This window comes from Thermorudis peleae (assembly GCF_000744775.1).
GTDB classification, from domain to species: Bacteria; Chloroflexota; Chloroflexia; order Thermomicrobiales; family Thermomicrobiaceae; genus Thermorudis; species Thermorudis peleae.
This window is the reverse complement of sequence record NZ_JQMP01000004.1, coordinates 172,172-228,124: the sequence shown is the minus strand read 5'-3', so window position 1 is coordinate 228,124 and position 55,953 is coordinate 172,172. Positions and strand designations below refer to the sequence as shown.

The 55,953-nt window shown below is 64.1% G+C and carries 55 protein-coding genes and 1 pseudogene (2 of these 56 only partly in view); 23 read left to right on the top strand and 33 right to left on the bottom strand.

The window, feature by feature from the left end; all coding sequences use genetic code 11:
* Positions 1-2,108 carry the 5' portion of a hypothetical protein gene (locus N675_RS13785; RefSeq protein ID WP_156100877.1) on the bottom strand. It extends 1,177 nt beyond the left edge of the window, so only the first 2,108 of its 3,285 coding nucleotides appear in the window; the start codon lies at positions 2,106-2,108; its stop codon lies off the left edge, out of view.
* A gap of 946 nt (positions 2,109-3,054) precedes the next feature.
* Entirely contained in the window at positions 3,055-3,474 is a 420-nt protein-coding gene (locus N675_RS10930) for a DUF2203 domain-containing protein (RefSeq protein WP_038039938.1), read from the bottom strand.
* Between the two features lie 326 nt (positions 3,475-3,800).
* On the opposite strand from N675_RS10930, the gene gmd reads away from it, so the two are divergent.
* The 6 genes from gmd (at position 3,801) to N675_RS10905 (ending at position 9,687) form a co-directional block, all read left to right on the top strand.
* Entirely contained in the window at positions 3,801-4,802 is a 1,002-nt protein-coding gene (gene gmd / locus N675_RS10925; protein ID WP_038039936.1) for a GDP-mannose 4,6-dehydratase, read from the top strand.
* A gap of 119 nt (positions 4,803-4,921) precedes the next feature.
* Positions 4,922-6,013: a BMP family protein gene (locus N675_RS10920; RefSeq protein WP_038039935.1), complete on the top strand. Its 1,092-nt coding sequence runs from the start codon at positions 4,922-4,924 to the stop codon at positions 6,011-6,013.
* Positions 6,014-6,043: 30 nt separating this feature from the next.
* Entirely contained in the window at positions 6,044-6,964 is a 921-nt protein-coding gene (locus N675_RS13770) for an ATP-binding cassette domain-containing protein (RefSeq protein ID WP_051914658.1), read from the top strand.
* A complete protein-coding gene (locus N675_RS13765) occupies positions 6,919-7,611 on the top strand; it encodes an ATP-binding cassette domain-containing protein (RefSeq protein WP_081887069.1) in 693 nt (230 codons plus the stop codon). The genes N675_RS13770 and N675_RS13765 overlap by 46 nt, the downstream gene beginning before the upstream one ends.
* A 1-nt stretch (position 7,612) precedes the next feature.
* The gene (locus N675_RS10910) at positions 7,613-8,749 is read left to right on the top strand and encodes an ABC transporter permease (RefSeq protein ID WP_051914656.1); all 1,137 of its coding nucleotides are present in this window, start codon (positions 7,613-7,615) and stop codon (positions 8,747-8,749) included.
* A gap of 11 nt (positions 8,750-8,760) precedes the next feature.
* Positions 8,761-9,687, top strand: a complete 927-nt coding sequence (locus N675_RS10905; protein WP_038039934.1) for an ABC transporter permease — start codon at positions 8,761-8,763, stop codon at positions 9,685-9,687.
* 25 nt (positions 9,688-9,712) lie between these two features.
* Here the strand turns inward: N675_RS10905 and N675_RS10900 are convergent, their stop codons facing one another.
* The 11 genes and pseudogenes from N675_RS10900 to N675_RS10855 all read right to left on the bottom strand — a co-directional run bounded on the left by N675_RS10900 (position 9,713) and on the right by N675_RS10855 (position 20,879).
* Positions 9,713-10,945 (bottom strand): Zn-dependent hydrolase, encoded by a 1,233-nt coding sequence (locus N675_RS10900; protein WP_038039933.1) that lies wholly within the window; start codon positions 10,943-10,945, stop codon positions 9,713-9,715.
* 75 nt (positions 10,946-11,020) lie between these two features.
* Positions 11,021-11,953: a U32 family peptidase gene (locus tag N675_RS10895; protein ID WP_038039931.1), complete on the bottom strand. Its 933-nt coding sequence runs from the start codon at positions 11,951-11,953 to the stop codon at positions 11,021-11,023.
* An 84-nt stretch (positions 11,954-12,037) separates the two neighbouring features.
* Positions 12,038-13,069, bottom strand: coding sequence for an ABC transporter permease (locus N675_RS10890; RefSeq protein WP_081887067.1), 1,032 nt, complete (start codon positions 13,067-13,069; stop codon positions 12,038-12,040).
* Positions 13,066-13,911 carry an MBL fold metallo-hydrolase gene (locus N675_RS10885; RefSeq protein WP_051914655.1) on the bottom strand — a complete coding sequence of 282 codons (846 nt, stop codon included), beginning with the start codon at positions 13,909-13,911 and terminating at the stop codon, positions 13,066-13,068. Before N675_RS10885 ends, N675_RS10890 begins: the two co-directional genes overlap by 4 nt.
* 15 nt (positions 13,912-13,926) lie before the next feature.
* Entirely contained in the window at positions 13,927-15,081 is a 1,155-nt protein-coding gene (locus tag N675_RS10880; RefSeq protein WP_038039929.1) for a mandelate racemase/muconate lactonizing enzyme family protein, read from the bottom strand.
* Between the two features lie 24 nt (positions 15,082-15,105).
* Positions 15,106-16,155: a zinc-dependent alcohol dehydrogenase gene (locus N675_RS10875; protein WP_038039927.1), complete on the bottom strand. Its 1,050-nt coding sequence runs from the start codon at positions 16,153-16,155 to the stop codon at positions 15,106-15,108.
* A gap of 15 nt (positions 16,156-16,170) precedes the next feature.
* Entirely contained in the window at positions 16,171-17,187 is a 1,017-nt protein-coding gene (locus N675_RS10870; protein ID WP_422396430.1) for a sugar ABC transporter ATP-binding protein, read from the bottom strand.
* Positions 17,188-17,220: 33 nt separating this feature from the next.
* Positions 17,221-17,607 (bottom strand): annotated as a pseudogene (locus tag N675_RS14850) (ATP-binding cassette domain-containing protein); the annotation flags it as partial.
* A 169-nt stretch (positions 17,608-17,776) separates the two neighbouring features.
* The gene (locus tag N675_RS10865) at positions 17,777-18,880 is read right to left on the bottom strand and encodes a sugar-binding protein (RefSeq protein ID WP_231578022.1); all 1,104 of its coding nucleotides are present in this window, start codon (positions 18,878-18,880) and stop codon (positions 17,777-17,779) included.
* A 61-nt stretch (positions 18,881-18,941) separates the two neighbouring features.
* Complete coding sequence (locus N675_RS10860) at positions 18,942-19,808, bottom strand: IclR family transcriptional regulator (protein WP_051914652.1); 867 nt, start codon at positions 19,806-19,808, stop codon at positions 18,942-18,944.
* A 639-nt stretch (positions 19,809-20,447) separates the two neighbouring features.
* On the bottom strand, positions 20,448-20,879 hold the full coding sequence (locus N675_RS10855) for an arsenate reductase ArsC (protein WP_038040684.1): 432 nt from the start codon (positions 20,877-20,879) through the stop codon (positions 20,448-20,450).
* A gap of 118 nt (positions 20,880-20,997) precedes the next feature.
* Here N675_RS10855 and N675_RS10850 point away from each other — a divergent pair, with 118 nt between their 5' ends.
* Positions 20,998-21,780 carry a TIGR01458 family HAD-type hydrolase gene (locus N675_RS10850; protein WP_038039926.1) on the top strand — a complete coding sequence of 261 codons (783 nt, stop codon included), beginning with the start codon at positions 20,998-21,000 and terminating at the stop codon, positions 21,778-21,780.
* Here the strand turns inward: N675_RS10850 and N675_RS10845 are convergent.
* Complete coding sequence (locus tag N675_RS10845; protein WP_038039925.1) at positions 21,777-23,087, bottom strand: flavin monoamine oxidase family protein; 1,311 nt, start codon at positions 23,085-23,087, stop codon at positions 21,777-21,779. The two genes, N675_RS10850 and N675_RS10845, sit on opposite strands and share 4 nt — an antisense overlap.
* 23 nt (positions 23,088-23,110) lie before the next feature.
* Positions 23,111-24,313, bottom strand: a complete 1,203-nt coding sequence (locus N675_RS10840) for a pyridoxal phosphate-dependent aminotransferase (RefSeq protein ID WP_081887066.1) — start codon at positions 24,311-24,313, stop codon at positions 23,111-23,113.
* A gap of 183 nt (positions 24,314-24,496) precedes the next feature.
* On the opposite strand from N675_RS10840, the gene N675_RS10835 reads away from it, so the two are divergent.
* On the top strand, positions 24,497-24,712 hold the full coding sequence (locus N675_RS10835; protein ID WP_038039924.1) for a hypothetical protein: 216 nt from the start codon (positions 24,497-24,499) through the stop codon (positions 24,710-24,712).
* Between the two features lie 19 nt (positions 24,713-24,731).
* Here N675_RS10835 and N675_RS10830 read toward each other — a convergent pair whose 3' ends face one another.
* Entirely contained in the window at positions 24,732-25,235 is a 504-nt protein-coding gene (locus tag N675_RS10830) for a Fur family transcriptional regulator (protein ID WP_051914651.1), read from the bottom strand.
* A 169-nt stretch (positions 25,236-25,404) separates the two neighbouring features.
* Between N675_RS10830 and N675_RS10825 the strand changes: the two genes are divergently transcribed.
* On the top strand, positions 25,405-26,469 hold the full coding sequence (locus N675_RS10825; protein WP_038039923.1) for a HoxN/HupN/NixA family nickel/cobalt transporter: 1,065 nt from the start codon (positions 25,405-25,407) through the stop codon (positions 26,467-26,469).
* A gap of 74 nt (positions 26,470-26,543) precedes the next feature.
* Here N675_RS10825 and N675_RS10820 read toward each other — a convergent pair whose 3' ends face one another.
* Positions 26,544-27,539, bottom strand: a complete 996-nt coding sequence (locus N675_RS10820; RefSeq protein WP_051914650.1) for a sigma-70 family RNA polymerase sigma factor — start codon at positions 27,537-27,539, stop codon at positions 26,544-26,546.
* A gap of 260 nt (positions 27,540-27,799) precedes the next feature.
* Here N675_RS10820 and N675_RS10815 point away from each other — a divergent pair, with 260 nt between their 5' ends.
* Positions 27,800-28,465: a sigma-70 family RNA polymerase sigma factor gene (locus tag N675_RS10815; RefSeq protein WP_081887065.1), complete on the top strand. Its 666-nt coding sequence runs from the start codon at positions 27,800-27,802 to the stop codon at positions 28,463-28,465.
* A gap of 2 nt (positions 28,466-28,467) precedes the next feature.
* Positions 28,468-29,220: an anti-sigma factor gene (locus tag N675_RS10810; RefSeq protein ID WP_038039922.1), complete on the top strand. Its 753-nt coding sequence runs from the start codon at positions 28,468-28,470 to the stop codon at positions 29,218-29,220.
* Between the two features lie 194 nt (positions 29,221-29,414).
* Here the strand turns inward: N675_RS10810 and N675_RS10805 are convergent, their stop codons facing one another.
* On the bottom strand, positions 29,415-30,518 hold the full coding sequence (locus tag N675_RS10805) for an aminopeptidase (protein WP_038039920.1): 1,104 nt from the start codon (positions 30,516-30,518) through the stop codon (positions 29,415-29,417).
* Between the two features lie 198 nt (positions 30,519-30,716).
* Between N675_RS10805 and N675_RS10800 the strand changes: the two genes are divergently transcribed.
* The 3 genes from N675_RS10800 to N675_RS10790 are packed head-to-tail and all read left to right on the top strand — an operon-like array spanning position 30,717 to position 33,282.
* The gene (locus tag N675_RS10800) at positions 30,717-31,169 is read left to right on the top strand and encodes a TadE/TadG family type IV pilus assembly protein (RefSeq protein WP_197066296.1); all 453 of its coding nucleotides are present in this window, start codon (positions 30,717-30,719) and stop codon (positions 31,167-31,169) included.
* Positions 31,166-31,660 (top strand): TadE family protein, encoded by a 495-nt coding sequence (locus tag N675_RS10795; protein WP_038039917.1) that lies wholly within the window; start codon positions 31,166-31,168, stop codon positions 31,658-31,660. Before N675_RS10800 ends, N675_RS10795 begins: the two co-directional genes overlap by 4 nt.
* Positions 31,661-31,677: 17 nt before the next feature.
* The gene (locus N675_RS10790; protein ID WP_038039915.1) at positions 31,678-33,282 is read left to right on the top strand and encodes a pilus assembly protein TadG-related protein; all 1,605 of its coding nucleotides are present in this window, start codon (positions 31,678-31,680) and stop codon (positions 33,280-33,282) included.
* Between the two features lie 83 nt (positions 33,283-33,365).
* Here N675_RS10790 and N675_RS10785 read toward each other — a convergent pair whose 3' ends face one another.
* Both N675_RS10785 and N675_RS10780 read right to left on the bottom strand, forming a co-directional pair.
* On the bottom strand, positions 33,366-33,656 hold the full coding sequence (locus N675_RS10785) for a GYD domain-containing protein (protein WP_038039913.1): 291 nt from the start codon (positions 33,654-33,656) through the stop codon (positions 33,366-33,368).
* Between the two features lie 21 nt (positions 33,657-33,677).
* Positions 33,678-34,259 carry an O-methyltransferase gene (locus N675_RS10780; protein ID WP_051914649.1) on the bottom strand — a complete coding sequence of 194 codons (582 nt, stop codon included), beginning with the start codon at positions 34,257-34,259 and terminating at the stop codon, positions 33,678-33,680.
* Positions 34,260-34,376: 117 nt separating this feature from the next.
* Here N675_RS10780 and N675_RS10775 point away from each other — a divergent pair, with 117 nt between their 5' ends.
* Positions 34,377-35,186 carry a fumarylacetoacetate hydrolase family protein gene (locus N675_RS10775; protein ID WP_051914648.1) on the top strand — a complete coding sequence of 270 codons (810 nt, stop codon included), beginning with the start codon at positions 34,377-34,379 and terminating at the stop codon, positions 35,184-35,186.
* Between the two features lie 162 nt (positions 35,187-35,348).
* Positions 35,349-36,716 (top strand): MFS transporter, encoded by a 1,368-nt coding sequence (locus tag N675_RS10770; protein WP_038040672.1) that lies wholly within the window; start codon positions 35,349-35,351, stop codon positions 36,714-36,716.
* Here the strand turns inward: N675_RS10770 and N675_RS10765 are convergent.
* Together N675_RS10765 and N675_RS10760 are read right to left on the bottom strand one after the other, a co-directional pair.
* Positions 36,700-37,806, bottom strand: coding sequence for a quinone-dependent dihydroorotate dehydrogenase (locus N675_RS10765; protein ID WP_051914647.1), 1,107 nt, complete (start codon positions 37,804-37,806; stop codon positions 36,700-36,702). The two genes, N675_RS10770 and N675_RS10765, sit on opposite strands and share 17 nt — an antisense overlap.
* Positions 37,799-38,161 (bottom strand): hypothetical protein, encoded by a 363-nt coding sequence (locus N675_RS10760; RefSeq protein ID WP_038039912.1) that lies wholly within the window; start codon positions 38,159-38,161, stop codon positions 37,799-37,801. Before N675_RS10760 ends, N675_RS10765 begins: the two co-directional genes overlap by 8 nt.
* A gap of 108 nt (positions 38,162-38,269) precedes the next feature.
* Here N675_RS10760 and N675_RS10755 point away from each other — a divergent pair, with 108 nt between their 5' ends.
* On the top strand, positions 38,270-38,644 hold the full coding sequence (locus N675_RS10755) for a DUF2283 domain-containing protein (protein ID WP_038039911.1): 375 nt from the start codon (positions 38,270-38,272) through the stop codon (positions 38,642-38,644).
* 41 nt (positions 38,645-38,685) lie between these two features.
* Here N675_RS10755 and N675_RS10750 read toward each other — a convergent pair whose 3' ends face one another.
* From N675_RS10750 to N675_RS10725, 5 genes are all read right to left on the bottom strand, one after another.
* Entirely contained in the window at positions 38,686-39,390 is a 705-nt protein-coding gene (locus tag N675_RS10750) for an HAD family hydrolase (RefSeq protein ID WP_038039910.1), read from the bottom strand.
* Positions 39,391-39,398: 8 nt separating this feature from the next.
* Positions 39,399-40,865 (bottom strand): RtcB family protein, encoded by a 1,467-nt coding sequence (locus tag N675_RS10745; RefSeq protein ID WP_038039909.1) that lies wholly within the window; start codon positions 40,863-40,865, stop codon positions 39,399-39,401.
* Positions 40,866-40,891: 26 nt separating this feature from the next.
* The gene (locus N675_RS10740) at positions 40,892-41,317 is read right to left on the bottom strand and encodes an archease (protein WP_038039908.1); all 426 of its coding nucleotides are present in this window, start codon (positions 41,315-41,317) and stop codon (positions 40,892-40,894) included.
* 1,682 nt (positions 41,318-42,999) lie between these two features.
* Positions 43,000-44,244 carry an NAD(P)/FAD-dependent oxidoreductase gene (locus N675_RS14155; protein WP_081887062.1) on the bottom strand — a complete coding sequence of 415 codons (1,245 nt, stop codon included), beginning with the start codon at positions 44,242-44,244 and terminating at the stop codon, positions 43,000-43,002.
* Between the two features lie 27 nt (positions 44,245-44,271).
* The gene (locus N675_RS10725; RefSeq protein WP_038039905.1) at positions 44,272-44,610 is read right to left on the bottom strand and encodes a non-heme iron oxygenase ferredoxin subunit; all 339 of its coding nucleotides are present in this window, start codon (positions 44,608-44,610) and stop codon (positions 44,272-44,274) included.
* A 163-nt stretch (positions 44,611-44,773) separates the two neighbouring features.
* Here N675_RS10725 and N675_RS10720 point away from each other — a divergent pair, with 163 nt between their 5' ends.
* The 3 genes from N675_RS10720 to dcd are packed head-to-tail and all read left to right on the top strand — an operon-like array spanning position 44,774 to position 46,836.
* Positions 44,774-44,965, top strand: coding sequence for a hypothetical protein (locus N675_RS10720; RefSeq protein ID WP_038039904.1), 192 nt, complete (start codon positions 44,774-44,776; stop codon positions 44,963-44,965).
* On the top strand, positions 44,962-46,287 hold the full coding sequence (locus N675_RS10715) for an amidase (RefSeq protein WP_038039903.1): 1,326 nt from the start codon (positions 44,962-44,964) through the stop codon (positions 46,285-46,287). Before N675_RS10720 ends, N675_RS10715 begins: the two co-directional genes overlap by 4 nt.
* 33 nt (positions 46,288-46,320) lie before the next feature.
* Positions 46,321-46,836, top strand: a complete 516-nt coding sequence (dcd, locus tag N675_RS10710) for a dCTP deaminase (protein WP_038039901.1) — start codon at positions 46,321-46,323, stop codon at positions 46,834-46,836.
* A gap of 6 nt (positions 46,837-46,842) precedes the next feature.
* On the opposite strand, the gene N675_RS10705 is transcribed toward dcd, so the two are convergent.
* Together N675_RS10705 and N675_RS10700 are read right to left on the bottom strand one after the other, a co-directional pair.
* Positions 46,843-47,814 carry a sugar kinase gene (locus N675_RS10705; protein ID WP_231578021.1) on the bottom strand — a complete coding sequence of 324 codons (972 nt, stop codon included), beginning with the start codon at positions 47,812-47,814 and terminating at the stop codon, positions 46,843-46,845.
* A gap of 15 nt (positions 47,815-47,829) precedes the next feature.
* Entirely contained in the window at positions 47,830-48,498 is a 669-nt protein-coding gene (locus tag N675_RS10700; protein WP_038039900.1) for a haloacid dehalogenase type II, read from the bottom strand.
* Between the two features lie 135 nt (positions 48,499-48,633).
* Between N675_RS10700 and N675_RS10695 the strand changes: the two genes are divergently transcribed.
* On the top strand, positions 48,634-50,451 hold the full coding sequence (locus N675_RS10695) for a PQQ-dependent sugar dehydrogenase family protein (RefSeq protein ID WP_038039899.1): 1,818 nt from the start codon (positions 48,634-48,636) through the stop codon (positions 50,449-50,451).
* On the opposite strand, the gene proC is transcribed toward N675_RS10695, so the two are convergent.
* Positions 50,372-51,229 (bottom strand): pyrroline-5-carboxylate reductase, encoded by an 858-nt coding sequence (proC, locus tag N675_RS10690; protein ID WP_081887061.1) that lies wholly within the window; start codon positions 51,227-51,229, stop codon positions 50,372-50,374. The two genes, N675_RS10695 and proC, sit on opposite strands and share 80 nt — an antisense overlap.
* Before the next feature lie 387 nt (positions 51,230-51,616).
* A complete protein-coding gene (locus N675_RS10685) occupies positions 51,617-52,447 on the bottom strand; it encodes a creatininase family protein (protein WP_051914646.1) in 831 nt (276 codons plus the stop codon).
* An 80-nt stretch (positions 52,448-52,527) separates the two neighbouring features.
* Here N675_RS10685 and N675_RS10680 point away from each other — a divergent pair, with 80 nt between their 5' ends.
* Positions 52,528-54,363, top strand: a complete 1,836-nt coding sequence (locus N675_RS10680; RefSeq protein WP_231578020.1) for a glycoside hydrolase family 15 protein — start codon at positions 52,528-52,530, stop codon at positions 54,361-54,363.
* On the opposite strand, the gene N675_RS10675 is transcribed toward N675_RS10680, so the two are convergent.
* Positions 54,360-54,851 (bottom strand): hypothetical protein, encoded by a 492-nt coding sequence (locus tag N675_RS10675; RefSeq protein ID WP_038039898.1) that lies wholly within the window; start codon positions 54,849-54,851, stop codon positions 54,360-54,362. The two genes, N675_RS10680 and N675_RS10675, sit on opposite strands and share 4 nt — an antisense overlap.
* Before the next feature lie 74 nt (positions 54,852-54,925).
* Here N675_RS10675 and N675_RS10670 point away from each other — a divergent pair, with 74 nt between their 5' ends.
* Positions 54,926-55,255 (top strand): hypothetical protein, encoded by a 330-nt coding sequence (locus tag N675_RS10670; protein ID WP_038039897.1) that lies wholly within the window; start codon positions 54,926-54,928, stop codon positions 55,253-55,255.
* A 90-nt stretch (positions 55,256-55,345) separates the two neighbouring features.
* Here the strand turns inward: N675_RS10670 and N675_RS10665 are convergent, their stop codons facing one another.
* Positions 55,346-55,953, bottom strand: the 3' portion of a protein-coding gene (locus N675_RS10665) for a glycosyltransferase family 2 protein (RefSeq protein ID WP_081887059.1). Its footprint extends 412 nt past the window's final position; the window shows 608 of its 1,020 coding nt (coding positions 413-1,020); the start codon falls outside the window, past its right edge — the gene reads right to left on this strand; the stop codon is at positions 55,346-55,348.

The window sequence follows — 55,953 nt, the reverse complement described above, 5'->3', positions numbered from 1 at the left end:
GGCGAATGGCTGTGCGATTGGGCGGGCTGGCGGGCGCTGGCGGTGCCGGGTGTGCCGGTCGTGTCTGGCGAAGTGGCGCGCACCCATTCGAGGGTGATGGTGCGTGTGCCTCGTTTGTCGCGAGCGCGTGTCCAGGTGACGGCGAGGCCGCTGGCGCGCAGGGCTGGGGACTGCCGGCGCAGCTCGCTCGAGAGGCCGGCCGCGGTCTTGGGCCAGGCGCGCAGTCGGGCACGGGTGCGTTGTGTCTCCTCGTCGGCGTCGGCGTTGAGCGCGTCGAGCAGGCACTGCGCCGTGCCCGACCAGGACACGCGGCGCTCCATGAACGCAAGCACGGCTTGCGACACCGGCGAGAACTCGAGTGCGGTACCGGCGGCGCCCGCACGGTTGTCCTGGTACCGTTCGAGGAAGCCGCTCTCTGGGCCGAGTGCGGCGGTGGCCCAGATGGCGAAGTCGGCCATGCGCGGCAGCCAGCTGAGCGTGACCTGCTCGCGGGTGCGCACGGCCCGGCTGACGGCGTCGCAGAGTGCGCCGAGGATCAGCGGCCGCGCCGCCTCAAACGCTGACCAGAACGCGGCCTCGGGCTCACGCTCCGCATCGCTGATGACCGGGCACGTTACCTGAACTGAACGGTCGAGCAGATCGGGCGCAGTGACGACGTCGACGACGGCGGTGATGAGAATTGGCCGTTGGGCGACCAGGATGGTCTCTTCGTTGTCGGAGTAGAGCTCGCGGGCGGCGAAGCCAGCGCCGGTTGCGAGGCGGCAGAGGGCGTCAGAGAGCCATTGCGCGAAGCGGCTGGCGTTATCCAGACAGATGATCCAGCTATTGTGTGCCGTGATGGCCAGGTCGCGGGTGTCGCGTGGCTCGGCGCGCACATCGGCCTGGTTGGGGTCGACCAGCCGGCGCAGGACGCGGGCGGTCGTGGTCTTGCCGGAGCCCTGCTCGCCGCCCAGGGCCAGGACGGGGTAGGGCCCGCGTGGGGCGAAGGCCATGACCAGCCAGCCGAGGACGAGCGGCCAGTCTGTCGCGGCGACGTTGAGGAAGGGGCGCAGGAGTTCGAGCGAGCCGCCGGGCACGGGTTCGGGCAACGGCTCCATGCCGCGCGCCCGGCGAAACTTCACCGGCGGCGCCGGCACCACGCGCCAGCCATCCGCGGTGATCTCGACGGCTCGCCAGTGGGCATCGGCCAGGTCGAGGTAGACGGCGCCGTCGTGTTCGGCGATGCGCACAAAGACAGGGTGTTCGGCACCGGTGAACTTGGCGTCGGCTTCGAGGATCGTGGTGGCGTCCTGGAGGGACTGCGCGCTCGCGGCCCGGCCGGTCTGGAGGTAGAACTGGCGGGCGAGCCACTCGCGGAAGTGGCGGGAGCGGATCGGCCAGTGCTCGTGGTGGTCGTTGACGGGGATGGTGGCCCAGGCGGTGCCGTCTGGCGCATGCCAGAGTTCGGCTGTGCGGCCGATGCGCACGAGGTGTGTCGCGTGGGACGCACGGGCGTGCTCGTCGGCAGGTCCGGCGTCGGCGGCGTCGGCGGTGATGGTTGGTGGGATTGGCGGAACAGGCGGCTCGTTCGGCTCAACTGTAGGATCCGGCAGCGGCCAGGGCGCGGCGGTGGCGAGCAGCTGTTCCACGTCGGCGCGGGTGTGTCCTGCGGCCAGGTAGTCGGCGGCATCCCCGCCGGGTGGGGCGTCGGGCCAGCGGATCTGCCGGATGGCGGAGCAGCCGAGGGCGTGGAGCCGGGCGGCGATGCGGGCCATGTGGTCGTGGCCGACGGGGTCGTGGTCGGGCCAGAGGTAGACGGTGCGGTCGCGGAGGGGGGCGAGGGCGGCGTCGCTGGGGGTGGCGCTGGCGCCGGTGACGGTGCCGACGGCGGGCAGGCCGTGCTGGCGGAGGGCGTCGGTGGCCTTTTCGCCCTCGCAGAGGATGGCGAAGGGGCTGGGGCCGAGCTGGTCGATGCCGTAGAGGGGGAGGGCGGTGGTGGGGCGACCGGCGAGGCCGGGGGCGCCGTCGGGGGTTTCCCACCAGAGGCGCTTGCCGGTGGGGGTGTCGCGGCGGCAGTGGACGGCGACGAGCTGGCCGGTGGCATCACGCACCAGGTAGCGGGTGACCACGCCGGCCTCCTGCTCGGCTGGGGCACTGCCCCCCACCGGCGGCGCCACCGGCGCGGTCGGCGCAGCACCGCTGGCAGCACCGCTGCCCCCCGCCGGGGCCGCCGGCGCAGCACCGCTGGCAGCACCGCTGCTTGCCAGGGCAGCCACACCGCTGGCAGCTGACGCAGCCGGGGCATTGCCCCCTGGGTTGCGGCCCGATCTGGAGGGCGTGGCGGGGGTGGCGGGCCAGAGGCCGCGGGCGCGCAGGGCGGCGAGGACGGCGGCCTGGGGGCAGCCGGCGTGGCAGTGGACCAGCAGGTGGTCGCCTTGGAGGGTGAGGCTGAGGCTGGGGTGCTGGTCGTCGTGGGCGGGGCAGTGGGTGCGGCCGGAGCCGCGCTGGGCGGTGCGGTGGCAGGGGCAGCGGGGGTTGGGGCAGGTCAGGGCGGCGAGGAGGGCGGAGGCTGCCAGGGGAGCGGTGGTGGAGTATACTGAAGGGTATCCGGGGGGCATTCCCGGGATCCTTTCGTGGTGGGGGCCGAGCTGGGGCGCGCTCGGCCCCTTCTGCTGCACGGCGACTCCGGCTGGGGCGCGGGGTGGGGTGGGGCCGGAGGGGACGGGAAGCGGGCTGCGGGGTGGTCGTGGGAAGGGAGAGGTTGTTCCCCGGGTGTCCCCACCGTCTTCCCGTTCCTGTTCGGAGTGTAGCAGGTGTTCGAGGGGAATGCAAGCTAATGTTTTGACATAACATGCTGAATGGAACGAGAGGGGGTGGTGCGGTGGAGCCGAGGAGTGGGGGCGGGCGTGGGGCGTGGGGGCGCGTGCTGGGCGCGACAGCCGGGCGTGGGCGCGTGCGCCCGGGGCTGGGGCGGTCGCTGCGAACCGGCGGGGCTGGCCGCGGCGGCGGGCGGTTATGACGGTACTACACGCATGGTGACGGGGCGGGGTGCGGGCGTGGGTTGCGCCGTTCGGCTCACGGCTCGTCGAGGGGCTGGCGGCCCTGGAAGCCCGCGTCCAGCTCGTGCCAATACTGCACCGTCGGCTCGTCGACTTTCCAGCACAGGTAGACGGTGCGCCCCTCGCGCAGACTCGGGAAGTCGACGAGTCCGAGGTCGAGGTCTTTGATCTCGACGCCGAGTTCGTGGATCGCCCGGATTTTTTGCCGGATTGATTGGATCAGCTGGTACAGTTCGATATCCCGATGCACCAGCTCCGGGAGATGGCCGTTGCCGTGCGCTTTCCATTGCAGCTGCAACGCCTCCTGCGCTGCCGCATCCAGTTGCCGCTTCTCCGTCTGCAGCGCAATCAGCAGTCCACGGAGCCGGGGCACTAAGGCTCGTGCCTCCTCCACGGTGAAGTAGCGGCGTGGCTCGCGCGTCTCGTCTGCCGTCATCACGCACTCCTCACCAGCGCATCTTGCCTGGAGTGTGGCACGCCCCGCCGCTGTTCGTCAACGCCGTTCGGCATCCTCGCCGGGGGCTGCGCCCGGCCACGCGGCTCCCGGCTTGCCTGAGTCCGTACGCGGGGTTCGGCGCCGCGCCGGTGCCGTGCTGCGGTGTGGCCTGCCCCGTGTTCTGCCACGGCGTGGTCCGGGTGTGCGCTGGCGGCCGCTCTACCCGCCACGCCCCGGCTCAAGTACACTGAGCCCAGCCCTCCGGCGGGCCGTTTGGCGGCTGGAGGGCGCTGCATGCCGTGGGGCGAGGAGACGCGGGAGCGGGTATGGCACAGAAAACGGCGTTGATTACCGGCATCACCGGGCAGGACGGTTCGTACCTCGCAGAGTTCTTGCTGGCACAGGGCTACCGCGTCGTCGGGATGCAGCGGCGCACCAGCACGGAGACGGTCGGGCGCATCGCTCACCTCCTCGACAAGATTGAGCTGGTACAGGGCGACCTGCTCGATCAGTTGTCGCTTATCGACATTCTGCAGCGCTATCAGCCGGATGAGGTCTACAACCTTGCGGCACAGTCGTTCGTGCCGACGTCGTGGCAGCAGCCAGTGCTGACCGGCGAGTTCACGGCCCTCGGCGTCACGCGCATGCTCGAAGCCATCCGGCTGGTCAAGCCTGATGCCAAGTTCTACCAGGCGAGTTCGTCAGAAATGTTTGGCAAAGTGCGCGAGGTGCCGCAGCGGGAGACCACGCCCTTCTACCCCCGTTCCCCCTATGGCGTCAGCAAAGTCTACGGCCACTACATCACGGTGAACTACCGGGAGAGCTACGGCCTGTTCGCGGTCTCGGGCATCCTCTTCAACCACGAATCGCCCCGGCGCGGGCTCGAGTTCGTCACCCGCAAGGTGACGCACGGCGTCGCCAAAATCAAGCTGGGCCTGGCCAACGAGCTGCGCCTGGGCAACCTCGATGCCCAGCGCGACTGGGGCTACGCGCCCGACTACGTCCGCGCCATGTGGCTGATGCTCCAGCAAGACCAGCCTGACGACTTCGTCATCGCCACCGGGCGCACCCACTCAGTGCGGCGGCTGTGCGAAATTGCTTTTGGCTGCGTTGGCCTGGACTGGCGCGACTACGTCGTCGTCGACCCAGCGCTGTTCCGTCCGGCCGAAGTCGACCTTCTCGTCGGCGATGCCAGCAAGGCGCGGGCGATGCTCGGCTGGGAGCCGACTGTCAGTTTCGAGGAGATGATCGAGCTGATGGTGGATGCCGATATCCGCCTCCTGCGCGGCGATAGCCCCCCACCCGGCATGATTGGCGCCCGGCTCTAGCATCCTCGGCCGCCAGTGCGCGTCGTCCCTGCCGATTCGTTGCAGGGCTTGACACCGTCACCACGGCAGTGCTAGCCTCACCCAGCACGATGGGTTGCTCTCGGAGATGGAGGAGGGGAATGAAGGCGCGCACCTGGGTGATACTCCTCACGCTCTTCGCCGTTCTGGTTTCTGCGTGTGGCGGTGGCGCGGCCACCCCAACGCCAACCAGTGGCCAGCGGCCTGCCGCGACTGCCACGTCAGCGGCGAGTGGGGCAGCGGCTGCCTCGCCGACGGCCGCCAGTGCGGGCACCACGCCGACGGCCAAGGGCGGCACCGCCCGGCTCGCGATGATCATGCCCGGGACGATTGAAGACGCCGACTACAACTTCGTCGGCTATCAAGCGCTGCAAGACCTCCACCGCACGCTCGGCATCGATGTCGCGTACCAGGAGCGGGTTGCGCCGGCCGATGCTGAACGCGTTGCCCGCGGCTTCATCAACGACGGCTACACGATCATCGCCTTCCACGGCGGCCAGTTTGTGACGACGGTGCAGAGCCTGGCGCCCCAGTTCCCGAACGTCACGTTCATCATGGAATCGGCCGGGCCAGCCCAGAACCTGCCGCCCAACGTCTGGAACATCGGCCGCCGCTTCTTCGAGGGGTTTTACGCGCTCGGGGCGCTCGGGGCACTGGCCACCAAGTCGAACAAGATCGGCATCGTGCTCGGCGTCCAGCTACCGGACTTCATCGCCGCGATCAACGCCATCAAGCAAGCGGTACAGGAGAACAACCCGAAGGCGACGGTGGTCTACACGTTCGTCGGCGACCAGAACGACCCGGTGAAAGCGCGCCAGGCGGCAGAAGCTCAGGTCAACGACGGCGTCGATTTCATCATCATGGTCGTCAACCTCGGCGCGCAGGGCGTCATCGAGGCGGTCAAGGGCAAGCCGGTGCTCATCACCACGTACTACACCGACAAATACAACCAGGCGCCGCAGAACATGGCGGCGTCGCTGCTGACCGACTTCTCGACGCCCTATGCGAACGTGGTCAAGAACATCCTGGCTGGCAAGCGCAGCGGCTACGAGGAGATGCGTCCGGGCAACGGCATGTCGCTCTCGCCGATCCACAACGTCTCGCCGGACGTGGCCGCGAAAGTGCAGGACATCTTCCAGAAGGTGGCCAGCAAGCAGATTCAGGTGCCGGAAGTGCTACAGTTGCCCAAGTAGCGGGCCGGCCTCACGCGACAGGAGCGCGCAGTGAGCACGCCGATCGTCGAAGTGCGTGACATCTGGAAGCGGTTCGGCGCCGTCACGGCACTCGCTGGCGCGAGCCTCGCCATCTACCCCGGCGAGATCCTCGTCATCCTCGGGGAAAACGGGGCCGGCAAGACCTCGCTCGTCTCCGTCATCGCTGGCCTGTACCATCCCGACCGCGGCGACATCCTGGTCGATGGGCGCCCCGTCCGCTTCGGCTCACCCCGCGACGCCCTGCGCTACGGCATCGCGCTGGTGCACCAGCACCCCGAGCTGATGCACAACATGACCGTGCGCGACAACATCGTCCTCGCGCGGCCGCGCCGTCGCCGCTGGGTGCCGCTCCTTGCCCCCGCTGACGACGTCGAGCGCCTTGCCGATGACCTGGGCATCCACGTTGCGCTCACGACGCGCGTCGCTGACCTCCCCGTGGCGTTGCAGCAGCGGGTCGAGATCGGCGCGGTGCTCTACCGGCACGCACGGCTCATCATCCTGGACGAGCCGACGACGTTCTTGACGCCCCAAGAGACCGACACGCTCTTCCGCATGCTCGAGGGGCTTGCCCAGCGCGGCATCACCATCGTCCTGATCACGCACAAGCTCAGCGAAGCGCTGCGCCTGGCTCACCGGCTCGCGGTGATGCGCAACGGGCAGGTGATCAGCGTTGTGCCACGGGCTGAGGCGCGCGATGACGTCCTCATCCAGCAGTTGATGGGCGGGGCCGCGCCTGAGGCTGTCCCGGCCGCTCCGACCGCCAGCCTGCCCGACGGCTCGCGTGCCGAGCCCGTGACCGTGCTCCGGGTTGACGAGGTCACGACCCGGCAGGAGGGGGCGCCGTTGCCCTCTCCCGCCTCCAGTTCACGGTCGCGGCCGGGGAGATCGTCGGTGTTGCAGGAGTCGCTGGCAACGGCCAGACCGAGCTGATCGAGGCCGTGGTCGGGGTGCGGCCGATCGAGCGCGGGCGCGTGGTGGTGCACGGCCGCGACGTCACCCGGGCCTCGCCGGCGGAACGGCTGCGTGCTGGGCTCGTGCTTGTCCCGCAAGACCGGCTGCGGGACGGCATTGTGCCAGCGCTTCGGCTGTGGGAGAACCTCGTGTTGGGCTTGCACCGCGATGTCTTCTCGCCGTGGCGACTTCGCCCGCAGGTTGGCCGGCAGCTTGCGCGAGACGCGATCCGCGAATTTGCGATCCGCGCGCCGCATCCGGATGTGCCGGTGAGCTATCTTTCCGGCGGCAACATTCAGAAAGTCGTGCTCGCCCGCAGCGCGCTGGCCGTGCGACGGCGCCCGCGCCCGGTGCTCATCGCGGCCAACCCGGCGCGCGGCCTCGACGTGCGTGCGACCGCTCAGGTGCATGCCTATCTCCGCAGCGTTGCCCAGCAGGGCGGGGGCGTGCTGCTGCTCTCCGAAGACCTCGATGAGCTGATGGCCCTCTGCACGCGCATCCTCGTGCTCTATCGCGGCAGCATCGCGGGCGTCTTCACTGGCCCGCCTTATGATCGCTATCAGCTTGGCGCGGCCATGCTCGGCCAGCATGCGGCGAGCGTGGGCCAGGCCGGAACGGAGGCGTAAGGTGACGGTGCCCGAGCCCTCAGCCCAGGTGACTGGCGCTTCTCCCGAACAGCCGACCGAGCCCCCGAGCGCGGCGGTGGCCACGCCGACCGGCCGTGGCCTGGCGGCATCGTCGTGGGTGTGGGTGCTCGCCGCCTACCTCGGCGCTCTGCTGGTCGTGCTCGTCGGCCTCGCCGTTGTCACCGTGCTTGCCGGCGCGAGCCCGGAGCGCGCGCTGACGACCGCGCTCCGTGACTCGTTGCTGACCACCGCGGGGCTCGCCCAGACGCTCAACCGCATGACGCCGTTGCTGCTCGCAGCACTGGCCTTTTCCCTGGCCTATCACGTCGGCCTGTTCAACATTGGCATGGATGGGCAACTCTACGCCGGGGCGATCCTCACGACCGGCCTCGGGTTTCTCCTCGGCACTGCCCTGCCCGCCATCCTGCTCGTCCCGCTCCTGCTGCTCGCTGGCGGCCTCGGCGGAGCGCTCTTCAGCGCGCCGGCGGTGCTCCTCCGCATCCGCTGGGGGGTCAACGAAATCTTCACCACGGTCATGCTCAACTTCGTCGCGCTCTACCTTGTTGAATATCTCTGCACCGGGCCGTGGAACGATCCCATAGCCGGTGAGGCGATCACGCGGCCATTGCCGTTCCGCGCGGCCCTGCCCTTGCTGTTGCCAAGCGGTGGCGGGCACAGCGGTATCGTGCTTGCCGTGCTGCTCGCGGTCGCGCTCGCGTGGTTCCTCTCTCGCACCGTCTTCGGCCTGGAGGTGCGGAGTGTCGGCGGGAATCCGCGGGCGGCGCGCTTTGCCGGCATCGCACTCGCGCGGATCCAGATCACGGCCTTCTGCGTCGGTGGCGCGTTGGCCGGGCTTGCTGGTGCGATCGAAGTGCTGGGCGTGTACCACCGCTTGCTGGTGGGCCTCTCACCGAACTACGGCATCATCGCGATCCTGGTCGCGGTGCTGGGGCGCAACCACCCGCTCTGGCTCATCCCGGCGACGTTCCTCTTCGCGGTGCTGGTTGCGGCCTCTGATTCGCTGCAGCGCACCGCTGGGTTGCCCGCCAGCGCCGTGCTGATGATTCAAGGCCTTGCCGTACTCGTGGTGCTGGTCATGGAAGCCGTGCGCGCGCGGCGGGCACGCTTCGTCGTCTGAGGGGAGTGGTGATGGACTGGTCGCTCTTCGTCGATCCAAGCCTGTTCCGGCTCACCCTCGTGGTCGCTGCGCCGGTGTTGCTCGCGAGCCTCGGCGAGGTGCTCATTGAGCGCTCGGGTGTCTTAAACGTCGCCATCGAAGGCATGATGCTGCTCGGGGCGTCTGCGGGCTTCCTCGCTGCCTACCGTGCGCAGAGCAACGGCGTTGGCGTGCTCGTGGCGATGGCCACGACCGCACTGGTGGGGCTCGTGCTGGCGGTGTGCTGCGTCAGCTTGCGGGCGTCGCAGCTGACCGTTGGGCTTGCGCTCTTCGTCTTCTCGGTCGGCTTGTCCTCGTTGCTCTATCGGCTGGTCATCGGCGTGCGGACACTCACGCCCAAGGTCACGACGTATGGCGCGTGGGCGACCCACGGCCCCGGGCTCGTGAGCTGGCTTGGCCGGTTGCCCATCCCGGTCTACGTCGCGCTTGCGCTCGTCGTGCTCGTCCACGTGGTGCTCTTCCACACGCCCTTCGGCTTGCGGCTGCGTGCGTGTGGCGAGAACCCGCTGGCGGCTGAAAGCCACGGCATCCCCGTCTTCGCGTTCCGCTACGGCAGCGTGCTGGTCGGCAGCGCCCTGATCGGCGCGGGTGGCGCGTTGCTGCCCTTGCTGCTCACAGGAACGTACACCGACCTCATGGTCGGCGGCCGCGGCTGGATCGCCCTGATGCTCGTGATCTTCGGCCGCTGGACGCCGTTTGGGGTTCTGCTCGGTGCCGTCCTCTTCGGCTACGTCGAGGCCCTGCAGTACAGCCTCACCCTGCGGTTACCCCACGTGCCGCCCCAGTTCTTGCTGATGATCCCCTACCTCTTCGTTATCATTGTCGCGCTGCGGGCCTACCGCGGCGCCCAGGCACCGGCCGCGCTGATGAAGCCCTACGACCGGGAGCAGCGCAGCTAGCAGCCTGCCGCTGCCGCAGACGGCCTTAGCGGGAGACGAGTTCGGCGAGGCGGAGGGTGGCGGCGAGGAGGACGTTGGCGCCGGCGGCGATGTCCTCGGGCGTGCTGGCTTCCTGCTCGCAGTGGCTCAGCCCACCCTGACTGCGGACAAAGATCATGCCGCTCGGGCAGCAGTCCTGCATGTACTTGGCGTCGTGCCCCGCGCCCGACCATAGCCGCTGAAACGGCATGCCAAGCTCCCGCACCGCCGCTTCGATTGTCTCTTTCACCGCCGGGTCAAACGGCGTCGGCTCGCTCGTCCAGAACCGCTCGATGCTGATGCGCACGCCCTCGGCTGCCGCAACCTGCTCGGCTCGCGCGTGCAACTGCTCCACCAGCCGGTCAAGCAGCGCGGCCTCCGGGTGCCGGAAGTCGACGCTAAAGCTGACGCGCCCGGGGATGACATTGGTGACGTTCGGCTCGACGACGAAGCGCCCCACCGTCGCCCGGGCGTCCGGCCCGGCCTGCCGCGCCAGCTCCCGTGCGGCAAGCACGAGGTGCGCGGCGGCCTGCAGGGCATCGCGCCGGCGAGCCAGTGGCATCGTCCCCGCGTGTGCGCTCTGCCCCTCGACGATGACCTGGCACCAGGTGATGCCGATAATCCCTTCGACGACGCCGACGGGCACGCCAGCCTCCTCGAGCACCGGCCCTTGTTCAATATGCAGCTCGAGATAGGCATGGGCTGGCCCGGGACGCTGCGCCGGATCACCGCAGTAGCCGATCCGCACGAGTTCATCGCCAAACGTGCGCCCTTCGCGGTCAGCGCGGCCGTAGACGAACGCCTTGGTGAACCGTCCGGTGGCCGCGCCACTGCCGAGCATCGCTGGCTCGAACCGTGCGCCTTCCTCGTTCGTCCAGTTGACGATCTCGATGGGACGACGCGTGACGGCGCCCGCGTCGTTGAGCGTGCGCACGACTTCGAGCGCGGCCAGCACGCCCAGCGCGCCGTCGAAGCGGCCGCCCTGGCGAACCGTGTCGAGGTGCGAGCCGAGGCGCACGGGCGCGGCTGCCGGATCGCTGCCCGGGCGGCGCGCCAGCATATTCCCGAAGTCGTCGACCTGCACCGTGAGGCCGGCTTCTGCCAGCCAGCGGGCAAGCAGGTCACGGGCGGCCTTGTCCTCATCACTGAGCGCAAGCCGCGTCACGCCGCCGCCCGCTGTCCGCCCGATCTGAGCCATCGTCTCGAGACTCGCCTGCAACCGCGCGCTGTTGATCCGCACGCCTCGCCTCCCCTCGTTCTCCCGGCATGATACGGGATGGCCGCGGGTCACGCGAGCGTGGTTGCCAGCGGCGCGTTACGAGACGACAGGAATAGCCAGCCCCGGCGCACCCGGCGCTGAGCCGACGGCGTCAGGGTAGTAGCGGTGGAGGAGCTCCAGGCCGAGCGCAGCCCGCCGCACCCGCTCGCGGGAGAGCTGCACGGCAACGTCCTCCAGGTGCCGTCCTGACGGGTAGATATTCGGGGCATTGCGCAGGCCGAATTTGATGTAGACTGGCGCGGCAACCCGGACAATCTCGGCAATGTCGTAGAGCCGGACAAAGCCGCCGATGTCGTCTGGCGCTTCGACATAGATGTCGAGCGGGATATCGACCGCTGCCCGGATCGCGGCGAGCTGCGCCAGGGTGAGGTCCGTCGGGACGTTGTAGGTGTTGGCGCCGAGTTGCTCCATCAGCTTGATCGCAGCCGGGTTGGCCGATCCCATCATCACGCTGATCTTGAACTGGAAATCCGGCGGCAGCTCGCCAGCCCGACGCATCTCGGCGGCCACCCACAGCGCCCCTTCGTCAGCCAGGAGCACGCTGCGGATGCCGAGCTCGGCCGCGTGGCGGACGTCTTCCAGGCAGTGGACGAGTTGCTCCTGCCCCCGCAACCGGTGTGCGATCACCCCGCCGTTCGCGGAGCGGGCCATGGCGCTGATATCCCAGGCCGCGTTCGGCCGGGCAAAGAGGCTCACCTCCATGCGCTGCTCGGCCGCAAGCCGCGCCATCTCGCGAATCTCGTCATCGGTCAGCAGGAAGACGCCGCTGCCCTGCGATACCCGATGGATGGTGATGCCATACCGCTGGGCTTCTTCAATGATCGCGGCCAGCGCCCGTGGGCCTTCGGTGCTGGGGATCTCGACGCGGTACTGCGCGCCGTCTGGAAACCGCTTGGGGCTCGTCGGCAGCTGATGGAGGTCGCCGGCTGGCAAGCCGAGCCGCTCAAGAAATGCCCGTGTCCGCTCCATAACCCTTCCCTGTTCCTCTCTCCACATGCGCATGCTCCCGCCCGATCTGGCAGGACGGCGGGAGCGTGCTGTCAGGCGCTGCGTTCAGGCACCGCGACGACGCTTCTGCCAGATGTCGAGCATCACCGCGAGGATGATCACCGCGCCGGTCACGGCTTGTTGCGCGTACGTGCTGACACCGAGCAGTACCATGCCGTTTTCGAGGACGCCCATGATCGCCGCGCCGAGGACGGCACCCAGGACGGTCCCCTCGCCGCCCATCAAGCTGGTGCCACCGATGATCGACGCGGCGATGACCGGCAGCTCAAAGCCGAGTCCGGCCGACGGCTGCGCCGAAACCAGCCGGGCGACCAGGATCAGCCCGGCGAGCGCGGCCAGTGCCCCGCTGATCACGTAGACGCTCAGCTCAACGAGTCGCACCGGGATGCCAGCCAGCCGCGCCGCCTCGCGGTTACCGCCAACAGCGTAGACGTAGCGCCCGAACATCGTCGCCCCAAGGACAAACGCGCCTACGATCGTCAGCAGCACCATGATGATGACCGGCACCGGCACAATCCACACGTAGCCCTGCCCTAGCCAGATGAACGCATGCGCGTCCTCGGGCACGGTGACCGGATAGCCCTTGGTGATGACGTAGACCAGCCCGCGCCCAATGCTCAGCGTGCCGAGCGTTGCGATGAAAGGCGGCAGGCCGATCCGCGTGATCATGAGCCCGTTGGCGAGGCCGAACACGACGCCGACGGCCAGTCCAGCCAGGGCCGCGATTGGCAACGGCATGCCGCGCTGGAGGAGCATGCCGGCTGACAGCCCGGCGAGGGCGAGCACGGAACCGACTGACAGGTCAATGCCGCCGGTTAAGATCACAAACGTCTGGCCGATCGCCACGATCGCCGTTAACGAGAACGCCCGGGCAACGCCGAAGAGGTTCCCGGTCGTCAGGAAGACCGGCGAGGTCAGCGACAGGAAGGCGCAGAGTACCAGCAGGGCGATCAGGATGTTGAGCTCACGAAAGCGCGATGCCCACTGCGTCACCCGCTGCAGCGGTGCCTGCAGGGTAAGCGCGTGAGCCGGCTGGTTCGTCGCCACGTCTGGCGATGAGCGTTCGCTTGCCTTCATCGCCGTTGCTCCTCTCCCGTGCGGACTGGCCGAAAGCAGAATGGCTGGTGGTGTGGGGGCACAATGACGGTGAACGGCAGGTCATACTGGCGGGCGTACGAGACGAGGTGGCCAGGGTCAGCCTGGTTCGAGGCGAAGAGATCGTAGTGCAACGGCACAAGCGCCTGCACGCCGATGGCCGCTGCCAGCTGTGCTGCCTCGCGCACCGTCAAGTTCCCCACGATGTCCTGCTGCTCACGGAAATAGTCGCGGCCATTGATCGGCAGCAGGGCAAGGTCTGGCGAGAGCGCCCGCAGCGCCTCAACCATGCCGTCGTAAGGGATCGTGTCCCCGGCGTGGTAGATGCGGACGCCCTCAAGCTCGATGACGTAGCCCAGGAACCGTGGAACACCGTCCGGCCCCGCGCCAAAGCCGTACGCGTCGGCTGCGTGGATGCCGTGCTTGGCGGCAACCGGCCAGATGCGGACGCCGTTCACCGTCAGCGACATACCGGGTCGCGCCCCGTGCACCCGCCCGGCCGGCACGCCAGCAGCGCGGAGTTGCGCAACGATCGGCTCAGGGCAGACAAACTGTGCCTGTGGCGATGCCGTCGCGATCCCGTGGCAACTCGGCGGGTCAAAGTGATCGAGGTGCTCGTGGGTAATCAGCACGAGGTCGACGCAGTCGAACGCGTCCGGGGGCGCTGGCGGCGGCACCAGGCGCTGAGGATGCGCCGAAAAGAACGGGTTAACCAGCACGACTGTCTGCTGCCCCTTGAGCGCGACGCTCTCTTGCCCGAACCACCACAGAAGCACGCTCGACGGCGCAGGCTGGAGCTGGCGGAGGTGCTCGACAACGGTCATGATGCGCCTCCTGGGCTACTCGACCGTCGCCTGGCGCCGGTGCCAGTTCTCGGCGAAGAGGTTGAAGAAGATGCGCCGCCGTGGGTGAGCTTGGATCACGTCGAGGTCGAGTTCGACGCCCAGTCCCGGCCCCTGCGGCAACGGGAAGTAGCCGTCGACGACTTCGGGGTTGCCCGGCGCAGCCGCCTTCACGTGCGCTTCGGCGAAGTCGTTGAAGTGCTCTTGAATCTTGAAGTTGGTCGTCGAGGCGGCGAAGTGCAAGTTGGCTGCGGTGCCGACCGGCCCGCACACGTTGTGCGGTGCAACGAGGATGTAGTAGGCGTCGGCCCACGCGGCAATCTTCTTCGTCTCGAGCAGCCCGCCGATATGGGTGATGTCTGGCTGGATAATATCGGCCGCCTGCCGCTCGAAGATCTCCCGGAAGTCGAAGCGGGTATGGATGCGCTCGCCGGTGGCCACCGGAATCGTCACACGCTCGGCCACTTTCTTGAGCGCGGCCAGGTTCTCGGGCGGCACCGGCTCTTCGATCCACGACGGCGCGTAGGGCTCGAGCAGGTGCGCCATCTCGATCGCTGTCGCCGGGTTAAAGCGGCCATGCATCTCGATGAGGATTTCGACCTCCGGGCCAACGGCATCGCGCACCGCCTCGACGATTGCTACCACGCGACGCTTTTCCTCACGCTCAAGTTCGTAGAACCCATGGCCGAACGGGTCGAGCTTGAGCGCCCGGTAACCGCGTTCCAGCACTTTGCGCGCTGCCTCGGCGAAGGCCTCGGGCGTCCGCTCCACGGTGTACCAGCCGTTAGCGTACGCCTTGATCTTGTCCCGCACTGCGCCGCCGAGCAGCTTGTAGACCGGCTGGTTCAGCGCCTTGCCCATGATGTCCCAGCAGGCAATCTCGATCGCGGCAATGCCGGACATGATCACGTAGTCGGGCCGGGCGTAGTCGTTGCGCAGCATCCGGTGTACCAGATCCTCGACATTGAACGGGTCGGTGCCGAGCACATGGTTCGGGACTGCTTCCGCAAAATAGCCGAGCAGGGCGTCGGTGTGGTTCAGCATCCGCACCTCGCCGACACCGGTAATCCCCTCATCGGTGATGACATGCACGAACGTCAGGTTGCGCCAGGCCGTCCCCATCACGTATGTCTTGACATCGACGATCTTCACGCCACTCGTCTCCTTCCGTACTCCCTAGGCACGCACCCCATCGTGCTCCACCAACACCTTGATCACGCCCGGCTGCCGTGTCCGCAGCGTGTCGAGCGCTGTCGCGTAGTCGGCGAGCGGAAACCGGTGGCTGATCAGTGGACGCAAGCGCAGCAGCCCAGCGCTGAAGAGCGCGACTGCCTGCTCCCACGCCACCGTGCTCGCGCCAAACGTGCCGACCACCGTCAGGTGCTTGAAGACGAAGAGATCGCTCGGGATCGTCAACTGCGCGCCGGCCCCTGCTGCTCCGGTTAACGCGACGGTGCCGCCGCGCCGAGCGAACGCGAACGCCTGTTCGACGGCGTCAGCCCGTCCCGCGCCTTCAAAGACGAAGTCCGCTCCACGCTCGCCTGTACGCTGCTGGAACGCCATGACCGGGTCGCCGTCGCGGGCATTGATCGTCTCTGTCGCCCCCAGCTCGCGCCCCGTTGCTAGTCGTTCCGGATGCCGGCCAACGAGCACAATCGCCCGCGGACTGTAGAGCCGTGCCACCTGCACTGCCAACAAGCCGATCGTCCCGTCGCCGATGACAACAACAAGGTCGCCTGGCTCAGGGTGCGCGCGCAAGAAGCTATGGACCACGACGGCGCTCGGCTCAAGCAACGGCGCCTCGTCAAGCGCGGCCTCAGGCGGCAAGCGATGGAGTTGGCGCGCCGGGACGACCACGTATTCGGCTGCGCCGCCCGGTCGGGTAAAGCCAAGTTCATCGTAGCCGCGTTCACACAAGTCTGTCAGCCCGCGGCGGCAATTGCGGCAGGTGCCACACGCCACGAAGCCTTCGACGGCAACATGATCCCCCACCGCAACATGCTGGACGCCGGGTCCCAGCGCCACGACCGTCCCTGCCCACTCATGACCCGGCACCAGCGGGTAGCGACAGTATTCCGGCGGATGACGCCCTTCGAAGAGTTCAACGTCAGTGCCGCAGATACCGACAGCCGCTGAGCGGACGAGCACCTCGCCCGGCCCAGGCTGTGGTATTGGCCGTTCCTCAATCGCGATCCGGCCCGGTTCAACAATCACTGCTGCGCGCATGCATGATCCTTCCGCTCACGACATCACGCTCGCGTGTCCCGTCGCCGCAGCGAGCACGCGTTCCTCGGTTGCTTGCGAGCGGGGGAATTCGGCGACAATGCGTCCTTCGCGCATCACCAGAATCCGGTGGCTCATCGCCAGCACTTCCGGGAGTTCTGAGGAGATCAGCAGGATGGCGACTCCCTGCCGGGCAAGATCGGCGATAAGCTTGTGCACTTCGGCCTTGGCGCCGACATCAATACCCCGCGTCGGCTCGTCGAGGATCAGGATGCGCGACTGCGCGGCAAGCCAACGCGCTAACACGACTTTCTGCTGATTGCCACCGCTCAAGTTCATGACCCGCTGGTCGACCGACGGGGTGCGGATGCGCAGCTCCTCGACGTACCGCTGCGCCAGCACGCGCTCGCGCCGTTGTTGGAAAATGCCGAGTCGGCTGAGCATGGGAATGAGCGGCAGCGTGGTGTTCTGCCGGACAGCAAGGATGAGCACGAGCGCTTGCAGCTTCCGGTCTTCTGGCACGAAACCGATGCCGAGCCGTACCGCATCACGCGGGGTGCGAATTCGCACCGGCTGTCCATCGACAAGCATTTCGCCGGTGTCGTAGGGGTCAACGCCAAAGAGGCAGCGCGCGAGTTCCGTACGGCCAGCGCCGACTAACCCTGCCAGCCCGACAATCTCACCGGCGCGGATGCTGAGGGTGATGTCCTGTAACACGCCACGGCGGCTCAGCCCGCGCACCTCAAGGCGGACACGCGGCTCGGGATCGGGCAGGTCAGCGTAGAAGGCCTGGAGGTCGCGCCCAACCATCAGCCGGATGAGTTGCTCACGCGTCGCATCGCGCGCTGGCAGCGTCGCGACGACCTGCCCGTCGCGCATGACGGTGATCCGGTCAGCAAGCGCGAAAATTTCGTCGAGGCGATGGGAAATATAGAGGATTGCCACGCCGCGGGCGCGCACGTCGCGCAGCAAGGCGAAGAGGCGCTCGGTTTCTTGCAGCGACAGCGCGCTCGTCGGCTCGTCGAGGATGAGCACCCGCGCGTTCCGTGAGAGCGCCCGTGCAATCTCCACCAGCTGCTTCTGGCCAACGCTCAGGCGGGCAACCGGCACCTGCGGGTCAAGCGACAACCCGACTTGCTCGAGGAGTGCGCTGGCTTTTTGCCATACCGTTGGCCAATCGACCAGCCAGGTGGCGCTCTCGCGTCCAGGAAGTTGTCCCAGCAAGAGATTTTCAGCGACCGTGAGCTTATCGATGAGGCTCAACTCCTGATAGATGATGGCGATGCCGTGGGCGAGCGCATCGCGTGGGTCGGCGAAGCGTACTGGCTGCCCGTCGATGCAGATCACGCCGTCGTCTGGCTGGAGGGCACCAGAGAGAATCTTCATTAAGGTCGACTTGCCAGCGCCATTTTCGCCGACGATCGCGAGGACTTCGCCTGGGTAGACGGTCAGGGAGACGCCGGTGAGTGCGTGGACACCTGGGAAACGCTTGTGAATGTCGCGCGCTTCGAGAATTGGGACGCGCTCGGCTGCCGCCTCGCCCTGCTGTTCCATGTGCTCCCTCATCACGTTGCCTGCCGGGGGGCAGCCACGCAGTGAGACCTGGCTGCCCCCCCACACTCGTTCACTTGGTGTAGGACGTGAGGTTGTCCTTCGTCACGACGGTGACTCCCGTGTCGATGTTCTGGAACGGGGGCTTCGCTTTCCCAGTGAGAATATCATATGCCCACTGGACCGTCAGCACACCCATCTGCACCGGTCGCTGCACCATCGTGGCCTGGATAATTCCCTCCTGAATGGCCCGCTTGGTCTCATCCAGGTCGTCGAAGGCAACGATCTTGAGCTTGCCGATGCGATCCTTGAAGTCTGGCCCCTTGAGGACTTGCGCAAGCGCCGGACCGCCAGTCGCGCTGACACAGGCAATCCCGTCGAGGTCAGGATGTGCGCGGAGCATCGCCTCGCTGACGCTCAGCGCCTTCTGCGCGTCGTCGTCCGTCGCCTGGATATCGACGACCTGGATCGACGAGCCAACGGCCTGCTTCAGGCCGTCGATCCGTTGGTTGAGGTTCAGGGCGCTCAGACCGCCGGTCAGGATGCCGATCTTGCCCTTGCCCCCAAGCAACTGCGCCAGCGCTTGGCCTTGGGCTTTGCCGGCATTGGTATTGTCGGTGCCGATGTACATCACCCGTTGGCTGTTCGGCGAATCAGAGTCGAAGGTCATCATCAAGATGCCTTGCTTCATGCCCTCGGCGATCACAGGCTCGACGGACTTCGGGTCATTCGGCGAGATTGAGATGGCGTTGACTTTCTTCGTGATGAGATCTTCGATCATCTTTACTTGCGTTGCCGGATCGGCCGTTTGCGGGGCAACCCACTGGAGGGTCACGCCGAGTTCTTGCGCTTTCTGGCTCGCGCCTTTGCGCACGTCCTCAAAGAACGGGTGAACGAGTTTCGGGACGATCGCGATCGTGATCTTGGTTCCCGCCGCGACCGTCGGCACCGCCATCTGGGTTCCGGTTGATGCCGCGGTTGGGCTTGCTGCCGCTGTTGGTGATGCGGCGGCCTTCGTCGCCGCTGGCGTCGGCGATGCCGCCGGTTGCGCAGCTGGGGCCGTGGTCGGGGTTGGTGTCGCCTGTTGCCCGCAGGCGGCGAGGAGCAGCGATGCTGCGCCTGCCGCAGCAGCACCAAGCACCTGTCGTCGTGTCCAGCGCATTCCGTAATTCGGCATAGTCTCCTCCGTCACTGTTGTGCCCTCTTCCCAACACACCGTAGCCGAAGAACGTCGCTGCCTATCCTCGTGGCTTGTCACCTCCTCCCCCTGCGTGCTCCTGCGCTGCTGCCTGATGCCATGGCGGCGGCTCGATCGCACCGTCGAAGCGCGCTGTCCCGCGGTAGCCGAGCCGCTCTGAGAGCGCGCGAGCGCCCTGGCGGATCAACTGGGCGAGTTCAAGAATCCGGACGGGATCATCGCGAATAATCGGGAACGAAATACTCATCGCCGCGACCATGTGCCCCTCGTGGTCGTAGACCGGCGCGGCCACACAGCGCGCGTCAAGGTTGGACTCGCAGTTGTCGTAGGCAAGGCCGCGGCGGCGCGTTGCCGCCAGCTCGGCTTTCAACGCCGCGAGACTGGTGATGCTGTTCGGGGTCATGCCCACCAGGCCACCAGCCTGCCGATAGCGCTCCTCCAGTTCGTGGTCCGCAAGGCCGGACAGGAGCATCTTCCCCACGGCAGTGCAGTGGGCGGGCAACCGCTTGCCGATGGCGGAGACCAGCCGGACGGGATTCGTGCTGTCAACCTTGGCAATGTAGAAGACCTCAACGCCGTCAAGAACAGCGACATGCACCGTTTCCCCACACCGGGCGGCGACCTGCTGCGCAACCAGCTGTCCCTCGCGGGCGAGGTCGAGTCCAGCGGCGTAGGCATTGCCGAGTTCAAAGAGGCGCACTCCCAGCGTGAAGCGATGGGGCTGATGGGCATCAGGCTGGAGGTAGCGGCGCGCCACGAGCGTGCCGACAAGCTCATGGGCTGTGCTGCGCGGCAAGTTCAACGCAGCGGCAATCTCGGGGACAGACAACGCCGGCGGCGGCGACTGCCGCAAGAAGAGCTCGAGGATATCGAGCGCGCGGACGACTGCCGGAACCTGACGTGGCATCTCTGAGTCCGATCTCCTCGACGCTGTCCACCATCTGCGCCAACAGCAATGTCGCTGGTGTGTGTGTCCGATATTTCGGATACTGTCTGATATTACAGCCTTGCTTTTACTCTATCGGCTCACCCCACGGTTGTCAAGTACCTGAACCGCCCGACGCGTGCGTGTTGCAGCTGGAGTGGCGCCGCGCAACTCATACGTGTTCGGCATCAGCGGTGCCTGGCACGCTGGCACGGCCGGCGAGCCTCCGCCTGCTCGTGTCACTCCCCGCTGCGTACACCTGCCTGGGCGCAGCGTGGTCGCGGGTGCGGCATGCCGAACGCACCGGTTGACCCGAGGACCTGGAGACTAACCCCACCGGGGCGATCACGGCACTCCGCTGTGCCAAGCGGTTCCTTGCTTGGCATCGGCGCCGATGTCTCAGCGCGAGGTATGGTTTGCCCTAACGGGTAGCGGTGCCGTCAGCAGTCGATGTCGAAGGGGATGTGACAACGCGGCTGCGTGCTGGCGGGGTGCCGGCGGGCCTTCCGGCGCGGCACATGCCAGGATGGCGCGGAGCGGCGGTGACAGGCCAGCCACCACCTGCTGCAGCTTCCAGCACCGCCTGTTCGTTTGCGATATCGCCAAACGATCCAAGCCGCGCTACTCGCGGACACGTAACCCGGGAGCCACGGTATCGAGCCAGTCGCTGAGTTGCTCTCGCAAGGCATCGCGGACAAAGCGAAAGGTGGCCAGTTGCTGCTCTTCGCTCCCGACCACAGCGCTCGGATCAGGAAATGGCCAGTGGGCCCGTTCGACTGCACCCGGGAAGACCGGGCAGGCCTCTGCCGCATCGTCGCAGAGCGTGATCACCCAGTCAAATGTTTGCCCCTGGTACCGGTCAAGCGACTTCGCTTGCGCCTGGTTCCAATCGATGCCGAGTTCGCCTAACACGCGGATTGCCATGGGATGCGGCCGCGTTGGTCGGGTACCAGCCGAATGTGCTTCAACCTGGCCATCGGTCAGCCAGCCGCAAAGTGCCTCGGCCATTTGCGAACGCGCTGCATTCTGGGTACACAGGAACAGTACGCGCATCAACACGCTTCACTCCTTCGCTCTCAGTTCACCGTAAGTCTCGCAACGTGACAAACCCAGTCAAGCACGGTGTCGGCATGGCAAGATGAACGCGCAATGAACAGCGGAAGGGCAGGCAATGGCGCAGATAGCTGGACTCCTGGTTGACATTGACGGCGTGCTGCACATTGACGGCGAGCCGATCCCTGGCGCACCCGAGGCGTTTCACGCGCTCGTGCAGGCCGGCATCCCGCTGGTGCTGTTGAGTAATACTACCCTGCGCTCGCGCCGCGAACTCGGCACTCTGCTGCGTGGCCTGGGCTTCCCAGTCAACGATGAGCAGATCGTTACCGCCGCCCGCGTTGCTGCTGAGTTTGTCCGCACTCGCTATCCAGGCCAGCCGTGCTACGTGCTCGTCGAAGGGAGCGGCATCGAGGAATTTGCCGATCTTCCGCAGACGGACGGCCCGGAGGCGCGTGTGGTCGTGATTGGCGGTGCGGGCGAGTGCTTCACCTATGCTCGCCTCAACCATGCGTTCCGCCTCTTGCTCAACGGCGCAGCGTTTGTGGCGATGCATAAAGGGTTGTCGTGGCAGCGCCGCGATGGGCTCAGCTTAGATGCCGGTGCCTTTATCCTCGGGCTTGAGGCCGCAACTGGCGTGACTGCGCACGTCGTCGGCAAGCCGTCACTGGATTTCTTCCGCATCGGCCTTGCCCAGCTTGGGCTGCCGGCCTCCAAAGCCGTCGCGATGGTCGGCGATCGGCTGCAGGATGACATCCTGCCGGCCCAGGCTCTCGGGCTGACGGGGATCCTCGTGCAGACCGGTGCGTACCGTCCACACACTGTTTCCTCGGAACAGCCTGATGTCGTCCTGCCCTCGTTCGCGGCGCTGCCGGCGTGGTTACGAACCGGCACAGCCTAGCCCACGGGACGATGGAGGGCAGCGAGCAGCCGGGCCGCGGCCGCCTCGCCGCTCTCGATCGCGCCGTGAACCGTCGCCGGGCGAATGACGTTGGTTGCCTCCCCGGCGAAGAACAGTACGTCACCGACTGGCTGGCTGAAGCGACTGCGGAGCCCAGCGGTGCCCGGCGGCTCAAAGGAATAGCCGCCAAAACACCAGGGGTCGTTGATCCAGTCGATGACCCAGGCCGCCTCGACCAGCGGCACCAGCCGGCGGCCGAGCGGTCGCTCGAGTGCCGCAAGGGCAAGGTCGACCGCGCCGTCTCCAGCTGCAGCAAGCCGCGCGGCGTCTTGCCCGCCGGTCAAGAAGCTCAGCACGGTGTCGAGCGAGCCAAAGCCGAGGCCTGGCCGTTCCCAGATGCCCCGCGGCTCAGCCGTAAAGACGCAGCCAATCTCGTCAGCCAGCACCTGCTCGCGGAGCCGCACAACGACCTTGAGCGCGCGGCCAGGATGAAGCCGGTCGATGGCTTCCTGCAGCGCTGCGGGCAACGGCGGGTCGAATCGCACGCTGCCACGTTGCAGCACGCCGAGCGGCAGCGCGACAACCGCGGCCTGGGCATGAAATATCCCGCGTGCTGTTTCGACGACGACACCAGCCGGTTCCCAGTGGACCGCCTGGACAGGGGTATCGTAGCGAATGTCAAGGCCAGCGGCCATGCAGTGCGCGAGTTGGCCGTAGCCTTCACGGACACGGAAGTTGCGCCAGCCGTCGCCCTCGTAGGTCGCCTCAAGTTCCCCGGCAACCCCTACCTCGTCGAGATCACCCGACCAGCTGATCGCGCAGAGCGTGGCCCATAAGCGCCAGCGCTCCTGATCCTCCCCCAGGCCGTGGTTTCGCGCCCACTCACGGAGCGCTTCGGCGAACGTCGTGTCGGTGCCGTGGCGTGCCAGCCATGCTTCAGCGGCATCCCCCAGAACGCCAAACAGGCTTTCGCCAGTTGGCGTCGACAACGCGTGTGCGTGGATCAGCCGGGCGCCATCCGCCCAGTATCGCCGGTACTGGCTTGGATCGGTCAGCGCGTGAAGCCCGCAAGTGGTGAGCCACTGCCACGTGACAACATGATCCCCATGGATAAACTCGGCACCAAGTTCAACCGGGTAGGGGGCGATCTCTGGCCCGGAGGACCACATCCGGCCGCCCGGTCGCTCCCGCGCTTCAAGCACGATGACCGGAACACCTTCGGCCTGAAGACGGCGCGCTGCGGCGAGGCCAGCTGCCCCCGCGCCAAGAACCAGCACCGTCGTTTGCTCGGTTACGGTATGACACATACGCCGTACTCTTTCCCTTACCCTCACGATGTTGCAGCAAAACGCTCGACAAATGCCGCAATGCGCTCAAGCGCTGCCTGCAAGTTTTCCAACGAATTGGCGTAGGACAGGCGGAGGTAGCCATCGCCGGCCTGCCCGAACGCGGTGCCGGGGAGCACAGCAACCCCAGCCTCGTCAAGCAGGGCACGGGCAAACGCAGCCGTATCCTGCGTGATGCCTTGAATATTGGGGAAGACATAGAATGCACCAGCCGGCAGAGCACAGCGAATTCCTGGAATCTGGTTAAGTCCCGCGACAACGGCATCGCGCCGCCGGCGGAACTCGGCGACCATCTGCGCTACCGGCTCCTGCGGCCCCTGCAAGGCCGCGAGGCCAGCACGCTGTGTGAAGCCGGGCACGCACGAATGGCAGTTGATGGCCAAACGGGTGATCGGCTCGGCGAGCGGTTTCGGGAAGACCCCGTAGCCGAGTCGCCAGCCGGTCATCGCGTAGGTCTTGGAAAAGCCATCGAGAATGATCGTGCGCTCGGCCATTCCGGGGAGGCTCGCGATGCTGTGGAAGTGCCCATCATACAGGATGCGCGAGTAAATCTCGTCGGAGAGCACGTAGAACGCGAAGCGCTGCGCAAGATCGGCGAGCACGCCGAGGAGGTCGGGGCCGAGAACTGCCCCAGTCGGGTTATGCGGCGAATTGAGGATGACCAAACGCGTCCGTGGCGTGATTAGCTGGCGCAGTTCGTCGGGATCAAAGGCGAATCCCTGGGCTTCGCGCAGCGGCAACGGCACGGGCGTTGCCCCAGCAAAGCGGATCACCGACTCATAGATCGGAAAGCCAGGGTCGGGATAGAGCACTTCAACGCCAGGCTCAGCGAGCGCCAGGATCGTGAAGAACAGGATCGGCTTGCCGCCAGGGGTGACGACGACCTGATCGGCGTCAACGGCAATGCCGCGGGTGCGACTGACCTCGGCCGCGATGGCTGCCCGCAGTTCGGGGAGCCCCGGGGCCGGAGTGTAGTGCGTGTCGCCCTGGTGAAGGGCCGTGACGGCTGCCTCAATGATGTGCGCGGGCGTCGTAAAGTCGGGCTCGCCAATCTCCAGGTGGATGACGTCTCGCCCCTGTGCTTCGAGCGCCTTCGCCCGCGCCAGGACTTCAAACGCGCTTTCCGTGCCCAGCTGTGCCATGCGCGCAGCCAGCATGGCGTCCGATGGCTTCTCGCGTGTTTCCATCACCGTTACCCCTTCCCGCGCCGTGCAGGTTGGCGCGTTCTTCGGTTTACCGCAACTGAAGCATAGCGGCACGCAGCGCGGCAAGCGTTGCCCTTGCCGATCCCACGCTGAGCCATCATAATGCTACGGGGCGTCACGCTGTGCGCCTTCGACGTGCGGCCGAGCACACGTGAAGGGCGAGCAATGCGACGAGATGTGGTGTTAGCCATCGTAATCCCGTTGATCGCCGTTGTCCTCACCGTTGCGTTGATTGTCGGTATCGGTGAATCGTTGCTCTTCCTCAATGAGACCGTCGGCCCAAATGGGTCAATTCTCTTGGCCGTAACCCTCATGGCGCTGATCACGATTGTGGCCATTCTGCTCTCGCGTGGGGGCGGCGAGTCGGCGCAGCGCCACTAGTCCCACGCGCAGATCGGGTCTATGACTCCTGCGCAGCGCGTGTGGGCTGCTCACGCAGCGTTTCGGTTGAGGGATGCGCTGCGTGGGCAGCTTGACATATTCGGCACCTGCCCGTAATGACGAGATGGTCGAGCTGGGCCTGGAAGCCGTACTGCTCAGCCAGCGCATCACGGAGCGGCTTGAGGAGCGCATCATCGAGTTCGATGATCCGGCCACACTGGAGGCAGTGAAGGTGGTGGTGGCCGCGTGCGTGCACGAACTCGAAGACTCGCTTGTTCTCCCAGTTCGTTGCCGTCACTAAACCGAGCCGGACGCCAAATTCGAGGGTGCGATAGACGGTCGAGCGGTGAATTGTCGGGTCTTGCGGGTGCACCACAGCGTAGACCTCGTCGGCCGTGCGATGCCCACCGAGGCGCGCCAGGGCTTCGAGGATCAGGAGCCGCTGACGCGTCACCCGTTGCCCCGCCCCACGTAATGCTGCAATGACCAGCTGCGTCAATTGATTTCCCTCGTTGTCAGCCATTGTCCTGCCCCATGGTCAATTCTGCGTGCCCCGCCGTTTAGCCGCAACTGCCGCGCAAGCGCGCTGAACAGCGTGTCCATGTTGCAAGCAGTTGCTCCTGCAATGTGTTGCAAGAACGTGGGTACTTCCGCTAGACTCCAGGTAGACGCAGTGGAAGGAGTGACCAGTGATGCAGGGAGTGACGCGGGGACTCGACCGCGGCGAGCGGTGGCGGCTTGCTGGGTTCTACAGCATCATTGCACTCATGCACCTTCTGGGATGGGGCATGCTCCTCAGTGTCGCAGCAGCGCATCCCTCGATTCTTGGGCTTGGCGGACTGGCCTACAGCTTTGGCCTGCGCCATGCCTTTGATGCCGATCACATCGCGGCGATCGACAACACAACGCGCAAGCTGCTGCAGCAGCGGCAGCGGCCCGTTGGCGTTGGCTTCTTCTTCTCGCTTGGCCATTCGACCGTCGTGTTTCTGATTGCGCTCGCCCTCGGCTTTGCCGTGCGGTCGATTGTCCAGGGCGTCGTCTCGGAAAACGGCGAATTGCGCAGCCTCGGCGGGCTCATCGGGACGACGGTCTCGGGTGGTTTCCTCGTCCTGATTGGCCTGCTCAACCTGATCATTCTGTTAGACATTGTCCAGGTTTACCGCCGCATGCGGCGCGGCGAGCATGATCACGCCTCCCTCGAGGCGCAGCTCACAACCGGCGGTGTCCTGACGCGTCTCTTCAGCCGGTTGTTCGCCTTGATTAGTCGCAGCTGGCAGATGTACCCGATCGGGTTTCTCTTTGGCCTGGGGTTTGATACCGCATCAGAAGTGGCGTTGCTTGCCATTTCGGCTGGGGCGGCCAGCCAAGGTCTCCCGTTTGCCGCCGTCGTCTCGCTGCCGATCATCTTCGCCGCTGGCATGACCCTGATGGATACCACCGATGGCGTGTTCATGGCCAAGGCCTATTCCTGGGCGTTCTCCAACCCGGTGCGCAAGCTGTTCTACAACTTGACGATGACCGGCATTTCGGTCTTCGTTGCTCTGTTCATCGGTGTCATTGAGTTGCTCCAGATCCTGATCCGCTTGCTTGGCCTCGAAGGGGGTGTGTGGGACACGATCAGCAACCTTGACCTTGGCGCCTTTGGCTTCATCATCGTCGGGGCATTTGTGGTCGCGTGGGCGATCGCCTTTGCCTTCTACAAGCTGCGCCACGTTGAAGAGCGCTGGGGTGCACTCCTGGAGCAGCCGCGGAGCTAGGCAGCGGCCGAAACAACCAGGCCCGCTGGAAATACCCAGCGGGCCTGGTGACTGCATTCGGATGAGCTGTCAGCTTAGGCAGCGCTTGCCAGCAGCTTCAAGTCAGAGTTGCGGAGCTTGGCCAGCGCTTCCTTCTCGATCTGACGCACGCGTTCGCGGCTGATCTTGAAGTGCTCGGCGATTTCCGCCAGCGTCCGCGGCTGCTCGCCATTGAGCCCGAAGCGCAGGATCAGCACACCGCGCTCGCGCTCGGTGAGCTGTTCAAGGCTGCGGCGGATCTGCTCGCGGATCGCGTTCGTCAGCGCTTCGTCGACGACTTCCTCGCTCCGCGGGTCAGGTAGCAAGTCGCCGATTGTGCTCTCGCCATCTTCGCCAATCGGGCGATCGAGCGACGAAGTCCGCGGGATCGAGCTGCGCGCCTGCTCAATGCGGCTCACGTCAATGCCCAGCATCTCCGCCAGCTCCTCGTTGGTCGCTGGCCGGCCCTTCTGCTGCTCGATCTGCGCTTCCGCACGCCGGATCTTGGCGATCAGGTCGTGCATGTGCACGGGCACGCGGATCGTGCGGCTCAGGTTCGCCACCGCCCGGCCGATCGCCTGGCGAATCCAGAACGTCGCATACGTGCTGAAGCGGTAGCCGAGCTCTGGATCGTAGCGCTCAACCGCGGTCATCAGCCCGATGTTGCCCTCCTGGATCAGATCGATCAGGGGCAACTCGCTCGAGCGATACCGCTTGGCGATTGAGACGACGAGGCGCAGGTTGTGGCGGATCAGCTTCTCCCGCGCCTCCTGGCCCTTGCGCACTAGCTCGCGAAGCTCCGGCGTATCCTCGCCCGCTTCGATGCGCTTGCGCGCTTCGAGCCCCGCGCGCACCGCACGCGAGTACTCGATCTCCTCAGCATGCGTCAGGAGGCGATGCCCGCCGACCTCGCGGAAGTAGCGATAGACCGCATCATTCGCTGCCTGATCGATCAGGTCAGCTGATTCCTCGATTTCATCGAGTTCCTCGAGGTCGGTCTCTTCTACGAGCTGATCGAGCTCCAGCAGTTCCTGAATCTCGCGCTCTGTCATCGGCTCTCGTCACCTCCACCGTGTCCGAACGCACTGTTCGGACACGTAACGTCTTCCTTTGTAAACCTTCTTATACTACCACGCCTGCGGCGTGTTGTCAAGGCGCTTGTGCACGGTTTCACAAATCCAACGCGACACCGCGCACCATCCTCTACTCTCTATAACGGAAAAAGTCCGCCATTCGTTTCATTGTTGCCGCGACGTCGTTGCACTGCTCCTGCCTCGACCGCGTATACTCAGGGTGGCACGTAGGAGTAGCGATGGCCGTCAGTCAGCCGTACCGGCGGTTCCTCCAAACAGGCTTGTTGCGGCAGCTCACCGCGGCGCGCGTTGCCCCATCCCCCCAGGCGTTGGCGCAGTGCGACGATGTGACCCTGGTCGCGGCGGTTCGCCAAGGGGACGTGCAGGCGCTGGAAGTGCTCTACAACCGCTATGCCCGACCGACGTTCGCGTTTGCCTTGCGGATCGTCGGCGACCCGCTTGAAGCGGAGGAGCTGCTGCAGGAAGCATTCCTGCGCGTCTGGCAGCAAGCCGACCGCTTTGAGCATGTGCGGGGGAGTTTCCCAACCTGGCTGCTCAGCATCACGCACAATCTCGCTATTGATGCCCTGCGACGCAAGCGCCGACGTCCGCAACGTGCCGATCTCGTTGATGTGACGGAGATCCTGGGCGGCGAGGCTGATGAGACGGTCGATCTAGAGGAAGCAGCGTCGGTCGCGGAGTTGCGCCAGCGGATTCAAGCAGCGTTGTGTGCGCTGCCAGAGCCGCAGCGCCAGGCGATCGAGCTGGCCTACTTTGCTGGACTCTCCCAGCGGGAAATTGCCGAGGCCCTTGGCGAACCGCTCGGGACGATCAAAACACGGCTGCGGCTTGGACTGCAGAAGCTGCAGGAGGCGCTGCGTGGTGTGGTGCCTGAGGAGGAGTGAGGATGCCACCCGGCGAGCATGTCAGCGACCTCGTCGCCGGGTATGTGCTTGGCGCTCTCGAGCCCGACGAGCTCGAACGTGTCGAGCGACACCTGGCGGTCTGTCCTGATTGTCGCCGCGCGGTCGAGGAGGCCCGCGGTGTCGTTTCCTTGTTGCCGTACGCGGTCGACCCCGTCCCCGTGCCGAAGCGGGCACGCCAAACGCTCTTTGCCCAGCTAACCGAGCGTCGGGGAGTTCTCGCGAGTGTCACCGCGCTCTTCGCTGGGCCGGTGCGCTGGGCTGCGGCGTCCGCGGCTGCCTTGCTGGCCCTTGTCCTGGTCTGGGCTAGTGCGCGCCAGACGGCCCCTGTGGCAACGCCAACGACGATCCCGACACCGTCGCAACGCGCCGTGATCGAACTCGTCAGCCACGGGACAGGGTTTGTCACCCAGCTAACTGGTACCGGTGCATCACCCGGCATTCGCGGCGGCGTAATCCTCGATCCGTCGAGCAACGCGGCGCTGATCATGATGCAGAACGTGCCCCGGCCACCAACGGGTCAGGTCTACGTCGTTTGGCTGGTGCGGAACGGGCAGTATCGTAACGCCGGGATCCTGCCCGTCGATAGCCTCGGCAACGCTGAGCTCTACTTGACACCGCAGGAGACACTCTCGACGTTTGACGGTATCGCCATTACTCTCGAGTCGGCGTCGCTGGCGGCCAGTCCGAGCGGACAACAAATCGCGTTTGCCACCATTACGCACGCCGGGCGATAGCGCACCATCATCCTCTCGGCGCTGTCGTGTGCTCCGGAGAGTGGGCGCGGTGAGCGTCCGCATGTTGTGGCGAACACTGCCTGCCAGCGCCGACGTGACAGCGCGGCCTGGCGGGCACACGCGAGCGCGTTGACGGCAATGGCCCGCTCGCGTATGCCATGCGGAGCATGCGTGCTCATGTGCGCGTGTGATGTTTAGACGACGATCTGCCCGTCTTTCAGAAAGAGCTGGCCGTCGATCCAAACCTCGCCACCCTGGCGGAGGTCGCAGATCATATCCCAGTGGATGGCGCTGCGATTCTGCGAGCCGGTCTCGGGGTAGCCGGCCCCGAGCGCAAGGTGCACGGTGCCGCCGATTTTCTCATCAAACAAGATCTGCTTGGTAAAGCGGTCGATGGCGCGGTTGAGCCCAAACGCGAACTCACCGACAACCCGCGCTCCCTCGTCGGTCTCGAGCATCCGGTGCAGATAGTGCTCGTTTTTGGCAGCCGTGGCGCGGACAACACGTCCGCCTTCGAACCAGAGCCGAATGTCTTCGACCTCGCGACCCCCAACGAGCGCGGGAAAGCTGAAGCGAATGGTGCCTTCGACCGTGTGCTCAACGGGGCTAGTGAAAATTTCGCCGTCGGGGAAGTTCTTATGCCCATCTGCACTGATGAACGTGCGGCCGGCAATCGAGAGGCGAAGGTCGGTGTCCTGCCCCCGAATGTGCACTTCCCGCTTGTCACGAAGCCAGTCGATCAGCCGTTGCTGTTCCTGGCTCTGGGCCTGCCAGGCAGCGACTGGGTCAGGGGTATCGAGGAAGGCAGCGTGGGCAAGGAACGCGGTGTATTCCTCAAGCGACATCTCAGCGTCTTGGGCGTAGGCCTCGGTTGGGAACAGGGTGATGCACCAGTTGAGTGTTCCCTCCGCCGCGCGGCGCAGGTAGGTCTCCTGCAGCGCCATGCGCGCCTGCTGGGCCCGCTGCATCCGCTGGGGATCAACACTCGTCAACGCACGGGTGTTGGTGGTGGCCAAAATGGTGAGGAGCGCGTCAGCCTGTTCGACCGGGATCTGTTCGTCGAACGCGACATACTGCAGCTGCTCGTCGCTCGCGTAGCGGTAGAACTGCTCGGTGAGCTCAGGCAAGCGAATTTGCACCACGGGATGCGCGCCGCGGGCGAGGATCTGGCGATGCACGGCCAGGAGCAGTGGTTTGGCGCTGGGCGTGGTTGTGACAACGACGAGTTGGCCCGGCTGGACTTCCAGCGCGTACTCGACAAGGACGCGCGCAAACTGCTCGAACAACGGATCGGCCATTGCTCCCTCCTTTTCCACCAGGCATGCTACCGCAGCACGAGACGGCTAGCCAGCGTGTGCCGGGGCACAGGACAGATAGGCTAGCCCGCAAGGCGGCAATGGCTGAGGCAATGAGTACAAGTGGCTCTATCAGGAGAATGGCAAAACTGACTATGCTAAGACTGGAGTAGTATGTCGTTCCTGGGTAGGCAAACGGCGATGGCAAACCGGCAAGCGGCATCACAATCACGACGGTGGCCGGGGCAGTCGCTGGTTGAGCTAGCGATGGCGCTCCCGTTCCTGCTGCTTCTGCTTGCCGCCGCTGCTGACGTTGTCGGGGCCTTCGTGGTTTACATCCAGCTTGGCAACGCGGCGCGGGAAGGGGCGCACTATGGCTCGCTCAGTGCGGGGAATGCTACCAATACCGCGGGGATTCAGCAAGCAGTACTGAATGAGTTGCAAGGCAACAGGTTGCTCGGTGTGACACCGACGGTCACGAGTAGCACGGGGACGGAGACGGTCAACGGCACGACCTTCACCTACGTGCAGGTGACGGTCCAAGGAACCTATCAGCCGTTGATCAAGTGGCCCAAGTTGCCGTTTTTGCCTTCGGCTGGCCCGACTGGTTACCCCATGCAACGTGTTGTCAAGATGCGGGTTATACCGTCATGATGCAGGTACAGCGGGCGATCACTGCCGTGGCAACAACTGTGCGTCAGTGGCGGCGAGCGCTGCCAGGGCAAAACCTGGTGGAGTTTGCGGCGGCGAGTCTCATCCTCATCTCGATGATCCTTGGCACCATTGAGTTCGGTTGGGCCTTTTTTGTCAAAAACCAGATCGTGAATGCTGCGCGGGAGGGGGCGCGCTGGGCCGCTGTTCATGGGAATGGCTGCTATACCAACGCCTGGAACCAGACCTGTAGTCAGCCGGTGACGGCAAGCAGCATCCAGGCTCAGGTGCAGAGCTATGTGCAGTCGAAGGTTGTGATTCCAAATCCCAATTCGGTGCAAGTCACGGTGAGTGCGCCTGACGGTGACCCATTGGATCCGGGCAAACATGTCCAGGTGCAGGTACAGTATTCGTTCACGCCATTGGTCGGTTTTGCCATTCGTGTGCCGAGCATTCCGATGCAAGCGACCAGCACCATGATCGTCCACTACTGAGCGCGAAGGGGGAGGGTATGACGCACACTACGCGACGGCGGCGGCTTCCTGGGCAAGTGCTCGTGCTGATGGCTGCAGCGCTCGTAGCGTTGGCTGGGTTTAGTGCCCTGGCGCTCGACGTTGGTATGCTGCTGGCGACCAAGCGGTCCTTGCAGAATGCTGCGGATGCTGCGGCGCTCGCTGGGGCCATCGACCTCCTGAAAAATCAAAGCGATACGATCATTCAAGGCGATGTGACCAGTTATGCGCAAACGAATGTGCCAAGCGCGATCCGGTCCAGCCTGCAGATTCCCGAAATTACTGTCGATCGAACAAACAAACAGGTCAAGGTCACAGTCACGGCGCCACCGCCGCGGTTCTTCCTGGGTGTTGTCTACTCAGGGCCGTGGTCGGCAACCGCTCGCGCCGCTGCTCAGCTCACGCCGATCACGAAGCCGTATGCTCTCCTGGCCCTCAAGCAAAATGACCCGCAAGCGATTAACCTCATTGGTAACGTTGGTATCCGGATCGTCAATGGCAGTGCCATGTCCAACGGCGGCATGCGCTGCACAGGGAATGGCAGCCTCCAAGCAGACGGTACCGTCGATGCTGTAGGTAACCTGGCGACGACTGGAAATTGTGGCTTTAACGGGCAGGCTGGTACAAACACTGGCATGCCAATCGTGCCAGATCCGCTTGCCAACATGCCCGCGCCACCAAAGCCGACAGTGCCCAGTGCTCCCAACCCTCCCAGCGGGAAGTGCAGTAGCAGCGCTGGCAGTACAACCTGCCCGTCCGGCTCCTATTCGACGATTTCGCAAAGCGGCAACGGCTCACTCGTATTCCCCGGTACGGTCTACCAAATTCAGAGTGTCCAATACAACGGTAACGGGAGCGTAACCTTTGGTTCATCAGGTGGGGGGAATTTCTTCTACTTCACAGGCGGTGGCCTGAACATCTCGGGGAACTGCAACGTGACGTTTTATCCTGGTACCTATGTCTTCAACAACAGCAATTTCACGATTACTGGGAACTGTTCGATCACATTCATGCCAGGCCAATACCAATTCTTCATCATTAATGGCACACTCGCCCTTACCGGTAACATGAATACCACGCAGATCAATCCGGCACAGATGTCCTTTTACATCGGTGGAAGCAACGCTTCTTTCGGCATCACGGGTAACACCGACTCAACGCTTCCGCCTGGGCTCTACTATATCGATGGTCCGACCGTCCAGTTAGTCGGTAACCAGACGATTCGTGGACAAAATGTCCTCTTCTACCTCGATAACGGCTCAACCATCAGTGTTGTTGGGAATACAAGCTACCAGTTCACCGGGTCGACCACACCGCTCTACCCTGGCATGCAGCCCGGGCTGGTCATCTTCCAGGCCCGCGGGAATAGCAGCACATTGCGAATGGTCGGAAATTCCTCGTCCCAGGTTAACGGGATCGTCTATCTGCCAAGTGCACAGCTCCAGCTGACTGGTAACGCCAGTGGTACGTGGGCAACTGGGCAATTGATCGTCAACTCACTCTCAACGAACGGCAACGTCAACGCGGTTGTCAAGTACCAGGAGTATGTCAAGATTGCTATCCCAACGGTGAGCCTCGTGCCGTACGCTGCTGGGACGCCCTAGCCCTGCTCACGTCGTGTGGAAGCGAACGCTGAAGCCCGCCGTAGCACTGTTCACCGCGGCGGGCTTCGACGTATTCGGATGTCTTAGTGCGGCTTCACGCCGGCGATGAACTCGTCGATCGGGATGGCCGGCAAGCTCATGATCCGGATCGTCCCGCGCGAGCCGAGCGCAACCGAGATGCGCGCAACTGTCGTGTTGTCTGGCGCTTCGACGACGTTCACAAAATCATACGGCCCCAGGACAGCCCACTGATGGAGCACCCGCGCGCCCATCCGCTCGACTTCCTGGTTCACTTCCTTGATCCGCTCAGGGTAGTCGGCGATCGTCTCCATGCCCTCATCCGTCAGGGTGGTGAGCAGAATATAGAGTGGCATTGCTGACCTCCTTTCCGAAGGCTAGCGCGTTCCCGCACGATCCGGCAGCCAGCACAGCAGAGCCTGGCCAGGGCCAAAGGGCAACTCCGTGAGCGCAAACCGCGGCTCAGCACGGATCCAGTCAAGAAATGGCGCAAGCTCCTGCGCGTGCGAGCGAACGTTGTCGGCCATGATGACCGCGTGGGGGCGCAGGCGCGGCAGCAACGCGCGCAGGCTCGGCAGGTACGCTTCCTTGTCGCCCAGGTCGATCAGCGCCAGGTCGACTGGACTGTCCAGCGTCTCGACCGCGGCTACTGCATCGTCGCAGCGTAACGTGACCACGTCGAGGAGCCCAGCGCGTGCAAGGTAATCCCGCGCCACCTGTTGCCGGACGGCATCACGGTCGACGCTGATGAGCTGTCCGCCATTCTGCGCCATGGCGTCAGCCAGCCAGAGGGTCGCGTAGCCGTTGCCGGTGCCAAGCTCCAGTGCATGCTGGGCGCCCGTTGTCAGCGCGAGCCAATGGAGGAGGCGAGCGGCGTCCGGATGCAACGGTGGCGCGCCATCGTGGTGGGCGTGTTGCCGAAGCGCATCGAGCAATTCCTGCCGAGCGACACTACTCACCCTTGGTGTCCTTTCCTCCGCTCTCAGTGCTTGACCAGCCGGATCGCTTGCATTGATGATACTCCAGAGCGCTGTCGCTATCGGCGAGAGCACGGGGTTGCTGAGGAGGCGCAGAGTATGCGGATCGTGCGTTACCTGTGGGAAGGCGGGCCGCGCTGGGGACTCGTTGAGGGTGACGTTGTCCTGGCCACGAGCGGTGACCCGTTCCAGGGGCTTCGGCCGGGTGAAGCGGTCGGGCCAATTGATCAGCTGACCCTGCTCCCTCCAGTCGTGCCGAGCAAAATCATCGCGATCGGCCTAAACTATCTCGACCATATCACCGAAGATGCCCCGCAGTTCCAAGTGCCCGACAATCCGATCATCTTCCTCAAGCCGCCCAGTTCGCTCGTTGGCCATGGCGCGCCGATTGTGCTGCCGCAGGGCACCGAGCAAGTCGATAGCGAGGCTGAGCTTGCGGTCGTCATCGGACGGCGGGCGCGCTACGTCCGGCCCGAGCAGGCTTTGGACGTGGTGCTCGGCTATACCTGCTCGAACGATGTCTCGGCGCGTGACTACCAGTTTCGCGACGGCCAATGGGCTCGCGCCAAAGGATTCGACACGTTCACGCCGCTCGGCCCCATGATTGTGACTGATCTCGATCCACGCGATCTCGCGATTACGAGCCGGGTAAACGGAACCGTCCATCAGCAGTCGACGACTGCGAAGTTGCTGTTCAGCGTCCCTGAGTTGATTGCCTTCATTAGCCGCGTGATGACCCTCGAACCCGGCGACATCATCATGACCGGTACGCCAGCCCATCCACCGCGGATGCAGCCCGGCGACGTCGTCGAGATCGAGATTGCCGGCATCGGCGTCTTGCGGAACGTGGCCGTCGCTGAGACATTGCCGGATGGCGGCACGTTCACCTGGCGGTTGTCGCGGGAGTAAGCGCGCGTTCTCGGCGATTTCCCTGCGCATTCAGCCGACGGCGTGCGGGCGCTGGCTGCTGTGGTGTTGTCAGCGTCCGCGCGTCGGTCTATACTGCTGTCTTGACAGGTGTCTTGTCAGTGTGGTGGTGAAACGCCAGGCAGGGAAGGATCGGTAGCAATGGTGACCGTGAGCGATCGGCTCGACAGCCTCCCGGCCACCCGTGAACACTGGCGCCTCGTGGTGCTCAGCGGGCTGGGCTGGATGTTCGATGCAATGGACGTCGGGCTTGTCGGCTTCGTGCTGGTCGGAATTGGGCGCGACTGGCATCTGAAGGCGACGGACTTAGGACTCATCTTGAGCGCTGGGTTTTTTGGGTTGTTCGTCGGGGCGTTGGGTGCAGGACGGCTGGCTGACCGCTATGGCCGTCGGGCGCTCTTCCTTGCCACGCTCTTGATCTATAGCCTTGGCACTGGCCTGAGCGCGCTCGCGTGGAACCTGCCTTCGCTGCTGCTCTTCCGTTTTATCGCGGGGTTAGGCCTTGGTGGAGAGCTGCCGGTCGCCTCAGCGTTAGTCAGCGAGTTTGCCCCAGCCACAGCCCGGGGGCGTATGCTCGTCATTCTTGAGAGCTTCTGGGCCTACGGCTGGATCCTGGCAGCGATTGTTGGCCTTGGCATCGTGCCGACATTGCCAGTGTGGGGGTGGCGCGTGGCGTTCGCCGTTGGCGCGCTCCCAGCCCTTGCGGTGCTCTACCTGCGGCGGCGTTTGCCGGAGTCCCCGCGCTACCTTGCGGTTACGGGCCACGTTGACGAGGCGATCTCGATCGTGCGGCAGTTGGAGCAAGCGGCGGGCGTTGCGCCGGTCGCCCTGGAGCCAACTCCGGCAGCCCAGGCTGCACGCGCATCAACGTGGGAGCGGCTTGCGCGGCTGTGGAGCCGGCCATTGGTGCGACGCACGCTAATGCTGTGGCTACTCTGGTTTGGCATCGTCTTCTCCTACTATGGCGTCTTCACCTGGTTGCCGCAGCTCCTCGTTGCCCGCGGACTGACTGTTGCGCGAAGCTTTACCTACGTCTTCATCACGACACTCGCGCAGATTCCTGGCTACTTCTCCGCGGCCTATCTCGTTGATCGCTGGGGCCGGAAGCCCACGCTGGTGCTCTACCTGCTCGGCTCGGCAGTCGCAGCCTATCTGCTCGGGAACGCTGGGACAGCGCCGATCCTCGTGCTCTGGGGTTGTCTTCTGTCGTTCTTCAACCTGGGGGCCTGGGGCGTCGTCTACACCTACACCCCAGAGCTCTACCCCACGCCACTCCGTGCCTCGGGCGCGGGAGCAGCGGCGGCATTCGGGCGCATTGCCGGCATTATCGCGCCGTACCTCACTCCGTGGTTGCTCAGCAGCGCTGGCCTGAGCCAGCCGGCAGTCTTTGCCCTGTTCATGGCCGTCTTTGTGCTGACGGCGCTTGACGTGTTGCTGCTTGGCGAAGAGACCCGTGGCGAGCCGCTTGAGCGCATTGCGCCCACCGAATTGGCAGCTACCCCGCTCCGATAAGCTGCTCGACTGAGTGGATGCGCTCGCGCTCGAGATAGGCCAGGATATCGGCGAGGATGCGTGCTGGCACAGCCGGGCCGCCGTAGATGAACCCGGTGTAGAGTTGAACCAGGCTGGCGCCAGCACGCAGCCGTTCAAGCACGTCGGCACCCGAGGCGATGCCGCCGACACCGATAATCGGCAAGCGCCCGTTCGTCCGCTGGTAGACGCGACGGGTGAGCGCAAGCGCTCGGTCTCGCAGCGGCGCGCCGCTGATGCCTCCCCGGCCGCCTGCAGGCCAAGATGGCACGAGCGTTCGGTCAAGGCTCGTGTTGGCGATGATCACGCCATCTGCTCCACCGTCCATGATGCCGGCCAGGGCATCCTCGAGGTCGGCGTCGGAAAGATCGGGAGCGAGCTTGACAAGGATCGGCCGTGGGCGGAGGCGATGGAGCGCAGCCAGGCGCTGATTTTCCGCCTGGAGCACGCGCACGAGTTCGGCAAGCGCCGTCCGCTGCTGAAGCGCGCGCAGCCCGGGCGTATTCGGCGAGCTGACGTTGACAGCGACGTAGTCAGCGACGTCCCACAGCGCGGCCAGAACGGCACAGTAGTCGTCGAGGGCCCGTTCGTTCGGTGTCTGGCTATTCCGTCCAAGATTGATCCCGAGTGGACCAGGAAAGAAGCGCCCGACGAGGCGAGCGCGGACAGCCGCTGCACCCGCGCTTGGAAAGCCCAGCGCGTTGACCAGTGCCCCGGCTTCGGGGATGCGCCAGAGTCGAGGGCGCGGATTCCCCGGCTGTGGCCGTGGCGTAACGGTGCCGACTTCGACGAAGCCAAAACCGAGGGCGAACCACGCGCCGACCGCGACCGCATCTTTATCGAGGCCAGCGGCAAGGCCGAGGGGGTTGGGGAACGTTAATCCGAAGCGGTGCACCTGCAGGCGATCGTCAACCGGCGGGTGGAACGCGGCGCGCAGGGCCGTGAGGCCGCCCGGAATGCGTTCGCTCAGATGCAGGACGGTGAGGGTAAGCCGGTGGGCTTGTTCGGGATCCAGCCGGCTGAGCAGTGGCCAGATGCCGCGACGGTACAGGGAGAACGTGCGCTCAGTCATGCAGCACCGCCACCCACCATCGTGGCGCATGGACCTCGCGGAATGCGCCGTTGCGATACTCAAAGGTGCGCTCCTGCCGATCAGCGATCCGCCCTGCCATGATTTCCTGGCGGACCAGTTCCTGGGCGGTGGCCAGCAGCGTTGGATCGTCGGGCAGGGTTGGGGCAAAGGGAACAAGGAATGCGAAGGCGGCAACCGCATCCTGCCGGAGCGCCAGGAACGTGGCGAGTTTGCCGAGCAGGATCGGTGTGAACTCGAATCCGGGACGTCGCAGCGCAAGAACCCAACCCGCGCACAGCTCACGTGGCTCCGCAATCGCCTGGAATGATGGTGGGATTGCCATGGCACTTGACATTGTGCCTCGTCCTTCCCGATCAGCCCCGCCGTTGATTCCTGCGGTGTAGGCTTGGCGCAAGCGCAGGCATGCTGCCCGCCGGGCATGTTGCTGAGAGTGTAGGGTACGATGGAACTCACCTACGAGCCAGATGCGAACGCCCTTCGGTTGCAGTTGCTCCCTGGTGAGGCACACCAGACCATTCCGGCGCACGGCCAGCTGGACATTGGTGAAGCTGGCCGACTGCTCGGGATTGAAATTGTCTGGCCAAGTGGCAGTCAGCGCATCACCCTCTCGCCGCGCTTGGCCAGCTGGGTGAGCCAGGACGAGACTGGCTGCTACCTGTCGTTTGCGCCGGAATCCGTGGCCCGCGCTGATCAGTCTGCTCGGTCGTTTCCGATTCAACTCATGCTTGAGCTCGACGCACACGGCCAACTTCTTGCCGTCGTCGTGCCGCGGCGTGGGCCAGGCTATGAGATCAGCTATCCCAGTGGCAATACCTGATGGCTGCCCTGGCGGCCGGTCGGGCCGGGAACCGGGATCGCTTAGTCATCGGCGAGCAGCGGCGTGGGAAAGGTGCGCACGCCGACCTCGTCAAGGTGGCGGAGCAAGTCGGCTGGGTCCTGATACACCCGGTAGGCTCCAGCCAACTCGAGTTCGCCCTGCCCATAGCCGCCAGCAAGCAGCCCGACGCTCAGCGCACGAGCCCGACGCGCAGCGAGCATGTCCCAGACGCTGTCGCCGACGACGATCGCATCCTGGGCATCGACGCCAAGCCGTTCAGCAGCCGTCAGGAAGAGATCAGGGTCGGGCTTGGCATGGCGAACATCGTCGCGTGTCACCAGGGTAATCGCGTCAGGTGAGAGCCCAAGCACGGCGATTGTGCGAACGGCGATCTCCCGCCGCCCGCTTGTCGCGATTGCCCAGGGCACGTGTGCTTCGGTCAGGAAGTCAAGTAGCTCACGTGCCCCAGGCAGTGGGCGCACTTGCGACAACAACGACTGGTACGTTTCCGCATGGACGCGCTGCAAGGCCGCGACATCGTCTGCTGAGAGAAGGCGGCCGGTTTCGCGCATCAGCGCGCTCAAGAAGAGGCCGCCGCTCATCCCGATGCGCCGGTGAATGCGCCAGATTGCAAGATCGATGCCAGCGTGTTCGAGCGCAGCACGCCACGCCAGCACGTGCTGGTAGACCGAGTCAACGAGCGTGCCGTCAAGGTCGAACAGGAAGGCGAGTCGAGGCGTCTCCATCGGCAGCGTTATCCTTTCAAGCAAATGATGGGTCGCAAGCGGGCTACCCGTGCCACGATGCCAGCATTGCACATCACGTCGACGACGTGGTCAACGTCCTTGTACGCTCCTGGCGCTTCTTCGCTGATGGAGGCCTTGCCGTGCGCACGAACAAGAATGCCTTGTTCGCGCAGGCGGCGGATGATCTCGTCAGCGGGATAGGCTTTCTTCGCGGCACGGCGTGACTTCGATCGGCCAGCGCCGTGGAGCGCGGTACCGAAGGTTTCCTGCATGCCCAACGGCGTGCCAACGAGGATATAGCTTGCGGTTCCCATCGTGCCGCCGACGAGCACTGGTTGGCCAACGTGGCGGTAGCGTGCGGGAATCTCTGGACGGCCTGGCCCAAAGGCCCGCGTCGAGCCCTTGCGGTGGACAAGCAGCCGCTTCTGGACGCCATCGACCTCGTGTATCTCCCACTTCACCGTATTGTGTGCGACCTCGTAGAGCGTCTGAATGGCCGTGTCGGGGACGCGCAACGCCTCCCAGAATGCCTGGCGCACGAGGTGCGTCAGCACTTGCCGGTTGGCGAACGCGCAGTTTGCACCAGCCATCACGGCATGGAAGTACTGTTGCCCTTCCGGACTGTCGATGGGGGCGCAGACGAGCTCACGGTCGGGCACCTCGATGCCGTATTTCCGCGTGGCTCGCTCGAGGAACGGCAAGTAGTCGGTGCCGATCTGGTGGCCGAGTGCCCGGCTGCCCGTATGGAGCATGATGACGATTTGCCCAAGCTCAAGACCAAACGCTTCGGCTGCCTGGGCGTTGTAGATCTGGTCAACGACCTGGACTTCGACATAATGGTTGCCGGAACCAAGGGTGCCGACCTGGGCGAGCTGGCGTTGCTTGGCCGTGTTGCTGACAACGGTCGGATCTGCATCAGCCAGCCGGCCAGTCTCTTCGATATACTCAAGGTCCTCCTCGCGCCCATAGCCAAGCCGCACCGCATAGTGCGCGCCTTCACGCAGCACGCGGTCGATCTCTTTGACGCTCAGCTTGAGCTCGCCGGTGCTGCCCAAACCCGCCGGAATGACCTTGTACATCGTGTCGGCGAGTTGTTCTTCTTTGCCTGCAAGATCCTTGCGGGTGAGGATCGTGCGCAGGCAGCGTACGCCGCAGTTGATGTCAAAGCCGACGCCAGCCACGCTGATGACGCCGTTCTCTTTGGGGTCAAAGGCGGCGACACCGCCGATCGGGAAGCCATAGCCGGGGTGGACGTCGGCCATGGCCATCGCGGCCTTCTGAATGCCGGGCAGCATGGCAACGTGCTCAAGTTGCTGGAGCGCGTTCCAATCCTGGCTGCTTTGCGACGTGAGGTCGCGGATTGCCCGCTCGTCAGCGAAGATGCGAGCCGGCACCCGCATCTTGCCATGCTTTGGGATTTCAAAGAGATAGTCGGTCACTTTGCGCAGCGTGATCTGCTCCGCCTTCTGACTCATCGCGTTGCCTCCTTGGTATGAGTGGTTTATAAGTCGAGCACGCAGCGAAAGCGCCAGCCTTCGGGGGTCTGCTCGGCAAGGAAGCCGCCGTAGGTCGCGGCTTTGACCTCGATTTCGACGGCATGCTTTGACAAGTCAATCGGTTCACCGATGAGCGTGCCCTCGGCAACCCACCCTTCTGGCGTTTGCTCGACGCGGGTCAGCGACACATCACGGAAGAACATGCGGTGCAGGTCGATGGCCGCGAGCACCGCGTTTAACAGGGCGACGAAGAGGCCGCCGGGGTCATCGGCTTCCGCCCGGATCGGCACCTGTTCTCGCGGCTCAACCGTCTCGAGGTCAACGAGCAAGCCGAGCAGACCACGCACCGCATCTTCGAGCGCTTCAACCAGCGTGGCACCTGTCGCTTCGAGTCCAATGTCTGCTTGATGATCAAGATAGGTATACGGCACGCCTGCGCCCTCCCATTCGTTGTGGGCAGGAACGCTTCTTGCTCCCCGTTCCCAACGCCAACCAGATACCTCATTGTACCCCACCAAACGCGGTAGACTCCAGACGGAGGAGGCGATGCACCACTGGTCAACGCGAGTGCGAACGCTCGTCATCACGGCAAAGCCGAGGACGCCGGAGCCCGCGAGGACGGAGGGAACAGCCAGACCGCTGCCCGATTTCGTCTTTGCGCTCGCGTTATGGACGGTGTTGGCAACGGGCTGGATTGCGACGAAGGTCTTTGAGCGGGTACCGCATCTCGAAGACGAAGTGGCCTTGCTCTTCCAGGCGCGCACCTACGCTGCCGGTCACCTGCTCGCACCAGCGCCGGCACTGCCCGCGTTTTTCTGGATCCCGTTCGTTGTTGTGCATCAGGGACATTGGTTTGGCAAATACCCGCCTGGCTATTCGCTCGTGCTGGCACTCGGCGTGCTGCTGCATGCGCCGTGGCTGGTGAATCCGCTGGCTGCTGGACTGGCCGTCGTGCTCACCGCCAAGCTCGGCCAGCAACTCTTCGATATGACCACCGGAGTGCTTGCGGCCGTGCTTCTTGCGCTCTCGCCGTTCGTGTTACTGCAGGCGGGGACGTTTCTCATGCACGTTGTCTGCCTCGACTTCGTGCTCCTTTTGTTGCTGGCCTTTGAACACTTTACCCGGACGGGCTCACCCTGGAGTGCCGCCGGTGCCGGAGTTGCCTTCACCGGGCTCTGGCTCAGTCGCCCGCTCACCGCCGTGGCTGTTGTCGTGCCGTGTGCCTTGTGGGCGCTCTGGCTGGCACGACGGCGGACGTGGCGTGTGGGCGTGCTTGTCATGGGGCTCATCAGCGTCCTGGCGCTTGTCTTGCTACTCGGGTATAACGCCCTGACGACCGGGCATCCCCTCGTCTTTGGCTATCAGCTCTGGTGGCCGTTTGATCGGATCGGCTTTGGGCCAGGTATTGGCGTGCGCGGCGAGCATACGCTGGGCCAAGGCTGGCAAAACACGAAAGAAAACCTGCATGCACTGGCCCACTGGTTGTTTGGCTGGCCTGGTGCGCTCAGCGTGCTACCGCCACTCTTGGGGGTCGCTCAGGCTGTCGTCCAGTTCGCTGCTGGTCGGCGCGACCGCGCATGCGCCTGGGATGTCGTGCTGGCTAGCCTCACGGCCTGTCTCATCGTTGCCTACATGGCGTACTGGGTCAGCGGCCAGATGTATGGCCCGCGGTACTACTTCGAAAGCCTTGGCGCGCTGGCGCTCCTGAGTGCGCGCGGGCTGCTGTGGCTCAATGCGCTTGGCATGCACCTGCTGGAACGGATCGGCTTGGGGAGACGAGGCCGAGCATACGCTGCGCTTGGAATCCTTGTCCTGGCTGGGCTTATCAGCTGGAATCTCCTCGTGTTTACCCCCCAGCAGTTCCGCACGTATCGCAATTGGTACGGAGTAACCAGCGCAGGCATTCAGGCAGTACGCGCGGCCGGGATCCATCACGCGGTTGTCTTCGTCGTCGCCCCCAAATGGACAGATTACGCCCCGTTCTTCGTTGAAAACTCGCCATGGTTGGACGGCGACGTTGTCTATGCCCTTGACCATGGGGCGGCCGACGCACAACTCCTGGCGTACTATCCCGACCGCGCGGCCTACCGCTGGCAAAGTGGCCAGTTGTTCCTTATTCGGACTGCTGATACGCCTTCGCTAGTTCCCGCAAGTCGACTGATGGGTCAGCCAGCTGTGCCGGATCGATCTGTGCCTTCGCGCGAATCAGTCGCTGGATGGCACGCAGCTCCCGCGGGCGGCGAATCACCACAGCAGACTGAATCACACCGTCCTTCAGGTAGAACGCCGTAAATGCAGGCTGTTGCAGGTCGCCGCGGATCACGACCTGATCCCACGGCAACGGATACCCGGTGTATTCGAACGTCAGGTCGTAGTGGTCCGACCAGAAGTACGGTACTGGATCATAGGGCTGCCGATCGCCAGCGATCACCTTCGCAGCGGCAGCGCCATGGTGGACGGCATGGTCGAAGTGTTCGAGGCGGAAGCGGTGCTGCACTGCCGGCGACCACCAGTTGGCGACGTCTCCGACGGCATAGATGCCGGGAAGGTTCGTTTGGCAATACTCATCCACGAGGATGCCGTTGTCGCGTTTCAGGGCCGTGTTGGCGAAGAGCTCGTCCGCTGGACGAACGCCAACGCCGACCACGACAAGGTCACAGGCTACGCGCGAACCATCGTCAAGAACGGCTTCTTCAGCCTGGCCGTGGCCGCGAAGCTCGGCCACCTTGCGGCCGAGCCGCCATTCGACGCCATGCTGCCGATGAATATTGACGACAGCGTTGCCAACCTCTTCGCTAAATGCGCGGCTGAGGGGAACCGGGGCAGGATCGACGACAACGACCGACTTCTCGAGAATGCGGGCGCTGGCAGCAATTTCGCAGCCGATGAACCCAGCGCCAATGACGAGCACACGCTCTGCCCGCTCGAGCCGTTCACGCAGCACTCGGGCATCGGCTAAGGAGCGAAGATAGAGCACGTTGGGCAGATCGAAGCCCGGGCCGCTCAGACGAATCGGCTCTGCCCCCGTCGCAATGAGCAGCTGATCGAAGCTGAGCTGTTCACCAGAGGCGAACGTCAAACGCTTCTGGTCGAGGTCAACGGCGGTAACGGGATCGCCGAAATGGAGGTCAATGCCGAGGTTGCGGTAGTGCTCAGCTGGCTTGAAGAGCACATCAGGATCGGCTTTTTTCCCTTGCAAGTAGGCCTTGGAGAGATACGTGCGGTCATAGGGGAGGTCTGCTTCTGCCGAAACCAGCGTGACTGCACCCTCAAAGCCGGCTCCGCGGATCGTGTCGGCTGCGCTGTACCCTGCCACCCCACCGCCGAGGATGACGAGGTGCGGCCGTTGCGTCGTCATGCCTGTACTCCTCTCATTGACTCGCCACTACGAGAAATGATACTTGGGATCGCGCGAGACGTAGATTGTGCCGTCAAGAATTTGGACGTCATAGACCGGAAGCGGGTGTGTCGCCGGCAGCGAGCGCACTGCGCCAGTTTCGAGATCGAAGCCCGATCCATGTAACGGGCAATAGATCGTGGTATCCTCGAGATCCCCATCAGCTAAATCCGCTTCCTCATGGGTACAGATCGCATAGACGCAATAGATGCGCCCATTGACCTTGACGAGGAGCCTCGGCTCCTCATCGACCTCAATTCGAACAAGCGCTCCTTCGGGAACAGCGTCGGCAGCGAGTGTCGGGATGTATCCTTCCGGCGCGGTCATCTGGTTTTTCCTTCCTGTGTCACTGCTGGTCACCGTGACTGTGCAACGCTCTCCGCGCGCAACTATAGCGTACCGGTTTTGCGCTCATTGCTTGACCAGTCGGCGTTGAACCGTCACACTACTGCAGAGAGGACGGGAGCAAACGCGAAGGGAACAGCACGCGATGACCCCACAGTGGGATCAGGACTGGTGGGAGCAGTGGCTGCGCGAGAATGCTGAGCGGCTCTATGGCCCGGCGCGCCGTGAAGCGATCGCCGATGAGCTTGCGCGAATGGCCAAAGCCCTGGCCCGCTTGAGCGCCGAGCAACGTGATCTCGCGGCCCTGCCCTTGGATACGACTGGAGTTGACGGATGAGCCACCCTGAACGAGGAACGATCGCAGAGACGGTTGCCATGATCCGCCGCGGCGAGTTGACCGCCAGTGCGCTCGTCGAGCAATCGCTTGCGCGCATTGCTGCCCTCGAACCACAGATTCAGGCCTGGGCCCTGGTTGATGCCGACGGAGCACGGCAGGCTGCGGTGGCAACCGATCACCTTGCGCAGCGTGGCGCTGTCTTGCCACTCCATGGCATCCCTGTCGGTGTCAAAGACATTATCGACGTTGCTGGTTTGCCGACGCAGGCGGGCTTTGCGCCGCGCGCTCACCACGTCGCTCAGCACGATGCGGCGATCGTTGCGCGGCTGCGTGCGTTGGGTGCGATCCTGCTCGGCAAGACGCACACGACCCAGTTTGCCTTTGCTGATCCAGCACCGACGCGCAATCCGTGGCACCTTGAACACACGCCAGGTGGCTCGAGCTCTGGTTCGGCGGCAGCCGTGGCCGCGCGGATGATTCCACTGGCCATTGGCACCCAGACGGCGGGCTCGGTACTCCGCCCGGCTGCATACTGCGGCGTCGTTGGCTTTAAGCCGACCTACAACTGGTTCCCCCTCGCTGGCACCTTGCCGCTGGCCTGGTCGCTCGATCACCTCGGGCTCTTTGCGCGCAGTGTGCGTGATATCACCCTTGCCTACGCGGCGATCTGCGAGCAGCGCGTCGATGCCACTGGGCGAGAAGTCGCGCCTTCCCTGGTCGTGTTAACGGACTTTCTCGATCGCACTGAGCCTGCTGCCCGCCAGCACTTCCTCGCAACAGTTGACCAGCTTCGCGCGGCCGGGGCTCACGTTCGCGAACAGCGCTTGCCCATTGACCTTGACCTGATCCTCGATGTCCATCACGTCATCATGCTCACCGAGATGGCTGCAGCGCATTGGCAGCAACTCAACGCTTTTCCCGACGCGTATGGTCCGCGCCTTCGCGCAGCCGTCGAGACTGGCCAACTCGTTCCTGCCTCGCTCGCGTTGCACGCTCGCCGGTTACGCGGTGAAATCACTCGCCAACTCAACGACCTTGCCCAGACCGCTGATGCCTTGGTATTGCCAACTGTTTCTGGCCCAGCGCCCGGGTTGGAAACGACAGGCGACCGCTCGTTCCAGGCTGTCTGGAGCCTGACGGGTATGCCCAGCATCTCGTTACCAAGCGGTCTCTCGCCTGATGGCTTGCCGCTTGGCTTGCAACTGGTCGGCCAGCGTGCCTGCGACCGGCGACTCTTGCACGTTGCCGCATGGTGTGAGCAGGTGCTGCCGGAGCTACCAACGCCGCCAATCGTTGCTGCCTCGCTGGCTGTCGATGGCTAGACGGTCAAGCTGGATACTGTAAGGAAGAGAGTCATGGCCGTTCTTACGCGCGCCGAGATTTTGCGCCGCATCGAAGCGGGCGACATTGTCATCGACCCGTTTGATCCCGCGTCTGTTGGGCCAGCGTCGATTGACTTGCACCTCGGACGGGAATTTCGTGTCTTCAAGCTGGCGCGGGAAATCTTCCATGTGACTGACGAGGCAGACCATCGGGCGGTGACAGATCTGGTTGTGGTCGATGACTATCTCCTGCTTCTTCCCGGCCAGGCTGTCCTCGGGGTGACGGAAGAACGAATTACGCTGCCTGGCGACATCTGCGGGTGGATTCAGGGTCGCAGTCGCTTTGCCCGCTTTGGCCTCATGGTTCATGTCACCGCAAACTTTATGCAGCCGGGAATCATCCAGACGCGTCAAGTGCTCGAGATGAACAATGCCGGGCCGATCCCATTAGCGATTCACCCCGGTACCGCGATCTGCCAGATTATCCTTGAGCAGTGCATCGGCTCAGCTGAGTATAACGGCCGGTTCCAGCGGCAACTGCATCCGTAGCAGCGGTTAGCGGACGACGGCTCGGGCTGTGCCACGCAGCGCAGCCTCAAGTTCGTGCCGGGTGATCAGCGCCAGATCGCCATTCATCGTAATTTTCAACGCGGCGAGGGCTACGCCGTAGCGCAAAGCTTGTGCCAGATCCACCCGCTCAAGGAGACCGTGCAGCACGCCAGCGGTGAAGGCGTCACCAGCGCCGATTCGGTCGATAACCGTCGCCGGGAGCGCTGGCACGTGGTACCGTTGGCCGTTCGCTTCAGCCAGCACGCCGCCGTCGCCAAGCGTTAGCAAGGTGATTGGGGCATGAAACCGTTGGACGAGGCCAACGAGCACCTCTTCCGGGGCGCCATGCAACCCCCAGAGGGTTTCGGCATCGGCACGGCCACAGATCAGCACCGTCGCACTCGCGCAGAAAGGGGCAAGGGTTTCGGCCGCTTCCTCTGGTGACCAGAGCAGACTGCGGTAATTGACATCGAAACAGAGGGGAATCTCTGCCTGCTGCGCGGCTTCAACGAGTGCGTGAGCAATTGCTCGGCAATTCGGGCTCAACGCGGGGGTGATGCCGGTGAGGTGCAGCCAGCGCGCGTATCGAACGATGGTAGGGTCGATGCAGGTGGGGTCGATCGTGGCAACTGCTGACCCCGCCCGGTCATAGAGAACCTGCGTCGGCCGTGGGGCAATGCCGACATCAAGGTAATAGACGCCCACGCGTCCACCCTCGACCCAGTGAACGAGCGAGACATCGACGCCGTGCCAGCGCAGCTCTGCTGCGATCCGTCGACCAAGCGGGTTGTCAGGCAAGGCCGAACACCAGGCGACCGGATGGCGAAGGCGGGCTAGGGCAACGGCAACATTTGACTCTGTGCCGCCAATGCGGACATCGAGTCGTGTTGCCGTCTCGAGTCGTTCACCAAGGGGTGGGGAAAGGCGGATCATCGTCTCGCCAAAGCTGACGACGTCCCAGCGCGGCGTCGCCTCCACAGCACTTCCTCCTCGCTACTTCAGCAATTCATCGAGCCCGTGCACGCTGATATCGGGCGTGAGCCCCAACATGTCGAGCTGGGTGGGCTCGAGCCCAGATCGGTTAACCCAGCAGGTCACAAAGCCGAAGTGCGCTGCGCCCGCAAGGTCGAAGCCATTGGCGCTGCAAAACAGAATGCGGTTCGGCGTCGTGAGGAGTGCGCTCGGGGCAAGGGCGTAGACCTCACGCGCGGGCTTGTAGCGTTGCACGCTATCAGCGCTGATGAGGTTTTGGAAGTAGTGGATAAGATGGTTCGCTTCAAGGACGTCCTTGATCATTTGGAGCGTTCCATTTGAAAGGATCGCAAGGCTATGGTTGCGTGCGAGCCCGAGGAGCGCTTCAGGCACCTCGGCAAAGACTGGCAGACGAAGCCATGCCTGCAGGAGCACGTCACGATCGGCAGCCGAAAGGCCAAGCGAAAAGGTGGCAGAGGCAATCTCGAGCGTTTCAGCCGTGACCTGCCAGAAATCGCGATAATTGTTCACGAGGGTGCGGAGAAACGTATGCTCCAATTGCTTGGTGCGCCAGTAGGAAAAGAATTCCGGGGGATAGGACGGGAAGAGTCGCGGCAAGGCGCTCAGGTCAACCAGTGTTCCATAGAGATCAAAGACAATCGCTTCAAACTGGCTCAGAAAGTTCCGCATCGCATCCCCCTCACTGTCGTCTTGTTCATGCTAATCGCAATCTTGCTCGCTATGCAACCTTTTGGCGCGTAAGCCGTTATCTTCCTTCAGAGGGGTATAGCGTGGCACCCCACCTGATGTCGTCGGGAGCTGTGTGTGTGGAAACAAGCGATCGTTCTGCTCGTTGTCGTTCTGGTGGCCGTCTCGTTTCTTCCAGTCCATCAGGCCGAAAGTGCGCCATTTGCGACGCCAACGTTTGAGTCGCGCTGGCTGGAGAGCCGTGGCGATCTCCTTGATCCCTGGGGAGACACACCGCTCGCATGGCGCATTGAACCCTATGCCGATGCTTCAGGTGGACAACGCCTTGTGCAGTATTTCGATCGCGGCCGCATGGAGCTCGATACCCGGAGCTCACAAGATCACCCGAGCGTGACCGAGGGCCTGCTGGCCTGGGAGTTGGTGACCGGACGCGTTGCGCTCGGCGATGAACTCTTCACGCCACTTCCTCCGCCAGTCATCCCCCTCGATGGGGGCGATCCCGATCCCCGTGTCCCAACCTACGCCAGTTTTGCGCAAGTGGTGCAGCAGCCGGCGAGCGATTGCAGCACACTGCATCCGCTCCTCACCACGTGGATTGACGCGCACGGTACGCTGCATGATGGGCCGCCGCCAGCGCTTGTCCATTGCGCGCAGTTTATTGCTGATACCCAGCATAATCTCCCAGATGTTACCCTGGCATTTTTTGCGCAGTCACCGTTTGGGCAACGCACCTGGGTTGATGTGCTTGGCCTGCCACTGAGTGAGCCGTACTGGGGCTATTACCGGCAGAATGCCATTGCGTATCCAGCGTTGTTTCAGATCTTTCAGCGTCGTGTGCTTGTCTATATTCCGGAATTGCCGGAGGGGAAGCAATTCGTTCTGCCGAGCATCGGGCGGCACTACTATCGCTGGCGCTATAGTCAAGAAGCGACACAGCCGTGGCCGAATCCAAAGCCGGGAGCGCCTGCCTCTGACCTCACGGTTTCCGCCGATGCCACTGTTGGTGTCTTCGCCCAGGGGCTCGACCGGCCAATTGGCGTCGCCATTGCTCCCGACGGGCTTCCACTCATTCTGACGGCTGACGGCACCATTCTCAAGGCCGTTGGGGAAAACAGCGATGGGACGGCGGCTGGGTTTACGACATTCACGCGCGGTCTACGGAACCCCAGGGGGCTCGCTGTGAGCCAGGGGTGGGTGTACGTGACCGATGATAACGGCGTTAGCCGGTTTCGTGATCTCAATGGCGATGGGATTGCTGACCAAAGTCAACAGTTGAGTACCACGGTGGTGCCCGTCCCGGGCACGGATGGCGCCCCGGTCGTTGATAGTACAGACCGCATCTTTTTCCTTGGTATAGCCCGGAGTGCAACGGGGGCAGCCGGACAGCCACAGCTCTTCCAGGTCGGGCTGACCGGCGCAATGCCGGTCTCTCCCCCGTTGACGCTCACGGGACCGGTCTTTACATGGGGCAACCTCGTGTTCGCCTTTGACCAGGCGCACGATGCCCAGCATCCGCGCATCGTGCAAATCGGGAGTGAGGGTGCTACCACCGCGACGAGTGCCGCATTTGCCCTTCCGTCGGGCAATGTCACGACGGCTGCCCTGCTCTACACTGCGCGGTTTTGGCCAGCAGCACCCCCGGGCACGCTTTTTACTGTTGCGCAAGGACAAGTTGCCGGTGTGCTCTATCAGTTGCTGCCCGGTACTGGATCGACGCCGCCGCGCACCACGACGCTCATCAGCGGCCTTGCCCAGCCGAGTGCGTTGGCGGTTGGGCTCGATGGCACGCTCTACATCGTGGAAAGCGCTGCCGGCCGCGTGCTCAAGGTGATTCCGGCGCCCTCAAACCGACAAGCTATTCAGGTTGGGCGACTCTTCGCCCCTGGCCCAATTCCTGGGCTCGGCGGTACGCTGCCCACACCCCGCGGGCGATAACGGTCCGTAGGCCGCCTTTCTCGAGCTCATACAGCGCGGCGGCTGATGTCCCGCCAGGCGTTGTGACCATATTGCGCAGTTCGGCCGGATGCTTGCGCGACTCCTTGGCGTAGAGCACTGCTCCAAGCATCGTTTGGTACACCAGTTGCTCAGCAATCGCGCGCGGAAAGCCAAGGTGCACACCAGCGTCAATGAGTGCTTCCATCACGAGGAAGACGTACGCTGGCCCGGTGCCGCTTAAGGCTGTCGCCATATCAATCGCATCCTCGTCCTCGACGCGAATTGCCTGCCCCATCGCCTCGAGCACGGCCTGCACCATGGCGCAACCAGCTTCGTCAACTGCGGGCGCAGGGTGCCAGACCGTCATGCCATAGCCGATCTGCGCGGGCGTATTGGGCATGGAACGGACGACGAGGGGATGTCCAAGGCCGCTCGTTAGCCGCGCAATGGTTGCTCCCGGAATGATCGACAGAACAACCTGGTGCGGAGCAAGTTGCCCATGAAGTTCACGCATGACGGTCTCGAGCGTCTGGGGCTTGATCGATAGCACAACGAGGTCAGCGTCGCGCGCCGCCTCGCGGTTATCTGGAACAATGCGGATGCCCAGGCGCGTGCTCAGCTCCTGCCGTCGCCGGGCGTTGGGTTCGCCGCCGGTCAGCTGGTGGCTATCGACAAGTTCGGCGCGGAGCAAAGCAGAGGCAATCGCTTCGGCCATCACGCCACAGCCAATGAAGGCAAGCCGCTTTCCTTGCAGGATCGCTTGATGCTCACGTTGCACGGTTCTGTCCTCCGTACCCAACTGCGCTTCTCTACCGACTCGGCGTTGTGACGATCGACGTGTCAGTGACAGCTGCTCTTGGTTGTTCCGTGGGGTGCTACGGTACTGCGGCGGCCTCGGGCGCGGGGGCGGTGCAGCGCTTACGCGCGCTGGCGCACCGGAGGCCGCCGCGTAGGGTCAGGGGCAAGGCAGGCATAACGGTGCCAGAGCGCACGCGGCGCCCGGCCGTGATCCAGCTGTGAGCAAGCATGAACAAGGCGGATTCTCATGCCGTCTCGAACCGGACCTGCTCTCCGCTACGGTTCAACGCGCTTACCCTGTGCGTACGCTTGCGCTCGGGCGATCTGCGCGCTTCTCTGCTTGGCAATGTTGCCATACCATTGCCAGTTATTCATCCTCGTCTTCTGTGAAATCTTCGTCTTCGCTAAAGTCCTCAAATTCTTCTTCATATGTGAGTTCATCTTCCACGAAGGCCTCGATGAACTCAACCAGTCGATCGAGGGCCGTTTCAATGAGTTCCTGGCCGAGTTCTGCTGATGCCGCTCGGGCATCACCGAGGGCGCCGTTGGCAGTAATTTCCTCAAACAAGTAGGGCACATGGACAGGCCCTGACCACTGTGCGTGCGGATATTCCTGCCCAAGGAGTTCGCCCGGCGAAAGTGCATCGTGCCGCACGGCCCAGGGAGCGAGATAGAGCAGCTGGCTCGTCTCGATTTCGCACGCGTGGCCGGTTACCTCAGCGCGCTTACGCCGACGGGCGACGTCGCTGGCGAGTTCGGTAATCGAGACCCAGGCGGCAATGACGTCCAGCTCCCGGCGGATCCGTGCGCTTACCAGCTCAAGTGCTGGGCGATTGCCCCCGTGGCCATTAAGAAACAAGAAGCGCTCAAAGCCATGTTGCGTCAGGCTTTGTACGACCTCGAACAGGACTTGCATAAACGTCTCAGCACTCAGGGTAATCGTGCCGGGGAAGCCCATATGGTGCGGTGAAATGCCATAGGGCATGACTGGTGCAACCAGGACTTCCGGATAGAGGCGTTCAGCAAGCCGTAACGCAAACTCATAGGCACGGATGCTGTCAGTGCCAAACGTACTGTTTGGCCCGTGCTGCTCGGTTGAACCAACGGGGATGACCACCAGCGTAATCTCGTTACTGGCTGCTTCGAGTTCCGGCCAGGTCATTTCCCACAGAACGTAACGGTTTGGTCGCTCTTCCATCACATTTCCCTCTCGGCTTCTGCGCCGTTATCTCAACGCGCCATAGTACCATGAGTGGCGGAAAAGCGCGGGAGGGCCGAGTGGAGCAACGAGCGCTGCAGCGGACGGAGGAACTGCGAACAGCGCGATACCTGCCGATCGGCGCCTATGGTGTCATCGGCGACTGCCGCAGTGTCGCGCTGGTCTCGCTCCTTGGCTCGATCGACTGGTGGTGTCTGCCGCGCTTTGATGGCGATCCGGTGTTGGCTCGCCTGCTTGACGCTGATGTCGGTGGCTCCTGTGTCATCACACCGAGCGTCTCAGCAACCGTTTCCCGCTGTTATCGCCCTGGTACGGCAATTCTCGACACAACATTCCAGACCGACGATGGTTGCGTGGTGGTAAGCGATTTCATGCCAGCGTTGACTGAGGCGGAGAAGCGCCAGCTCCCCGTCCCGCCGCGTGCGATTATCCGCCGGGTACGGTGCACACAGGGGCGCGTTCCGCTGCAGGTGAGCGTGCGGTTGCGCCCGAACTTTGGGCGGAGCACGCCGGAGGTGCGCCAGGTTATTCCGACGCTGGCTACGATTGGCTGGGCTGATCAACTGTGCATGGCGTACTGCTCTCATCCCTTGCGGGTGCGAGGTGGCGTCTTGACCGGCGAGGTAACGCTGCAAGCGGGCGAGCAACTCGACCTTGTGCTCGCGTACTCGATGGAAGCGCCAGCCGAACTACCCGTTCCGCAGCTTCTCGATCGATTCGAGCACGCAACGGAGCGATTCTGGCGTGCGTGGGCAAATCGCTGTGCGTACACCGGCCCGTATCACGAAGCAGTGGTGCGGAGCGCGATTACCCTCAAACTCCTCACCTATGCTCCCAGTGGGGCCATTGTGGCAGCGCCAACGACGTCACTGCCAGAATGGCCCGGTGGGGTGCGGAATTGGGATTATCGCTATTGCTGGCTGCGTGACGCAGCATTCACGGTGCGCGTCCTGCTTGAGCTTGGCTACCATCGCGAGGCCGAAGCGTTCGTCGATTGGCTGCTCTACGCAACCCACCTGACGCATCCGGAGCTGCAGGTTGTCTACACGCTCTATGGCGAAGCGCATATTCCTGAACGGGAGCTGCTTGACCTCGAGGGGTATGGTGGGGCACGGCCTGTCCGTGTGGGCAATGCTGCCAGCGACCAGCTGCAGCTTGACGTCTATGGCGAGGTGATGCTGGCGCTGTGGCAATATCGCCGGGTCTCTGGGCGGCCGTTTGATCGCGATGCCCAGCGGTTCATTCGTGGGCTGGTGCAAACCGTGCTACGACGCTGGGCCGAGCCTGACGATGGTATCTGGGAGCCGCGCAGTGGCCGGGCACACCATACCCACTCGAAAGCGATGTGCTATGCCGCGCTTCGCTGCGCGCGTGAGCTGGCGGCGTTCGATGGGTTCACGCTGCCCCTGACAGCCATGGAGCAGGCCGAGCGGGCTATGCTGGATTGGATTGAGCAGCACGGCTTCGATCCCAAGCGCGGTGCGTTCGTTAGCACGCCTGGTGGGGGGATGGATGCGGCATTGCTGTGGCTTGCGCTGCTCGACCATTTCCTGCCTCCAACTGACCCGCGGATTGTTGGAACAGTGGACGCGGTCATCCGTGAACTTGGCCAGGATGAGCTTGTCTACCGCTATCGGCGTGATGATGGCTTGCCAGGGCGCGAAGGCGCGTTTGTCATCTGTTCCTTCTGGTTAGTTGAGGCCCTTGCACGGCTCGGCCGCTGTGACCAGGCGACCACGTATTTCGAGCGGCTGCTGAAGCGCGCCAATGACCTTGGCCTCCTGGCTGAGGAGTTGCATCCGGAAACTGGTGAGCAGCTGGGTAACTTCCCGCAGGCGTTCAGCCATCTGGGGCTTATCAGTGCTGCGCTAACGCTCCAGGAACGCTGCTGTTAGTGTAGACCGAGGCCAATGCCAAGAATCACCCCGTACAGCGCATGGGTTGCCAGGGTGGCAAGCGCAGTCCGGCGACCGTAGTTTAAGCCGAGAAAGCCAGGGGCTTGCAAGTGGCGCGTTGGCTCTGGCCCGGTTGTCTCACTTGCCATCCGTGGGTGAATCCCCGGCAGGATTGGCAATACAAGCATGACGACGACAACGCCGTGCAGCAGCCCGCCGAGCAAGCCCCATTCCCAGGACGCGTGGCCGAGGAGCCGGAAGTACGCGGCATAGAGGAAGGCAATGAGCCAACCGTTCAGCACATGAATCAGCACGCCATACACTTTGGCGCGCTCACGGTCTGGCGTGAAGAGCAGCCCAAGGATAAGCGGAATGTCCATCCGGGTCAGGCCGATAGCCTGACTCATCCGGAGTGTCAACGTCAAGATGATGGTTGCGAGAAATCCCCAGAGGACAACCGAGCCAAATGCAAACCAAAGTCCTATCATGCTCCTTCCCCCCGTCTTGCTCGCGCCGCATAATCATGAAAGCAAAAGCAGACAGTGGAGGTGAGGAAGTACACATGCCGCTGGTGATGCGACGAGAACATGATACGTTCTTCCCCGACGGACGCTGCGACGCCTGCGGACGTCTGCTCTCGAGGAGCGATGAAGTCAGTTTCGCGCTGTGGCCGCTCGACGCCGTGAGTGTCGGGCCCATTTTACTGGCCTGTAGTCCATCGTGCGCCGATGTCCTGACTGCGCAAGCACAACCCCGTGAGCTTGGCGCCGTATCTTTCGACGCCTATCTTGTAGCCCTCGGCGAACAACTCCACATCGATCCCGAAGCAATCCAACGCCGTGAACGCCTGGCATATGCTATCGACCGTGCGCGTGACGAAGCCCAGGAATGACGCTGCTTCCCCAGTCATACATGTTGCGACGGCAAGATGTTCAGGGAGCAGCGCACGGTGCAGCTTTCGATCGGCCAGAAGCTGATGGTCTCACTTCACTGAATGGCGTGAGGAGAGGGGACGGCCGAGTTCATGAGCCGGCTGCTGGGGCGTAGGGATGCTCGACGAGGTGAGTGATCCCGCGTGGAGAAGGGCGCGGGCATATGCGATGCCGCCGAAGAGCGTGATGCCGAGCATCACCAGCGCGTTAAGCCAGGCCGGTGAGCGCGCGGCATAGTGTTTGCGGTAGAAAAGCGCCATCGCCTGGTAAAAGGCGCGGACAGACTGTGGCGTGCGTCGTCCCCCTGACCCGCCCTTGAGGTGCAGTGCCTGCACGGCTGGATAGTAGAAGACGCGCCAACCTGCCTGCTTCACGCGGTAAGCCCAGTCGAGATCTTCGCCATACATGAAGAACGCTTCATCCAACAGGCCGACGTCAGCGATTGCAGCGAGACGGATAGCCATGCATGCGCCGCTGACTGCATCGACCTCGAGCGTCTGGTTCGGGTCGGTGTAGGTCAGGTTGTATTGACCGAATCGCGGATGGTGTGGGAACCAGCGTGCTAGCCCGAGGAATTTCCACAGCGCGTTCGCTGGTGTCGGAAATGCACGACGGCAGGCTAAGTCAAGCGCGCCGGTAGGCAAGATGAGCTTCGGGC

Excerpts from the sequence above, each read along its gene's own strand:
- N675_RS10930 (WP_038039938.1), bottom strand. The coding sequence starts at position 3,474 with ATGACGGCAGACGAGACGCGCGAGCCACGCCGCTACTTCACCGTGGAG.
- gmd (WP_038039936.1), top strand. The coding sequence starts at position 3,801 with ATGGCACAGAAAACGGCGTTGATTACCGGCATCACCGGGCAGGACGGT.
- N675_RS10920 (WP_038039935.1), top strand. The coding sequence starts at position 4,922 with ATGAAGGCGCGCACCTGGGTGATACTCCTCACGCTCTTCGCCGTTCTG.
- N675_RS10905 (WP_038039934.1), top strand. The coding sequence starts at position 8,761 with ATGGACTGGTCGCTCTTCGTCGATCCAAGCCTGTTCCGGCTCACCCTC.
- N675_RS10895 (WP_038039931.1), bottom strand. The coding sequence starts at position 11,953 with ATGGAGCGGACACGGGCATTTCTTGAGCGGCTCGGCTTGCCAGCCGGC.
- N675_RS10890 (WP_081887067.1), bottom strand. The coding sequence starts at position 13,069 with ATGAAGGCAAGCGAACGCTCATCGCCAGACGTGGCGACGAACCAGCCG.
- N675_RS10885 (WP_051914655.1), bottom strand. The coding sequence starts at position 13,911 with ATGACCGTTGTCGAGCACCTCCGCCAGCTCCAGCCTGCGCCGTCGAGC.
- N675_RS10875 (WP_038039927.1), bottom strand. The coding sequence starts at position 16,155 with ATGCGCGCAGCAGTGATTGTTGAACCGGGCCGGATCGCGATTGAGGAA.
- N675_RS10865 (WP_231578022.1), bottom strand. The coding sequence starts at position 18,880 with ATGCCGAATTACGGAATGCGCTGGACACGACGACAGGTGCTTGGTGCT.
- N675_RS10860 (WP_051914652.1), bottom strand. The coding sequence starts at position 19,808 with ATGCCACGTCAGGTTCCGGCAGTCGTCCGCGCGCTCGATATCCTCGAG.
- N675_RS10855 (WP_038040684.1), bottom strand. The coding sequence starts at position 20,879 with ATGCGCGTACTGTTCCTGTGTACCCAGAATGCAGCGCGTTCGCAAATG.
- N675_RS10850 (WP_038039926.1), top strand. The coding sequence starts at position 20,998 with ATGGCGCAGATAGCTGGACTCCTGGTTGACATTGACGGCGTGCTGCAC.
- N675_RS10845 (WP_038039925.1), bottom strand. The coding sequence starts at position 23,087 with ATGTGTCATACCGTAACCGAGCAAACGACGGTGCTGGTTCTTGGCGCG.
- N675_RS10840 (WP_081887066.1), bottom strand. The coding sequence starts at position 24,313 with ATGGAAACACGCGAGAAGCCATCGGACGCCATGCTGGCTGCGCGCATG.
- N675_RS10835 (WP_038039924.1), top strand. The coding sequence starts at position 24,497 with ATGCGACGAGATGTGGTGTTAGCCATCGTAATCCCGTTGATCGCCGTT.
- N675_RS10830 (WP_051914651.1), bottom strand. The coding sequence starts at position 25,235 with ATGGCTGACAACGAGGGAAATCAATTGACGCAGCTGGTCATTGCAGCA.
- N675_RS10825 (WP_038039923.1), top strand. The coding sequence starts at position 25,405 with ATGCAGGGAGTGACGCGGGGACTCGACCGCGGCGAGCGGTGGCGGCTT.
- N675_RS10820 (WP_051914650.1), bottom strand. The coding sequence starts at position 27,539 with ATGACAGAGCGCGAGATTCAGGAACTGCTGGAGCTCGATCAGCTCGTA.
- N675_RS10815 (WP_081887065.1), top strand. The coding sequence starts at position 27,800 with ATGGCCGTCAGTCAGCCGTACCGGCGGTTCCTCCAAACAGGCTTGTTG.
- N675_RS10810 (WP_038039922.1), top strand. The coding sequence starts at position 28,468 with ATGCCACCCGGCGAGCATGTCAGCGACCTCGTCGCCGGGTATGTGCTT.
- N675_RS10805 (WP_038039920.1), bottom strand. The coding sequence starts at position 30,518 with ATGGCCGATCCGTTGTTCGAGCAGTTTGCGCGCGTCCTTGTCGAGTAC.
- N675_RS10800 (WP_197066296.1), top strand. The coding sequence starts at position 30,717 with ATGGCAAACCGGCAAGCGGCATCACAATCACGACGGTGGCCGGGGCAG.
- N675_RS10795 (WP_038039917.1), top strand. The coding sequence starts at position 31,166 with ATGATGCAGGTACAGCGGGCGATCACTGCCGTGGCAACAACTGTGCGT.
- N675_RS10790 (WP_038039915.1), top strand. The coding sequence starts at position 31,678 with ATGACGCACACTACGCGACGGCGGCGGCTTCCTGGGCAAGTGCTCGTG.
- N675_RS10785 (WP_038039913.1), bottom strand. The coding sequence starts at position 33,656 with ATGCCACTCTATATTCTGCTCACCACCCTGACGGATGAGGGCATGGAG.
- N675_RS10775 (WP_051914648.1), top strand. The coding sequence starts at position 34,377 with ATGCGGATCGTGCGTTACCTGTGGGAAGGCGGGCCGCGCTGGGGACTC.
- N675_RS10765 (WP_051914647.1), bottom strand. The coding sequence starts at position 37,806 with ATGACTGAGCGCACGTTCTCCCTGTACCGTCGCGGCATCTGGCCACTG.
- N675_RS10760 (WP_038039912.1), bottom strand. The coding sequence starts at position 38,161 with ATGTCAAGTGCCATGGCAATCCCACCATCATTCCAGGCGATTGCGGAG.
- N675_RS10755 (WP_038039911.1), top strand. The coding sequence starts at position 38,270 with ATGGAACTCACCTACGAGCCAGATGCGAACGCCCTTCGGTTGCAGTTG.
- N675_RS10750 (WP_038039910.1), bottom strand. The coding sequence starts at position 39,390 with ATGGAGACGCCTCGACTCGCCTTCCTGTTCGACCTTGACGGCACGCTC.
- N675_RS10745 (WP_038039909.1), bottom strand. The coding sequence starts at position 40,865 with ATGAGTCAGAAGGCGGAGCAGATCACGCTGCGCAAAGTGACCGACTAT.
- N675_RS14155 (WP_081887062.1), bottom strand. The coding sequence starts at position 44,244 with ATGACGACGCAACGGCCGCACCTCGTCATCCTCGGCGGTGGGGTGGCA.
- N675_RS10725 (WP_038039905.1), bottom strand. The coding sequence starts at position 44,610 with ATGACCGCGCCGGAAGGATACATCCCGACACTCGCTGCCGACGCTGTT.
- N675_RS10720 (WP_038039904.1), top strand. The coding sequence starts at position 44,774 with ATGACCCCACAGTGGGATCAGGACTGGTGGGAGCAGTGGCTGCGCGAG.
- N675_RS10715 (WP_038039903.1), top strand. The coding sequence starts at position 44,962 with ATGAGCCACCCTGAACGAGGAACGATCGCAGAGACGGTTGCCATGATC.
- dcd (WP_038039901.1), top strand. The coding sequence starts at position 46,321 with ATGGCCGTTCTTACGCGCGCCGAGATTTTGCGCCGCATCGAAGCGGGC.
- N675_RS10700 (WP_038039900.1), bottom strand. The coding sequence starts at position 48,498 with ATGCGGAACTTTCTGAGCCAGTTTGAAGCGATTGTCTTTGATCTCTAT.
- N675_RS10685 (WP_051914646.1), bottom strand. The coding sequence starts at position 52,447 with ATGGAAGAGCGACCAAACCGTTACGTTCTGTGGGAAATGACCTGGCCG.
- N675_RS10675 (WP_038039898.1), bottom strand. The coding sequence starts at position 54,851 with ATGATAGGACTTTGGTTTGCATTTGGCTCGGTTGTCCTCTGGGGATTT.
- N675_RS10670 (WP_038039897.1), top strand. The coding sequence starts at position 54,926 with ATGCCGCTGGTGATGCGACGAGAACATGATACGTTCTTCCCCGACGGA.